61 protein-coding genes and 1 pseudogene (1 of these 62 cut by a window edge) are annotated in these 54,787 nt (G+C 60.8%); 38 read left to right on the top strand and 24 right to left on the bottom strand.

Going from position 1 to position 54,787, the window contains the following annotated elements:
- The 8 genes from KGA98_RS18725 to KGA98_RS18690 form a co-directional block, all read left to right on the top strand.
- Positions 1-122: the final stretch of a sensor histidine kinase gene (locus KGA98_RS18725; protein WP_223503119.1), read on the top strand. The gene continues 1,360 nt to the left of window position 1, outside the view; the window shows 122 of its 1,482 coding nt (coding positions 1,361-1,482); the start codon falls outside the window, past its left edge; its stop codon occupies positions 120-122.
- A 363-nt stretch (positions 123-485) separates the two neighbouring features.
- Entirely contained in the window at positions 486-1,634 is a 1,149-nt protein-coding gene (locus KGA98_RS18720) for an amine dehydrogenase large subunit (protein WP_223503117.1), read from the top strand.
- A gap of 11 nt (positions 1,635-1,645) precedes the next feature.
- Positions 1,646-2,185: a MauE/DoxX family redox-associated membrane protein gene (locus KGA98_RS18715; RefSeq protein WP_223503115.1), complete on the top strand. Its 540-nt coding sequence runs from the start codon at positions 1,646-1,648 to the stop codon at positions 2,183-2,185.
- 5 nt (positions 2,186-2,190) lie between these two features.
- Positions 2,191-2,817, top strand: coding sequence for a methylamine dehydrogenase accessory protein MauD (mauD, locus tag KGA98_RS18710; RefSeq protein WP_090454794.1), 627 nt, complete (start codon positions 2,191-2,193; stop codon positions 2,815-2,817).
- Positions 2,818-2,835: 18 nt separating this feature from the next.
- The gene (locus KGA98_RS18705; RefSeq protein WP_008050506.1) at positions 2,836-3,357 is read left to right on the top strand and encodes a methylamine dehydrogenase light chain; all 522 of its coding nucleotides are present in this window, start codon (positions 2,836-2,838) and stop codon (positions 3,355-3,357) included.
- Positions 3,358-3,580: 223 nt separating this feature from the next.
- A complete protein-coding gene (locus tag KGA98_RS18700; protein WP_223503113.1) occupies positions 3,581-4,102 on the top strand; it encodes a cytochrome C in 522 nt (173 codons plus the stop codon).
- Between the two features lie 121 nt (positions 4,103-4,223).
- On the top strand, positions 4,224-4,442 hold the full coding sequence (locus KGA98_RS18695; protein ID WP_057715420.1) for a DUF4287 domain-containing protein: 219 nt from the start codon (positions 4,224-4,226) through the stop codon (positions 4,440-4,442).
- 111 nt (positions 4,443-4,553) lie between these two features.
- Positions 4,554-5,225 carry a class I SAM-dependent methyltransferase gene (locus KGA98_RS18690; RefSeq protein WP_223503111.1) on the top strand — a complete coding sequence of 224 codons (672 nt, stop codon included), beginning with the start codon at positions 4,554-4,556 and terminating at the stop codon, positions 5,223-5,225.
- Between the two features lie 238 nt (positions 5,226-5,463).
- On the opposite strand, the gene metE is transcribed toward KGA98_RS18690, so the two are convergent.
- Complete coding sequence (gene metE / locus KGA98_RS18685; protein ID WP_223503108.1) at positions 5,464-7,752, bottom strand: 5-methyltetrahydropteroyltriglutamate--homocysteine S-methyltransferase; 2,289 nt, start codon at positions 7,750-7,752, stop codon at positions 5,464-5,466.
- Between the two features lie 127 nt (positions 7,753-7,879).
- Between metE and KGA98_RS18680 the strand changes: the two genes are divergently transcribed.
- From KGA98_RS18680 to KGA98_RS18655, 6 genes are all read left to right on the top strand, one after another.
- Entirely contained in the window at positions 7,880-8,032 is a 153-nt protein-coding gene (locus KGA98_RS18680) for a hypothetical protein (RefSeq protein ID WP_223503106.1), read from the top strand.
- 143 nt (positions 8,033-8,175) lie between these two features.
- Positions 8,176-9,159: a FecCD family ABC transporter permease gene (locus KGA98_RS18675; RefSeq protein ID WP_223503166.1), complete on the top strand. Its 984-nt coding sequence runs from the start codon at positions 8,176-8,178 to the stop codon at positions 9,157-9,159.
- Positions 9,159-9,926: a heme ABC transporter ATP-binding protein gene (locus KGA98_RS18670; RefSeq protein ID WP_223503104.1), complete on the top strand. Its 768-nt coding sequence runs from the start codon at positions 9,159-9,161 to the stop codon at positions 9,924-9,926. The genes KGA98_RS18675 and KGA98_RS18670 overlap by 1 nt, the downstream gene beginning before the upstream one ends.
- A 52-nt stretch (positions 9,927-9,978) precedes the next feature.
- Positions 9,979-10,863, top strand: a complete 885-nt coding sequence (locus KGA98_RS18665) for a ChaN family lipoprotein (protein ID WP_223503102.1) — start codon at positions 9,979-9,981, stop codon at positions 10,861-10,863.
- Positions 10,864-11,191: 328 nt separating this feature from the next.
- Complete coding sequence (locus KGA98_RS18660) at positions 11,192-11,797, top strand: SCO family protein (protein WP_057715426.1); 606 nt, start codon at positions 11,192-11,194, stop codon at positions 11,795-11,797.
- A gap of 1 nt (position 11,798) precedes the next feature.
- Positions 11,799-12,308: a copper chaperone PCu(A)C gene (locus tag KGA98_RS18655; protein WP_223503100.1), complete on the top strand. Its 510-nt coding sequence runs from the start codon at positions 11,799-11,801 to the stop codon at positions 12,306-12,308.
- A gap of 156 nt (positions 12,309-12,464) precedes the next feature.
- On the opposite strand, the gene KGA98_RS18650 is transcribed toward KGA98_RS18655, so the two are convergent.
- On the bottom strand, positions 12,465-12,881 hold the full coding sequence (locus KGA98_RS18650) for an organic hydroperoxide resistance protein (protein ID WP_223503098.1): 417 nt from the start codon (positions 12,879-12,881) through the stop codon (positions 12,465-12,467).
- 123 nt (positions 12,882-13,004) lie between these two features.
- Positions 13,005-13,334, bottom strand: a complete 330-nt coding sequence (locus KGA98_RS18645) for a hypothetical protein (protein ID WP_223503096.1) — start codon at positions 13,332-13,334, stop codon at positions 13,005-13,007.
- Positions 13,335-13,516: 182 nt separating this feature from the next.
- Between KGA98_RS18645 and potE the strand changes: the two genes are divergently transcribed.
- From potE to KGA98_RS18605, 8 genes are all read left to right on the top strand, one after another.
- Complete coding sequence (gene potE, locus KGA98_RS18640) at positions 13,517-14,902, top strand: putrescine-ornithine antiporter (protein WP_223503093.1); 1,386 nt, start codon at positions 13,517-13,519, stop codon at positions 14,900-14,902.
- A 16-nt stretch (positions 14,903-14,918) separates the two neighbouring features.
- Positions 14,919-17,204 (top strand): Orn/Lys/Arg decarboxylase N-terminal domain-containing protein, encoded by a 2,286-nt coding sequence (locus KGA98_RS18635; RefSeq protein WP_057715430.1) that lies wholly within the window; start codon positions 14,919-14,921, stop codon positions 17,202-17,204.
- A gap of 181 nt (positions 17,205-17,385) precedes the next feature.
- The gene (locus KGA98_RS18630) at positions 17,386-17,787 is read left to right on the top strand and encodes a hypothetical protein (protein ID WP_008050481.1); all 402 of its coding nucleotides are present in this window, start codon (positions 17,386-17,388) and stop codon (positions 17,785-17,787) included.
- Positions 17,787-18,326 carry a hypothetical protein gene (locus KGA98_RS18625; protein WP_057715431.1) on the top strand — a complete coding sequence of 180 codons (540 nt, stop codon included), beginning with the start codon at positions 17,787-17,789 and terminating at the stop codon, positions 18,324-18,326. The genes KGA98_RS18630 and KGA98_RS18625 overlap by 1 nt, the downstream gene beginning before the upstream one ends.
- A 204-nt stretch (positions 18,327-18,530) precedes the next feature.
- Complete coding sequence (locus KGA98_RS18620; RefSeq protein WP_057715432.1) at positions 18,531-18,809, top strand: DUF3303 domain-containing protein; 279 nt, start codon at positions 18,531-18,533, stop codon at positions 18,807-18,809.
- A gap of 216 nt (positions 18,810-19,025) precedes the next feature.
- Entirely contained in the window at positions 19,026-20,639 is a 1,614-nt protein-coding gene (locus KGA98_RS18615) for an arylsulfatase (protein ID WP_154908697.1), read from the top strand.
- Between the two features lie 68 nt (positions 20,640-20,707).
- The gene (locus KGA98_RS18610; protein ID WP_223503091.1) at positions 20,708-21,976 is read left to right on the top strand and encodes an OmpP1/FadL family transporter; all 1,269 of its coding nucleotides are present in this window, start codon (positions 20,708-20,710) and stop codon (positions 21,974-21,976) included.
- A gap of 50 nt (positions 21,977-22,026) precedes the next feature.
- Positions 22,027-22,701, top strand: coding sequence for a DUF3313 domain-containing protein (locus tag KGA98_RS18605; protein WP_057715435.1), 675 nt, complete (start codon positions 22,027-22,029; stop codon positions 22,699-22,701).
- A gap of 175 nt (positions 22,702-22,876) precedes the next feature.
- On the opposite strand, the pseudogene KGA98_RS28555 reads toward KGA98_RS18605, so the two are convergent.
- Positions 22,877-23,019: pseudogene (locus KGA98_RS28555) on the bottom strand (DNA polymerase ligase N-terminal domain-containing protein); the annotation flags it as partial.
- A 163-nt stretch (positions 23,020-23,182) separates the two neighbouring features.
- Between KGA98_RS28555 and KGA98_RS18600 the strand changes: the two are divergent.
- Positions 23,183-23,626, top strand: a complete 444-nt coding sequence (locus KGA98_RS18600) for a cupin domain-containing protein (protein WP_223503089.1) — start codon at positions 23,183-23,185, stop codon at positions 23,624-23,626.
- On the opposite strand, the gene KGA98_RS18595 is transcribed toward KGA98_RS18600, so the two are convergent.
- Positions 23,623-24,354, bottom strand: coding sequence for a tellurite resistance TerB family protein (locus KGA98_RS18595; RefSeq protein ID WP_223503087.1), 732 nt, complete (start codon positions 24,352-24,354; stop codon positions 23,623-23,625). The two genes, KGA98_RS18600 and KGA98_RS18595, sit on opposite strands and share 4 nt — an antisense overlap.
- 258 nt (positions 24,355-24,612) lie before the next feature.
- Between KGA98_RS18595 and pcsA the strand changes: the two genes are divergently transcribed.
- Together pcsA and KGA98_RS18585 are read left to right on the top strand one after the other, a co-directional pair.
- Positions 24,613-25,335, top strand: a complete 723-nt coding sequence (gene pcsA, locus KGA98_RS18590) for a phosphatidylcholine synthase (RefSeq protein WP_223503086.1) — start codon at positions 24,613-24,615, stop codon at positions 25,333-25,335.
- Positions 25,336-25,337: 2 nt separating this feature from the next.
- Positions 25,338-25,724 (top strand): DUF488 domain-containing protein, encoded by a 387-nt coding sequence (locus KGA98_RS18585; protein WP_223503084.1) that lies wholly within the window; start codon positions 25,338-25,340, stop codon positions 25,722-25,724.
- Positions 25,725-25,853: 129 nt separating this feature from the next.
- Here the strand turns inward: KGA98_RS18585 and KGA98_RS18580 are convergent, their stop codons facing one another.
- On the bottom strand, positions 25,854-26,666 hold the full coding sequence (locus KGA98_RS18580) for a class I SAM-dependent methyltransferase (protein WP_223503082.1): 813 nt from the start codon (positions 26,664-26,666) through the stop codon (positions 25,854-25,856).
- Positions 26,667-26,711: 45 nt separating this feature from the next.
- The gene (locus KGA98_RS18575) at positions 26,712-26,981 is read right to left on the bottom strand and encodes a DUF4242 domain-containing protein (protein ID WP_057715442.1); all 270 of its coding nucleotides are present in this window, start codon (positions 26,979-26,981) and stop codon (positions 26,712-26,714) included.
- Positions 26,982-27,158: 177 nt separating this feature from the next.
- Between KGA98_RS18575 and KGA98_RS18570 the strand changes: the two genes are divergently transcribed.
- Positions 27,159-28,151, top strand: a complete 993-nt coding sequence (locus tag KGA98_RS18570) for an AraC family transcriptional regulator (protein ID WP_223503080.1) — start codon at positions 27,159-27,161, stop codon at positions 28,149-28,151.
- 9 nt (positions 28,152-28,160) lie between these two features.
- Here the strand turns inward: KGA98_RS18570 and KGA98_RS18565 are convergent, their stop codons facing one another.
- The 3 genes from KGA98_RS18565 to KGA98_RS18555 all read right to left on the bottom strand — a co-directional run bounded on the left by KGA98_RS18565 (position 28,161) and on the right by KGA98_RS18555 (position 30,048).
- Positions 28,161-29,378 (bottom strand): cytochrome c biogenesis protein DipZ, encoded by a 1,218-nt coding sequence (locus KGA98_RS18565; protein ID WP_159389681.1) that lies wholly within the window; start codon positions 29,376-29,378, stop codon positions 28,161-28,163.
- A 145-nt stretch (positions 29,379-29,523) separates the two neighbouring features.
- Positions 29,524-29,736: a hypothetical protein gene (locus tag KGA98_RS18560; protein ID WP_159389680.1), complete on the bottom strand. Its 213-nt coding sequence runs from the start codon at positions 29,734-29,736 to the stop codon at positions 29,524-29,526.
- Between the two features lie 48 nt (positions 29,737-29,784).
- A complete protein-coding gene (locus tag KGA98_RS18555; protein WP_057715446.1) occupies positions 29,785-30,048 on the bottom strand; it encodes a DUF2790 domain-containing protein in 264 nt (87 codons plus the stop codon).
- A gap of 306 nt (positions 30,049-30,354) precedes the next feature.
- Between KGA98_RS18555 and KGA98_RS18550 the strand changes: the two genes are divergently transcribed.
- Together KGA98_RS18550 and KGA98_RS18545 are read left to right on the top strand one after the other, a co-directional pair.
- On the top strand, positions 30,355-31,095 hold the full coding sequence (locus tag KGA98_RS18550) for a response regulator (protein WP_008050458.1): 741 nt from the start codon (positions 30,355-30,357) through the stop codon (positions 31,093-31,095).
- Positions 31,092-32,423, top strand: coding sequence for an ATP-binding protein (locus KGA98_RS18545; protein WP_150814953.1), 1,332 nt, complete (start codon positions 31,092-31,094; stop codon positions 32,421-32,423). The genes KGA98_RS18550 and KGA98_RS18545 overlap by 4 nt, the downstream gene beginning before the upstream one ends.
- Before the next feature lie 81 nt (positions 32,424-32,504).
- Here the strand turns inward: KGA98_RS18545 and KGA98_RS18540 are convergent, their stop codons facing one another.
- Positions 32,505-33,830: an OprD family porin gene (locus tag KGA98_RS18540; protein ID WP_223503078.1), complete on the bottom strand. Its 1,326-nt coding sequence runs from the start codon at positions 33,828-33,830 to the stop codon at positions 32,505-32,507.
- 329 nt (positions 33,831-34,159) lie between these two features.
- Here KGA98_RS18540 and KGA98_RS18535 point away from each other — a divergent pair, with 329 nt between their 5' ends.
- On the top strand, positions 34,160-34,780 hold the full coding sequence (locus KGA98_RS18535) for a glutathione S-transferase family protein (RefSeq protein WP_223503076.1): 621 nt from the start codon (positions 34,160-34,162) through the stop codon (positions 34,778-34,780).
- Positions 34,781-34,849: 69 nt separating this feature from the next.
- On the opposite strand, the gene KGA98_RS18530 is transcribed toward KGA98_RS18535, so the two are convergent.
- A complete protein-coding gene (locus KGA98_RS18530) occupies positions 34,850-36,256 on the bottom strand; it encodes a purine-cytosine permease family protein (RefSeq protein ID WP_223503074.1) in 1,407 nt (468 codons plus the stop codon).
- Positions 36,257-36,579: 323 nt separating this feature from the next.
- Here KGA98_RS18530 and KGA98_RS18525 point away from each other — a divergent pair, with 323 nt between their 5' ends.
- The 5 genes from KGA98_RS18525 (at position 36,580) to KGA98_RS18505 (ending at position 40,797) form a co-directional block, all read left to right on the top strand.
- Positions 36,580-37,065 carry a flavin reductase family protein gene (locus KGA98_RS18525; RefSeq protein WP_057715451.1) on the top strand — a complete coding sequence of 162 codons (486 nt, stop codon included), beginning with the start codon at positions 36,580-36,582 and terminating at the stop codon, positions 37,063-37,065.
- Positions 37,066-37,297: 232 nt separating this feature from the next.
- A complete protein-coding gene (locus KGA98_RS18520; RefSeq protein ID WP_046043514.1) occupies positions 37,298-38,341 on the top strand; it encodes an LLM class flavin-dependent oxidoreductase in 1,044 nt (347 codons plus the stop codon).
- Positions 38,342-38,506: 165 nt separating this feature from the next.
- Complete coding sequence (locus KGA98_RS18515) at positions 38,507-38,659, top strand: hypothetical protein (RefSeq protein WP_223503072.1); 153 nt, start codon at positions 38,507-38,509, stop codon at positions 38,657-38,659.
- A gap of 90 nt (positions 38,660-38,749) precedes the next feature.
- Positions 38,750-39,427, top strand: a complete 678-nt coding sequence (locus KGA98_RS18510) for an isochorismatase family cysteine hydrolase (protein WP_223503070.1) — start codon at positions 38,750-38,752, stop codon at positions 39,425-39,427.
- Between the two features lie 5 nt (positions 39,428-39,432).
- Positions 39,433-40,797 carry a purine-cytosine permease family protein gene (locus KGA98_RS18505; protein WP_150814959.1) on the top strand — a complete coding sequence of 455 codons (1,365 nt, stop codon included), beginning with the start codon at positions 39,433-39,435 and terminating at the stop codon, positions 40,795-40,797.
- A 183-nt stretch (positions 40,798-40,980) separates the two neighbouring features.
- Here the strand turns inward: KGA98_RS18505 and KGA98_RS18500 are convergent, their stop codons facing one another.
- From KGA98_RS18500 to KGA98_RS18485, 4 genes are all read right to left on the bottom strand, one after another.
- Entirely contained in the window at positions 40,981-42,327 is a 1,347-nt protein-coding gene (locus KGA98_RS18500) for a glutamine synthetase family protein (RefSeq protein WP_218543900.1), read from the bottom strand.
- A 20-nt stretch (positions 42,328-42,347) separates the two neighbouring features.
- The gene (locus KGA98_RS18495) at positions 42,348-42,902 is read right to left on the bottom strand and encodes a helix-turn-helix domain-containing protein (RefSeq protein ID WP_008000492.1); all 555 of its coding nucleotides are present in this window, start codon (positions 42,900-42,902) and stop codon (positions 42,348-42,350) included.
- Between the two features lie 25 nt (positions 42,903-42,927).
- Complete coding sequence (locus KGA98_RS18490) at positions 42,928-44,217, bottom strand: NAD(P)/FAD-dependent oxidoreductase (protein ID WP_150814961.1); 1,290 nt, start codon at positions 44,215-44,217, stop codon at positions 42,928-42,930.
- A gap of 138 nt (positions 44,218-44,355) precedes the next feature.
- A complete protein-coding gene (locus KGA98_RS18485; protein WP_150814962.1) occupies positions 44,356-45,558 on the bottom strand; it encodes an NAD(P)/FAD-dependent oxidoreductase in 1,203 nt (400 codons plus the stop codon).
- 313 nt (positions 45,559-45,871) lie between these two features.
- Between KGA98_RS18485 and KGA98_RS18480 the strand changes: the two genes are divergently transcribed.
- Positions 45,872-46,432 carry an RrF2 family transcriptional regulator gene (locus KGA98_RS18480; RefSeq protein WP_150814963.1) on the top strand — a complete coding sequence of 187 codons (561 nt, stop codon included), beginning with the start codon at positions 45,872-45,874 and terminating at the stop codon, positions 46,430-46,432.
- A 93-nt stretch (positions 46,433-46,525) separates the two neighbouring features.
- Here KGA98_RS18480 and KGA98_RS18475 read toward each other — a convergent pair whose 3' ends face one another.
- Positions 46,526-46,861 carry a hypothetical protein gene (locus tag KGA98_RS18475; protein ID WP_057715459.1) on the bottom strand — a complete coding sequence of 112 codons (336 nt, stop codon included), beginning with the start codon at positions 46,859-46,861 and terminating at the stop codon, positions 46,526-46,528.
- 381 nt (positions 46,862-47,242) lie between these two features.
- Here KGA98_RS18475 and KGA98_RS18470 point away from each other — a divergent pair, with 381 nt between their 5' ends.
- Together KGA98_RS18470 and osmE are read left to right on the top strand one after the other, a co-directional pair.
- Entirely contained in the window at positions 47,243-47,482 is a 240-nt protein-coding gene (locus KGA98_RS18470; protein WP_057715461.1) for a hypothetical protein, read from the top strand.
- Between the two features lie 13 nt (positions 47,483-47,495).
- Positions 47,496-47,846 carry an osmotically-inducible lipoprotein OsmE gene (gene osmE, locus KGA98_RS18465; RefSeq protein ID WP_150814964.1) on the top strand — a complete coding sequence of 117 codons (351 nt, stop codon included), beginning with the start codon at positions 47,496-47,498 and terminating at the stop codon, positions 47,844-47,846.
- A 129-nt stretch (positions 47,847-47,975) separates the two neighbouring features.
- Here the strand turns inward: osmE and KGA98_RS18460 are convergent, their stop codons facing one another.
- Positions 47,976-48,164, bottom strand: coding sequence for an SPOR domain-containing protein (locus KGA98_RS18460; RefSeq protein WP_150814965.1), 189 nt, complete (start codon positions 48,162-48,164; stop codon positions 47,976-47,978).
- A 217-nt stretch (positions 48,165-48,381) separates the two neighbouring features.
- Here KGA98_RS18460 and KGA98_RS18455 point away from each other — a divergent pair, with 217 nt between their 5' ends.
- The gene (locus KGA98_RS18455; RefSeq protein ID WP_150814966.1) at positions 48,382-48,744 is read left to right on the top strand and encodes an NUDIX hydrolase; all 363 of its coding nucleotides are present in this window, start codon (positions 48,382-48,384) and stop codon (positions 48,742-48,744) included.
- A gap of 3 nt (positions 48,745-48,747) precedes the next feature.
- Here KGA98_RS18455 and KGA98_RS18450 read toward each other — a convergent pair whose 3' ends face one another.
- From KGA98_RS18450 to KGA98_RS18425, 6 genes are all read right to left on the bottom strand, one after another.
- Complete coding sequence (locus KGA98_RS18450) at positions 48,748-49,446, bottom strand: alpha/beta hydrolase (RefSeq protein ID WP_057715465.1); 699 nt, start codon at positions 49,444-49,446, stop codon at positions 48,748-48,750.
- A 42-nt stretch (positions 49,447-49,488) separates the two neighbouring features.
- A complete protein-coding gene (locus KGA98_RS18445) occupies positions 49,489-50,262 on the bottom strand; it encodes a 1,6-dihydroxycyclohexa-2,4-diene-1-carboxylate dehydrogenase (RefSeq protein ID WP_090454739.1) in 774 nt (257 codons plus the stop codon).
- Between the two features lie 275 nt (positions 50,263-50,537).
- Complete coding sequence (gene benC / locus KGA98_RS18440; protein WP_150814967.1) at positions 50,538-51,551, bottom strand: benzoate 1,2-dioxygenase electron transfer component BenC; 1,014 nt, start codon at positions 51,549-51,551, stop codon at positions 50,538-50,540.
- A 10-nt stretch (positions 51,552-51,561) separates the two neighbouring features.
- Complete coding sequence (gene benB, locus KGA98_RS18435) at positions 51,562-52,050, bottom strand: benzoate 1,2-dioxygenase small subunit (protein WP_102672557.1); 489 nt, start codon at positions 52,048-52,050, stop codon at positions 51,562-51,564.
- Positions 52,047-53,411: a benzoate 1,2-dioxygenase large subunit gene (gene benA, locus KGA98_RS18430; protein WP_057715469.1), complete on the bottom strand. Its 1,365-nt coding sequence runs from the start codon at positions 53,409-53,411 to the stop codon at positions 52,047-52,049. Before benA ends, benB begins: the two co-directional genes overlap by 4 nt.
- Positions 53,412-53,658: 247 nt before the next feature.
- Positions 53,659-54,618, bottom strand: coding sequence for an AraC family transcriptional regulator (locus tag KGA98_RS18425; protein ID WP_150814968.1), 960 nt, complete (start codon positions 54,616-54,618; stop codon positions 53,659-53,661).
- Positions 54,619-54,787: the final 169 nt, after the last annotated feature.

The raw sequence follows: 54,787 nt of genomic DNA, 5'->3' as shown, positions 1-54,787 counted from the left end.
GCATCGGCCTGGCGCTGTGCAAGAACATCATCGGCCGCCACCGTGGCGATATCTGGGCGCAAAACCTGGAGCCGTGCGGCGCGGTGTTTACCTTCTCCCTTCCCCTCGCCAATCCCGCCTGACCTGCACCACTACTGTGGTCTGACATACACAAATCCTGTGGCGAGGGGGCTTGCCCCCGTTCGGTTGCACAGCAGCCGCAAAACCTGCTGGCACGGTGTGACTGGCAAATGCTGGGGCCGCTTCGCGACCCAAAGGGGGCAAGCCCCCTCGCCACAAATGCAGCTTCGCCCTTCCCACCTCTGACACCAGTCAACCCCCCGCCTTATCAGATTGTGCAGCCAGTTTCATGACACTGGCACAGACACACAAACACTTGGCAGGCAGGGCAATTCTCCCGATCTCGGGGCACGGCAGAATCAAAGGGTAAAAATCTGCCAAAGCACCCGCGATCCGCGTTACCAACAATTCAGGAAGTTCCCCTTATGCGAACAAACAGGATCTCCGTACAGTCAGCGCTAGGCCTGAGCCTGCTTGTACTCGGTTTGAACAGTGCCCACGCGGATCTGCCCGCCGGTACGATTGGCCAGACCGTTCTGGCGTTCCCACCCGAAGCTCACCGCGCGTTTGTCATCGACGTCGAGTTCGACAGCTTTGTCGCTGGCCGCGTGACTGTGGTCGACCCGGACCAGAAGCGCATCCTCGGCATGGTGCCGACCGGTTTCGCAGCGCCGTCGACCCTCAGTCACGACAAAAAAACCATCTACAGTGCGGATATCTGGTATTCCCGGGGCACTCGCGGCACCCGCACCGACGTGCTCACCGCGTGGGACAGCTCGACCCTGTCGCCGGCCTGGGAAGTGCTGATTCCGAACAAGCGCGCCGAATCGCTGACCCAGCGTTATGCGCTCAAGCCAAGCGGCGACGACAAGTTCGTCTACGTCTACAACTTCACCCCGTCGACGTCGGTGACCGTGGTCGATACCCAGACCAAGACGGTTGCCACGGAAATCGCCATCCCCGGTTGCGTGCTCAACTACCCGGTCGGTAACCGCCGCTTCGCCTCGCTGTGCGGCGACGGCAGCCTGCAAGTGGTGACCCTCAACGATCAGGGCCAGGAAACCGCGCGCAGCCGCACGCCGTTCTTTGATCCGAACGCGGAAAAACTGGTAGAGCGCGCCGTCAACGTCGGCGACACCTACTACTTCACCACCACGACCGACACCGTACGCCCGGTGGATTTCGCCGGTGATGCGCCGAAGGTCCTGCCGTCCTGGTCGCTGGTTTCCGACGAAGACAAGAAGGCCGGCTGGGCGCCGGGTGGCTGGCAGATGATGGCCGTGGCGCCGAAGCTGGACCGCCTGTACGTGCTGATGCACGACGCCCACGAACCGATGAAGTGGGAAGACCCGAGCCCGCTGATCTGGGCGTTTGACCTCAAGACCCACAAGAAGGTGGCGACTCTGGAAGCCCCGGTTCCGGTGTGGAGCATGCAGGCAACCGGCGACGACAAGCCGTTGTTGCTCGGCACCGACGTGGAAGGCGGTTTGCAGATTTTCGATCTGAAGACCAACAAGCTCACCGGCAGCATGCCGAAAGTCGCCAAAACCGCGACTCAGGTCCTGAGCTACTAAGAGGTTCGGCCATGCACACAGATCCGATCTTCATCATTGCCAGCGCCATCGCCATCGCGGTGTTGCTGGCCAGCGCCGCGACCCACAAGTTGCGCGCGCCGGCCCGCTTCGCCCGGCAACTGGCGGACTATCAGCTGCTGCCCGAGACGCTGGTGCGCCCGACGGCACGGTTGGTGCCACTGTTGGAACTGGCCATTGCCTTTGCCCTGCTGGTGCCGGTCAGCCGTGGTTACGCCGCGTTGAGCGCCGCCAGCCTGTTGGCCCTGTACGCCGCCGCCATCGGCATCAACCTGTGGCGCGGTCGCGCGGACATCGACTGCGGTTGCGCCGGTCCCGACCAGGCACAGCCGCTGCGTCCGGTGCTGCTGGCACGTAACAGCGCACTGATGGCGCTGGCGCTGGTGGCCAGCGTGGCGCCGGTTGCCCGCGACCTCAACCTGTTCGATGGGTTCGTGACCCTGGCTGCCGCCGCGGTTGCGCTGCTCATCTACGCCGCCGCCGATGGGCTGCTGGCGAACTCCCCTCTTCTGCTCAAATTGATTGGTAGGTAATCGAAATGGAAGGCTTGATTGTTTCCAACGTTCTGCTCTGGGTGCTGCTGGTGGCCGTGGCGTTTGTCGTCATGGGCCTGGTGCGGCAGATCGGCGTGCTGCACGGTCGTCTCGCCCCGGCTGGCGCGCTGATGGTCGACAAAGGGGTGGCGGTCAATGAACCCGCGCCGCAAGTCACCGCCAGCGACCGTCACGGTCGTCCGGTGAACTTCGGTTACGCCGGCGAGAAATCGCAACTGCTGTTCTTCCTCTCGCCGACCTGCCCGATCTGCAAGTCGCTGCTGCCAGCGATCAAATCCATCGCCAAGGAGCAATCGGACCGCCTCGATGTGGTGTTCGTCAGCGATGGCGACATGGACGCCCAGCAAGCGCTGATCCGCGAACACAAACTTGAAGACGCCACCTATGTGGTCGGTCCGGAAGTGGGCATGACCTACCAGATCGGCAAGCTGCCGTACGCCGCGCTGATCGACAAGGCCGGCACCCTGCGCGCCAAAGGCCTGGTCAACTCCCGCGAGCACCTGGACAGCCTGTTCGAAGTCGAGCATTTGAAGCACGCCACGTTGCAGCAATACCTCAATGCCCAACCGCACACCCACGATCACGACCACAGCCACGGCCATAGCCACTGATAAGGCAGGGAGACCTTTATGAAACTGCTGGATCTGTTGTTTGAGCGTTCGTCCCGCCGTGTCGCCGACACCACTTCACGCCGCAAACTGCTGGCACGCATGGGTTCGCTGATGGTGGCCGGTGCCGCCCTGCCCCTGCTGTTGCCGCTGGATCGCACCAGCAAGGCCCTGGCCGCGGAGCCTGCGCAGGCCGGCGACCCGGGTGATCCGAACAGCTGCGACTACTGGCGCTACTGCTCCATCGACGGCTTTCTGTGCAGCTGCTGCGGTGGGTCGGTGACGTCCTGCCCACCGGGCACCGAAGCCTCGCAAGTGACCTGGATCGGCACCTGCCGCAACCCGGCCGACGGCAAGGACTACATCATTTCGTACAACGACTGCTGCGGTAAGCAAAGCTGCGCCCAGTGCGCCTGTACCCGTAACGACAGTGAAGAACCGGCCTACCGCCCGTTCAACAACAACGATGTGAACTGGTGCCTGGCCGCCAAATCGCACATCTACCACTGCACCGTTTCGGTCATCCGCGGCGTCGCCGTTTAAAGAACGCGCTTTGCGCCGGTTGCTCGCGCAATCGGCGCTTTTTTTCTGTGGCTGCTTTTCTTTTTTTACTGCTTTGTGTGTGTACCTGTAGGAGCGAGCTTGCTCGCGAAGAACTCAAGGGCGACGCGTTAAACCAGATAGCCCGCGTTATCGTTGACGTCCTTCGCGAGCAAGCTCGCTCCTACAACAGGTGCCAAACCGGTCATCAGCGGAGTTGGATTACATGCGTAGTTTGATATTGCTCGGTCTCGTCTGCGCCCTGAGCGCCCCGCTCGCTTTCGCCCGGGCCATTCCCGACCCGGCGCAGAGCCATGCGCCGGGCAACGAAGACGTTCAAACCCCGATTGCCCAGGCCGGTTACAGTGTCGGCGTGAACTACCAGCTGCAATGCGCCGGTTGCCACCTGGGCGACGGCACGGGTTCGGCCGCCAACGACACGCCACGGATGAAAGGTTTCGTCGGTAACTTCCTGAAAGTGCCCGGTGGCCGCGAATTCCTCGTGCGGGTGCCGGGCATGTCACAGTCAGCGCTGAACAACGCACAACTGGCGGACCTGCTCAACTGGCTGTTGCGCGAAGACGGCATGGCGGGTAGCAGCATGCCGGCCGATTATCAGCCTTACACCGCTGAAGAAGTCATGGCGTTGCGCGCCAGGACCATGCTCAACCTGCCCGGCACCCGTGGCGAGTTGATCAAGGCCATGCGTGCCCAAGGCATCGCGATCGATGACGGGATGAATGACTGAGAACAATTTGCCCCGCCCCGCTTCAACATCAACCGCCCGGACGATGGACGCGTTGACGGCAAATAAGTAACGTAACCGGTGCTGTTTTCGAACCTGGAAAATCGAAAAGGGAGTTTGCATCGTGACCGAAGAGACAAAAACCAAAGGACCGGCTTCGTACTTCCCGTCCATTGAAAAGAAGTACGGGCAGCCGATCAGCCATTGGCTGGACCTGCTCAAGTCTGTCAGCGACAAGAAACACATGGAGATGGTGGCCTGGCTCAAAACCGAACACGGAATGGGTCATGGTCACGCCAATGCGCTGGTTGCCTATCATCTGGCAGCCACCAAAAGCGCCTAGCCACCGGTCCATCCTTTGCTGTGCTATCGGTGGTGCCGGGTAAAACCGGCTCCACCGTAAGTCTTCTGTTGCCCTATCCTTTCATCCAACCCATCACGCCGGACATCGACCATGTCAGCCCCCGAATCCGCCCTCCTCGACAGCTGGCACCACAACGCCCGGGCCTGGATCGACGCCATACGCAGCGGCACCATCGAAAGCCGCCTCAAGGTCACCGACCAGGCCATCCTGCTGGCGGTGCTGGGTCGCCAGCCCGAACGTGTGCTCGACCTGGGTTGCGGTGAAGGCTGGTTGTTGCGTGCGCTGGCAGACCGGGCCATCGATGCGGCCGGTGTGGATGGCGATGCGACGCTGGTGGAGGCGGCGCGGACGGCCGGCACTGCGCGGGTGCATTTGGCGAGCTATGAACAACTGGCTGAAGCGAAAGTCGACATCGGCCGCGACTACAACCTGATCTGCGCCAACTTCGCCCTGCTGCATCAGGACATCATCCCCCTGCTCGCCGCCATGAACACCCTGCTCGCCCCGGGTGGCGCGCTGCTGATCCAGACGCTGCACCCGTGGGCGGCTGCGGCGGGCGACTACCAGGATGGCTGGCGGGAAGAGAACTTCTCTGGCTTCAAGGGGCAGTGGCAGCCCATGCCATGGTATTTCCGCACCCTGTCCAGTTGGCTGAATGCACTGGACATGGCCGGCTTTGCATTGGCCGGCCTGCAGGAGCCACAGCACCCGCAAAGCCCCGTACCGCAGTCATTGCTGTTGGTGGCCGAGCCACGGCGCTGAGTGGCTTTAATATCGCACACAGCTCTTGCAACCGCCGAACATCCCTGTGGGAGCGGGCTTGCTCGCGAAGAGGCCGGCACATTCAATATCAATGTCGCCTGACACTCCGCCATCGCGAGCAAGCTCGCTCCCACAGGTTCAGCGGCTGTACGCAACATCTGCGAACCACCCCAATCACTGTGGGAGCGAGCTTGCTCGCGATGAGGCCACAGGTTTCAGTGGTGCACTCAATACAGCGTCAGGCCCACTCTTTACGCAGCTGACGCGCAGCGTTGACCATGTGCACCAGCGCCGCTTCGGTTTCCGGCCAACCGCGGGTCTTCAGGCCGCAGTCCGGGTTGACCCACAGGCGGTCGGCGGGAATACGCTTGGCGGCCTTGCGCAGCAGGTTGGCCATTTCCGAAGAGTCCGGCACCCTTGGCGAGTGGATGTCATACACGCCCGGGCCGATTTCGTTCGGGTAGGCGAAGGCTTCGAACGCGTCCAGCAGTTCCATGTCCGAGCGCGAGGTTTCGATGGTGATCACGTCGGCATCCATGGCGGCGATGGACTCGATCACATCGTTGAACTCGCTGTAGCACATGTGGGTGTGGATCTGGGTTTCGTCGCGCACACCGGAGGCGCACAGGCGGAACACTTCGGTCGCCCAGTCCAGGTAGGGCTGCCACTGCGCCTGGCGCAACGGCAGGCCTTCGCGGAACGCGGCTTCGTCGATCTGCACGATCTTGATCCCGGCGGCTTCCAGGTCCACCACTTCATCACGGATCGCCAGGGCCAGTTGACGAGCCTGCACTTCGCGGGTCACGTCTTCACGAGGGAACGACCACATCAGCATGGTTACGGGACCGGTCAGCATGCCCTTCATCACCTTGTCGGTGAGGCCCTGGGCGTAGCGAATCCACTCCACGGTCATGGCTTTCGGACGGCTCAGGTCACCGAAGATCACCGCCGGTTTCACGCAACGCGAGCCGTAGCTCTGGACCCAGCCGAAACGGGTGAACACATAGCCGTCAAGTTGCTCGGCGAAGTATTCGACCATGTCGTTACGCTCGGCTTCACCATGCACCAGCACGTCCAGGCCCAGGTTTTCCTGCACTTGCACGGCGTGACGGATCTCACTGTGCATCGCTTCGGTGTATTCGGCTTCGGTCAGCTTGCCTTGCTTGAACGACTGGCGAGCCAGACGGATCGACGCGGTTTGCGGGAACGAACCGATGGTGGTGGTCGGGAACAGCGGCAGGTTCAGGTCGGCGCGCTGTTTCTCGATACGCTGGGCAAACAGCGAATGACGCTGGCTGTCCTTGGCGGTGATGGCGGCCACTCGCGCCTGCACGGCCGGTTTGTGGATGCGTGGCGAGGCAGCACGGCTGGCCTGCACGGCGCGGCTTTGGGTCAGCGCTTCAAGCACCTTCGGCGCTTCCGGCTCGTTGACGGCCTGAGCCAGCACCGCGACTTCTTCACACTTCTGCACGGCAAACGCCAGCCAGCTTTTCAGTTCGGCATCGAGCTTGTCTTCACGCTCCAGATCAACCGGGCTGTGCAGCAGAGAGCAGGATGGCGCGATCCACAGCCGATCACCCAGACGCTCATGAGCATGCTGCAGGGTGGCCAACGCGTTTTCCAGGTCGCAGCGCCAGACGTTACGGCCGTTGACCAGGCCCAGCGACAGCACTTTGTAGGCCGGCAGGCGATCGAGGATGGTCGGGTACTGCTCAGGCGCACGCACCAGATCTATGTGCAGGCCGTCCACCGGCAGGTTGGCGGCCAGGCCCAGGTTTTCTTCCAGCCCACCGAAGTACGTGGCGACCAGTTTCTTCAACGGGTCACGCTGAATCAGGTTGTAGGCCCGCTCAAATGCGTTTTTCCAGTCCTGCGGCAGGTCGAGCACCAGGATCGGCTCGTCGATTTGCACCCACTCGACGCCCTGTGCCGCCAGGCGCTGGAAGATCTGGCCGTACAACGGCAACAGACGATCCAGCAGCTCCAGCTTGTCGAATTCGACACCCTTGGCCTTGCCCAGCCACAGGTAAGTCAGTGGGCCGATGATCACCGGCTTGACGTTGTGCCCCAGTGCGCGGGCTTCCTCGACTTCTTCGAACAACTGGTCCCAGCCGAGCTGGAACTGCTGATCGGCGCTGAACTCAGGGACAAGGTAGTGATAGTTGGTGTCGAACCACTTGGTCATTTCCTGGGCATGCGCGCCGCCGCAGCAGCTGTCGCTCACACCGCGCGCCATGCCGAACAGGGTTTGCAGGCTGGCCTTGCCATCGTTCGGGCGGAATCGCTCAGGGATCACTCCGAACATCAACGAGTGGGTCAGGACCTGGTCGTACCAGGCGAAGTCGCCGACCGGCAGCAACTCGATGCCGGCCTTTTTCTGCAAGTCCCAGTGGGTCTTGCGCAGGTCGCGGCCCACGGTGCGCAGACCGGCTTCGTCGAGTTCGCCCTTCCAGAACGCCTCTTGAGCCTTTTTCAGTTCGCGGTCGCGACCAATGCGCGGAAAACCAAGGGAATGGGCCACAGCCATGTCAAATAACTCCAATGCGTTCGATGGGAGCCATTGTCGACAGTGTCAGCGAGTGAGACAAACTCATTTTAATCGTGATGATCACAAGTTCTTCTCATGATCCGAAGCACTGCGCATCTGGTGCTGGATGGACATCTGGTTCAAGGCGCTCGCCCCGATGTCCAACCTGCGCCTGAAAACCTCTGGCATGACCGAACCGTGGCGTGTGCGTAAGCCGCGCGTCAATGGCATCATCACCCGCTACGAAAGTTTCGATACCCGCCCCCCTCTGATCGGCTAAGGAATAGTCCCGATGCGTATCAAAACACTGCCGGCCTGTGCCACGACGCCCTGCCCGGACGCCAATGCACAGACCGCCGGGATCAGCCCATGACGGCCATTTTTCGGCCGCGTCCGACGTTGATCTTTTTGCTGCTGTTGCTGGTGCTGGTGTTCTGGCTGTCCCTGGCCCTCGGACCGGTCAGCCTGCCCCTGGGCGATACCTTGCTGGGCGGGATGCGTCTGCTCGGGTTGCCACTTGACGGTGGTGACACGCAGCAGGCGGAGTTGATCCTCGGGCAGATTCGCCTGCCGCGCAGCTTGCTCGGCATCGCCGTGGGGTCGGTACTGGCGTTGTCCGGCGTGGCGATGCAGGGGTTGTTCCGCAATCCCTTGGCCGATCCGGGTCTGGTCGGTGTGTCCGGCGGTGCTGCGCTCGGTGCCGCCCTTGCCATCGTCGGCGGCAGCCTGCTCGGGGGCTTGCCGCCTGTGATCGAACCCTACTTGCTGTCGGTGAGCGCCTTCGTCGGGGGCTTGATCGTCACGGCGGTGGTGTATCGCTTCGGTCGCCGCAACGGGCAAACCGACGTTGCCACCATGCTCTTGGCGGGCGTGGCGATGACGGCCATGACCGGTGCCGGGGTCGGGCTGTTCACCTACCTGGCCGACGATGCCACCTTGCGCACCCTGACGTTCTGGAACCTGGGCAGCCTCAACGGTGCCAGTTACCCGCGTTTGTGGCCGTTGCTGATCGTCACCCTGGGCGTGGCGTTGTGGTTGCCCCGCAGGGCGGCGGCGCTCAATGCATTGCTGCTGGGTGAATCGGAGGCCCGTCACCTGGGTTTTGACATCGAGCGGATCAAGCTTGAGCTGGTGTTGTGCACGGCGCTCGGCGTCGGCGCGGCAGTCGCGGCGGCCGGACTGATCGGTTTCATCGGCCTGGTGGTGCCGCATCTGATGCGCCTGCTGGTCGGCCCGGATCACCGGGTGTTGCTGCCCGCGTCGTTGCTGGCCGGTGCCAGCCTGCTGTTGCTGGCCGATCTGGCGGCGCGTTTGTTGTTGGCGCCAGCCGAATTGCCAATCGGTATCGTGACTGCACTGATCGGCGCTCCGTTCTTTCTTTATCTGCTGGTGCGAGGACGCTCCTGATGCTGCGGGCAAACAACCTGCTGGTACGCCGTGGCAAGCGCACGGTGCTGACCAACATCGATATCGAGTTGCGCCCCGGTGAAGTGCTGGGTGTGCTGGGGCCGAACGGCGCCGGCAAAAGCACCCTGCTCGCCGCTTTGTGTGGTGAGCTGGCGACCAGTGAAGGCAGGGTCAGCCTCGACGAGCGTCCACTCGCCGACTGGCCGGGACAGGAACGGGCCAAGCGCCTGGCCGTGCTGCCGCAGAGTTCGAGCCTGAGCTTTGCGTTTTCGGTCAATGAAATCGTCGGCATGGGTCGCTTGCCTCACGCCAGCGGCCGCGTGCGCGATGCCGAAATCGTCGACGAGGCGCTCAAAGCCGCCGATGCGCTTCATCTTGCCGGACGCAGCTACCTGGCCCTGTCCGGCGGTGAACGCCAGCGCGTGCATCTGGCGCGGGTGCTCGCTCAGCTCTGGCCGGGTGCCGAAGGGCAAACCCTGCTGCTCGATGAACCGACGTCGATGCTCGATCCGCTGCATCAGCACACCATTTTGCAAGCCGTGCGTGACTTCGCCGAGCGCGGGGTCGCCGTGCTGGTGATTCTGCACGACCTCAATCTGGCCGCCCGTTACTGCGATCAACTACTGTTGTTGCATCAGGGCCTGCCCCACGCCTACGGTCCACCGGCAGACGTGCTGACCACCGAAGCGATGGCGGCGGTGTATGGACTACAAGTGCTGATTCACCAGCACCCGGAACGCGGCCACCCGCTGATCATCGCGCGCTGATGCCGCTCCCTCTTCTGTCATCGAGGGGGCACCTGTCCAATAAGGAAAACCGATGCGCTTTCTGTTGCTCTGTGCATTCAGCCTGTTGGCTGCCTGCCAAATCCATCAGGTCACACCACTGCCGGCGCCGATCGCCCCGCACGGCCGTGATCACGCCGACCTCGGAGTCATCCGTGAACTCGCCACGGGCCGTACGCTGACGCCGCAAGAACTTGTCCAACGCCTGGCCGTTGTGCCTCGGGTATTGGTCGGTGAACAGCACGACAACCCGGACCACCACGCCCTGCAATTGTGGCTGCTGCGCGAACTGGCGACACAACGCCCCCAGGGCAGCCTGCTGATGGAGATGCTCAACCCCGATCAACAGGCCAGGGTCGATGCCGCGCAAGCCGTGACCCGCGCGGGCCAGCCACCGGCCGATGCGTTCACGGCGCTGGCCTGGCAGGCCAATTGGGACTGGAGTGTTTATGGCGCACTCGTCACCTACGCGCTGCGGCAACCGTATCCGCTGCTGGCGGCGAACCTGGACCGCGCGCAGATCATGCAGATCTACAAACAGCGCCCGGTACTTACGGGGCAAGCGTCCACCACCCAACAGGTGCGGGCGACCTTGCTGGATGACATCCGCCAATCCCATTGCGGCCTGCTGCCCGAAGCGCAGATGCCGGCAATGCTCGCCGTGCAACAACAGCGTGACCGGCGCATGGCCGAGCGCCTGATGGCCGCGCCGACGCCGGCGTTGCTGCTGGCCGGTGCCTTCCACGTGCGCAAGGATCTGGGGGTGCCACTGCACCTGAAGGACCTCGGTGCCGGTGAAGGGAATGCGGTGCTGATCCTGGCCGAAGCGGGCAAGACCGTGACCGCCGAGAATGCGGATTACGTGTGGTACACCGCCGCACAACCGGAACAGGATCATTGCGCGCAATTGCGTCGCTGAACCCGACCGAAACATTGTGGCGAGGGGGCTTGCCTGTGGCGAGGGGGCTTGCCCCCGTTGGGTCGCGCAGCGACCCTGAACCCTGCAATCGCGGTTACTCAGACAAACCGCATTGCCTGGATTGGGACTACTTCGTAGTCCAACGGGGGCAAGCCCCCTCGCCACAGGTGTCGGCTTGCCGGCGCGACACTATGTCACGCCTCCCCGTCGGTCCAATGGTCGTATCCGCCCCTCCGACACCGGCACAGTTTGTTAACATCCCCGCGATTTTTTCGTCTGTACAGTCATCACGCTGTCATTTCAGCCTGTTCAACAGGATGCTTTTTTCATGAGTACTTTGTATACCCGCCGGACTGTCCTGCAAGGCATGGGCCTGTTGAGCCTGGGCCTGCTCGCCGGTTGCGACGACAGCAGCAAGCTGTCGTTCAACTACGGCAAGGACCTCAGCGACAAGATCATGGGGCGTAACTTCAAGCTCAAGAACCCTGAAGGCGAAACCAGGATGCTGGGCAGCTATCGCGGCCTGATGCCGATGGTGTTCTTCGGTTTCACCCAATGCCCGGCCGTGTGCCCGACCACCCTGGCCCGCGCCGCGCAGGCCAAGAAGCTGATGGGACGCGATGGCGAAAGGCTGCAGGTTATCTTCATCACCCTGGACCCTGAACGCGACACGCCAGAGTTGCTGGACCAGTACGTCAAGGCGTTCGACCCGAGTTTCGAAGCCCTGTACGGCACGCTTGAAGAAACCGCCGCCACCGCCAAGGAATTCGGCGTGTTCTTTGAGAAGGTCCCGAGCGGCGATACCTATACCCTCTCCCATACCGCGACCAGTTTTGTCTTCGACTCCCGGGGCAATCTGCGCCTGGGGCTGTCCGCGTCCCTGACGGCCAAAGAGTGCGCAGAAGACCTGCTCACCGTGATGGAGGTTTGCTGAAATGAATGCCCCGCAAGCTAAAAACCGCTTCGTGCAAGGTTGCAAGCAACTGGCACTGGGCTTGTCCCTGGTCGGCTTGGCCTTTCAGGTATCGGCACAAACCCGGGTCGACGACGCCTGGGTCCGCGCCACCGTGGCCGGCCAGCCGTCGAGCGGCGCCTTCATGACCGTCACCGCCAGCAGCGACAGCAAGTTGCTGAGCGTGCAAACGCCGGTTGCCAAGCTAGTGCAGATTCATGAAATGAGCATGAAAGACGACGTGATGAAAATGCAGCAGGTGCCGTCCGTTGCGCTGCCAGCCGGCAAGCCGGTGAGCTTCAATCCCAACGGCTATCACATCATGCTGATGAATCTCACAGGTCAGATCAAGGAAGGCGACAAGGTGCCACTGACCCTAACCGTGGAAGACGCCAAGGGCGAGAAAGAGTCGATTCAGGTTGAAGCCGTTGCCAAGGCGATTAACACCATGGATCACAGCAAGATGATGCATGATCACAGCAAGATGAATTGATTGCTCCGTCAGTTAAAACACAGAGCCTGTGGGAGCGAGTTTGCTCGCGATGAGGCAGGAACATTCGACATCGATGTCGCCTGACACTCCGCCATCGCGAGCAAGCTCGCTCCCACAGTTTGATCTTCAGTGAATACGAGTCCTTTTCACGTCAACTCAAACGAGCCTGAGCACAACGTTGATATTGTTGCGCGTGGCTTTCGAGTACGGGCAGTACTGGTGCCCGGTGTCGACGATTTTTTGTGCGGTTTCACGGTCCAGCCCCGGCAGGCTGACATTGAGCCGCGCCTGCAGCAGATAGCCGCCTTCATTGGTGCCCAAATCAACCTCGGCATCGACGGCCACATCCTTGGGCAACGCCACTTTCATTTCCCTGGCTGCAACTTGCATGGCGCCGATGAAACAGGCGGACCACCCGGCAGCGAACAGTTGCTCCGGATTGGTTCCACCGCCACCCGCGCCCGGGGACGACAGCTTCACATCGAGGATACCGTCGGAGCTGCGGGACGCGCCGTCACGCCCGCCGGTGGTGTGGGTTTGGGCGGTGTACAACACTTTATCGATCTGGCTCATGGTGACCTCCTGATTGAGTTGTAAGAAACCGGTTTTACACCCCATCGGGTCGCTGGGATGGTCAATCAATATAGTCGTCGCAGCCCCGCACCGCGGTCGATCCGACCAGCGCCCCCTTCTACTTTATTTACGCGCCAACTTGTACCTGACGCAGTCCTCATAAAAGCTCTGGCGTACAGCAGTCGGTTTGAATCGCGACGGACTGTCATAAGTTTGCTCTGTAATGCCAAGTGCCATCATGCGCATCCAGGATTTTGTAAACTTGTAGACCTGGATTTTTTGGCGTGCGGCGTACAGAGAAACGCCTGAAAGCTTGAGCTCCTGTGCCCTTGCGGCGGTTCCCGCCCCCCAACTGCACATGTATTGATCATGGGTGGCCAGTTCTTTGGCTTGAGCCGAATGGGCTACACCCGCAATAACTAACGGAATTAACGCGATCCATGTCTTGCGCATCTTGACCTATTTAACTGGCTGAAAATGAACTAATTTTGCTGAGGATTTTTAAACTTGGGGGCCAGCATCGTGCCTTTTTTGCAAATTAATGCGAAAACGAGATGTGTGACGTTATTTCTTGCGAGTTTTCAATCCTTTGCTATAGCTAAGACTCTCAATCGCCAACTAAGTGAGGCAACGGAATGTCAGTCGCAAAGAAAATGAGTGTAGGGCAACTGACAATGTTGACCGCGGTCAACATGTTGGGCTCAGGCATTGTGCTGCTACCGACGAAACTCGCGGAAGTCGGTGCAATTTCGATCCTCTCCTGGCTGATAACGGCCACCGGCTCCCTCGCTCTGGCGTACGCCTTTGCGCGATGCGGGATGCTCAGCCGCAAGACCGGCGGCATGGGCGGTTATGCCGAATACACCTTCGGTAAAGCAGGTAACTACATCACCAACTACACCTACGGCCTCTCGCTGTTGATAGCCAACGTGGCGATCAGTATTACAGCGGTCGGTTATATCCAGGTGTTGTTCGGGATAGAACTCGACTCACTGCAAGTAGGCCTGGCCACTATTGCCCTGTTGTGGATCACCACCTTCGCCAACTTTGGCGGCGCCAGCATTACCGGCCGTATCGGCGCGGTGACGGTCTGGGGTGTGATTGCACCGGTGGTGCTGGTCTCAACGGTGGGCTGGTTCTGGTTCGACAGCAGCGTATACGCCGCTGGCTGGAACCCCCACGACAAAGGCTGGTTCGAAGCGGCAGGCGCCTCGGTGGCAATTACCCTGTGGGCCTTCCTCGGCCTGGAATCGGCTTGCGCCAACACCGACGCGGTGGAAAACCCTGAGCGCAACGTACCGATTGCCGTGCTGGGCGGCACCCTGGGTGCAGCGGTGATCTACATCGTCTCCACCAACGTCATCTTCGGTATCGTCGGCAACGAAGAACTGGCCGCGTCCACTGCGCCGTTCGGCCTGGTGTTCGCCAAGATGTTCACCCCAATGGTCGGCGACATCGTGATGGCGGCCATGGTGCTCGCCTGCATCGGTTCGTTGCTGGGTTGGCAGTTCACCATCGCCCAGGTGTACAAAAGCTCGGCGGACACCGGCTACTTCCTGTCGATCTTTGCCAAGGGCAACAAGGCCGGTACTCCGATTGTCGGCATGTTGGTGCTGTTGGCGGCACAGACCGCGCTGGCCCTGCTCACCATCAGCCCCGACTTGAGCAAGCAGTTCGACACCCTGGTCAACCTCGCGGTGGTCACTAACCTTGTGCCGTACATCCTGTCCATGGCCGCGCTGATGACCATGCAGAAAGTCTCCAACGTGCCGGAAGGCAAGGCACTGGCCACCAACGTCATCGCCCTGATCGCGGCGGCCTACAGCTACCTGGCGCTGTACAGCTCCGGTGAACAGGCGCTGATGCTGGGCGGCGTGGCCACGATCGTTGGTTACACCCTGTTCGGCTTCGTCAACAACCGCCTGATCCGCCTCGAAGCGCTCAACAACAGCGTACCGACACAAACCGTCAGCGCGCAGCACCTCACTGCCGAGCCAGTGCCGGTCAACAACCTGAATTAACTCTGGAGGATCAATCATGACGGAATATAAACACTCGCTGGGCATGCTGGCGCTACTGGTCAGCAGTCCGCCGGACAAGCGAACGGTGTTTGGCCGCGCCCTGGATCAACTGGTCCACGACGTAGAGGGACGTGGTGTCAGCGTACTGGCCTCGGAAAGCCTCACCGATGCCGCCTCGATCCTGCGCTCGGACCCTGCCATTCAATGCGTGCTCATCCGGTGGGAAATGGACACCAGCGAAGGCCACGCCGACTGCACCAAATTGCTGGTCAAGCTGCGCGAGCGCAACACGCGAGTGCCGGTGTTCCTGATCAGCGACCGCACCACCGCGTCGAGCATTCCGTTGCTGGTCATGCAACATGCCGACGACTTCATCTGGCTGCCCGAGGACACCTCCCGGTTCCTCAGCGGGCGCATCCTGGCGGCCATCGAACGCTATCGCCAGGCCGCCCTGCCGCCGATGTTCGGCGCGCTGGTGAAGTTTGCCCGCAACTATGAATACTCGTGGCACACCCCAGGCCATGCCGGCGGCACGGCTTTCCTGAAGAGCACCGCAGGCCGGGCCTTCTACGAGTTCTTCGGGGAGAACCTGCTGCGTTCCGACCTGTCGATCTCGGTTGGCGAACTCGGTTCGCTGCTCGATCACAGTGGCCCTATCGGCCAGGGTGAACGCTATGCCGCCAAGGTCTTCGGCGCCCACCGCACGTATTACGTGACCAACGGCTCGTCGATGTCCAACCGCGTCATCCTCATGGCCAGCGTCACGCGCAACCAGATCGCCCTGTGCGACCGCAATTGCCACAAGTCCGCCGAGCACGCGATGACCCTGTCCGGGGCGATTCCGACCTACCTGGTGCCGACCCGCAACCGCTACGGCATCATCGGCCCGATCCTGCCGCAGACCCTGAGCGCCGAAGGCGTGAAAGCCGCCATCGCCAACAACCCGCTGGTCAAGCAAGGCATCGACCCGACGCCAGTGCACGCCATTGTCACCAACTCCACCTACGACGGCCTGACCTACAACGTCACCCGGGTCGAAGAACTGCTGGGCGAAAGCGTGGACCGTCTGCACTTCGACGAAGCCTGGTACGGTTATGCGCGCTTCAACCCGCTGTACAGCGGACGCCATGCCATGCACGGCAACCCGGCCGATCACGACAAGTCCAAGCCGACCGTGTTCGCCACCCAGTCGACCCACAAATTGCTGGCTGCCCTGTCCCAGGCCTCGATGATCCACGTGCGTGACGGGCGTAACCCGATCGAACATGCGCGTTTCAACGAGTCGTACATGATGCACGCCTCGACCTCGCCAAATTACGCGATCATGGCGTCCTGCGACGTCAGCTCGGCGATGATGGAAGCACCGAGCGGGCAGATCCTCACCAACGAGTCGATTGAAGAAGCCATCAGCTTCCGCCAGGTTCTCTCGCGCATGCACAACGAGATGGTGGGCAAGAACGACTGGTTCTTCACCTGCTGGCAGCCGCCGACCGTACAGGTTGGCGCAGCGGCCGTGCCGTTCCATGAGGTCGACCCGGCTACGCTGAAAACCGATCCGAACTGCTGGGTCCTGCACCCGAACGCGGTATGGCACGGTTTCGGCGACATCGAAGACGGCTACTGCATGCTCGACCCGATCAAGGTCTCTGTGCTCAGCCCGGGCATGGGCGACGACGGCAGCCTGCTCGCCTCCGGTATCCCCGCTTGCGTGGTCACGGCGTACCTGGGCCGTCAGGGTATCGTGGTCGAGAAAACCACCGATTTCACCATCCTGTTCCTGTTCTCCATCGGCATCACCAAAGGCAAGTGGGGCACGCTGCTCAACGCCCTGCTCGACTTCAAGCGTGACTACGACGACAACGCCGAGCTCGAGCTGTGCCTGCCCGACCTGTACAACGCCAACCAGCATCGCTATGCCGGCATGGGCCTGAAGGATCTGGCCGACGAAATCTTCGCCGCCATGAAGAAACACAAGACCACCGCCAACATGTCCCAGGCCTTCGGCACCCTGCCAAAAGCCGAGTTCAGCCCGGTGGAGGCCTACGAAAAACTGGTGCGTAACGACATCGAGCTGGTGACGCTCAACGAGGCCGCCGGACGCCTTGCCGCGACCGGTATCGTGCCGTATCCACCAGGCATCCCGCTGCTCATGCCGGGTGAGAACGCAGGGCCTGCGGACGGTCCGTTGCTGGCGTATCTCAAGGCACTGGAAGCCTTCGACAAATCCTTCCCCGGCTTCACCCATGACACCCACGGGATCGAAGTCGAAGATGGCGTTTACCGGATGCTGGTACTGAAGTAAGACAAGCTGACTCACCGCCCCCCTGTGGGAGCGGGCTTGCTCGCGAAGGCGTAGTGTCAGTCGACGCAATTGTCGATTGACAGGACGCTTTCGCGAGCAAGCCCGCTCCCACATTTTTAGATCGCCTTCACACCAAATCCCTATGGGCAAACTCGATCACAGCGCTCTATGATTGATCCCCATGACCACCACCGCTGCGATCCGCTCACCCTGCCCGCCCGGCGCCTGCGACTGCGGGCGTGACCCATTGCTGGAAACACCAGGGGCGGACCTGCGCATTCTGTTTCTGACCCGCAACGAAGAAAAACGCCTGATCGAACGCCTGGAGAACCTGCAGAGCCTGAGCGATCTGGAGCACCTGCAACGGCGCATGCTCGAACAGTTGGGCATCCGCGTGGACATCGCTCCCGGTTTCAACGAAGTGCGCACCATGCGCGGCATCGGTATCCAGATTGGCGAACTGCCGGGGCTGTGCCGCAAGACCCGCGCCAACATCCCCGCCGCCATTCGCCGGGCCATGGAAAAGCGCCCGGAGATCGCCTACGAACTGCTCAATGCCAACGACCTGTTGCGTGACGCCTGATGAAGCTTCTTCTCGAACTCCCCCTCACCGACGAGATTCTCACCTCGTTCGCCCTGGCCATCGGGGCCGACCTGCAGGGCTACCGCAACCACATTTACCGGGTGCTGAATTTCCATGGAGCCCTCAGCGGTGCCGATGGCCTGCCCCCGGCCGCCGTACAAATCGCGGCGGCGTTTCATGACCTGGGCATCTGGACCGATGACACCCTCGACTACCTGCCGCCGTCCATTGCCCTGGCCACCGAGTACCTCGACAACCAGCAACGAGCGGAACTGAAGGATGAAGTCAGCGCATTGATACTTGAGCATCACAAACTGCGCCGGTATCGCGGCGCCTACGCTGCCAGCGTCGAACCCTTCCGCCAGGCCGATCTGGTGGATGTGTCCCTGGGCCTGGTGCGTTTCGGCCTGCCCCGCAGCTTCATCAAAACCGTGCAGGCGACCTTTCCCGATCACGGCTTTCACTCGATGCTGATGAAGCTTTCAGCCCGTCAATTCATTCGCTCGCCGCTGCGCCCGCTGCCCATGTTTCGCTGGTGAAACACGCATCCGTTACCCCCTCGAACAGGCACCTGAACAAGATCAGCGGTCGTACATGAATCGCGAGGCGCTGCTATGCCTTCCATGGGAGATTTTGCCGCAAGCCAGCCAGGATGGAACTGCAAACCCAAGCGCGGCCACGGCCCCGGCGCCAGCCAGGTGCGCGCATAAAAACCGGTGCCAATCCGTAACAGGAGGTAGCCGATGTTATTCATCGTCAGTTGGACAATCAGCCCGGACAACCGTGATGCCGCAATCGCACGTTTCCTCAAGACCGGTGGCGCACCGCCCGAAGGCGTCACCATGCACGGACGCTGGCACGCCGTAGGGAGCTCGGCCGGCTTCGGCATTGCCGAGGCGAGTGATCTGGTGCCGATTCAAAAATGGGTGCTGGAGTGGAACGACCTGATGAGCATGGACGTGCATGCCGCATTGACCGATGAGCAAATTGCACCATTGCTGGCTGCCACTGCCGACCGGTAATGGCGATTGAGGCGGCGAGTAGCGCTCGCCGCCTCAATTTAGCGGGTGTTTTTGAGCGAACACTCTTTCGGCGCAATGCTCCTGAATCAGTGCTTTCTGACTATCCATTACTGGATATTTCGCAATTCAAACCTACGCTCTTCGCGGGGGTTACGAAATTCAACGACGGTTGGGGGCTCGTCTCGATGTACTCACGCGAGTGCGCAGGAGCTCAAAATGAATCGGACAACCTTATCCACGCTGTTTGCGGTCCCCCTATTGCTGTCTGTGATGGCGTTTCCCGGCCTGACCCTGGCCGCCGACAAAGCTCCCAACATCCTGGTTATCATGGGCGACGATGTGGGCTGGTCGAATATCGGCGTCTACAACCAAGGCATGATGGCCGGCAGAACCCCCAACCTTGATCAGCTAGCGAACGAAGGCATGCGTTTCACTGACTATTACGCCGAGGCCAGTTGCACCGCCGGGCGCGCCAACTTCATTACCGGCGAACTGCCGATTCGGACAGGCATGACCACCGTCGGCCAGGCCGGCTCGCCCGTGGGTATTCCCGCCGAAGCCGTCACCATCGCGACCGCACTCAAGGCCATGGGTTATGCCACCGGCCAGTTCGGCAAGAACCACTTGGGCGACCTGAACCAGTTCCTGCCCACCGTCCATGGTTTCGATGAATTCTTCGGCTACCTCTATCACCTCGACGCCATGGAAGATCCCGCACACCCCAATTATCCGAAGGAGCTGCTAGACAGCGTCGGCCCACGCAACATGGTCCACAGCTGGGCCTCCACCACTGATGACACGACCGTGATGCCGCGCTGGGGCAAGGTCGGCAAGCAGAAAATCGAAGACGCCGGAACGCTCTATCCGGAGCGGATGAAAACCGTCGACGAGGAGATTCGCGACAAGGCCTTCTCGTTCATCGACAAGGCCAAGCAGGACAACAAACCGTTCTTCGTCTGGCTCAACCCGACCCGCATGCACATCGTCACGCACCTGTCCGACAAGTACGAGGCCATGCGCAACTCGCAGAATGGCTGGTCGGAACAGGAAGCCGGTATGGCGCAGCTCGATGACATTGTGGGCGACGTCCTGGCGAAGCTGAAAAAAGACGGCATGGACGACAACACCATCGTGATTTTCACCACCGACAATGGTGCGGAAAACTTCACCTGGCCCGATGGCGGCACGACTCCGTTCGCCATGGGCAAAGGCACGGTCATGGAGGGTGGCTTCCGGGTACCGGCAATCATTCGCTGGCCAGGCAAGGTGCCGGCCAACCAGATTGCCAACGGCATCATGTCCGGCATGGACTGGTTCCCGACCCTGGTCGCGGCGGCAGGTAACCCGAACATCACGGCGGAACTGCTCAAAGGCAAACAATTGGGCGACACCACCTACAAAGTTCACCTGGACGGCTATGATCAAACGCCAATGATCACCGGAAAAGGTCCGTCGAACCGGCATGAAGTTTTCTACTTCGGAGAGAGCTCCTTGGGTGCGGTGCGCATAGACGACTACAAATATCGCTTCATTGACCAACCGGGTGGCTGGATGGGGGCTAAAGTTGCTGTGGATGTGCCGATCCTGACCAATCTTCGACTCGACCCGTTCGAGCGCATGGGCTGGCCGGAAAATCAGGCCGCGCAGGGTTCGCAACAATACTTCGACTGGTTCAAATTCCAGTTCTGGCGCTTCGTGTTCGTCCAGCAGCAGGTGGCCAAACTGGCAGAAACAGCGATCGAGTTCCCACCAATGCAAAAAGGCGCGAGTTTCAACCTCGACTCGGTTAAAGCCAAGATCGCCGCGGCTCGGGCAGAGATGGCCAAGTAACAGCCGAATCCACGGGTGGCGGGTTCAGTCCACCCGTATTCGAAATGGACAATTGCTGAGGGATTTCCATGCCGACGAAAACAGCTACCCTGCCCGCCTCTGCGCTACTTGCCCTGTGCTGCCAGCAAGCCTGGGCCGGCGGCATCATGCTCTATGAAATCGGCACCGATAACGCCGGCCTGGCCAACGCCGGTGCCGCCGCCCGTGCCCAAGGCCCCTCGACCATCGCCAGCAACCCCGCGGGCATGAGCTATCTGCCAGGCACGCAAATCACCGCCGGCTTGCAGGTTCTGTACGGCGACCTGAGCTTCGACCGCGATTCCGGCACCAACACCCCGGGCAGCGGCAGTGGCAACGCCCTCGATCCGATTCCCGGTGGCAGCTTCTTCATCAGCCATGAACTCGACGAGCACTGGAGCGTCGGGTTCGGCCAGTACGGCGACTTCGGCCTGGCGGTCAATTACGACAACGACTGGTCCGGCCGCTACTTTGCGCAGAACTCCAGCCTGCTCGGCCTGTCGCTGGTACCGAGCGTGGCTTATCGCTTCAATGAGCAGTGGTCGGTCGGCCTGGGCATCAAGGCCATGTACGGCATGTTAAAGGCAGACACCGCCATCGACCGCTCCCCTTTCGGCTTCACTGACCGCTCTGACGGCCAATACAAGTACCGGGACAACACCTGGGGCTATGGCGCCAACGTGGGCGTGATCTACGCCCCACAACCCGGCACGCGCATCGGCCTGACCTACACCAGCCAGGTCGACCTGGACTTCAAGGACCGGCTGGACGTCAAGGGCGACGGCCGCCTGCTCGAACGCGTCAACAACACCGATACCGAACTGGACATGAAGGTGCCGCAAACCGTCACCCTGAGCCTTTTCCAGCAACTGGACCGGCAATGGGCGTTGCTCGCCTCGGCCAACTGGCAGGACTGGTCCGAGTTCGGCGACATCGCCGTAGAGGTCGACACCACGGCGTTTGGAGCGCAATCGACAACAGTCGACGCCGGCTTCAAGGACACCTGGCACCTCTCCCTTGGCGCGCAATACCAGGCCACCGAACAGTGGTTGTGGAACGTCGGTGTGGCCTACGACAGCAGCGCCGTCTCGGACAGCAACCGCAGCGTGGTCGTGCCGATGAGTGAATCCTGGCGCATTGCGACAGGAGCCACCTATGCTCTGAACGAGAACACCGATGTCAACGTCAGTTGGGCCATGGTCTGGCTCGGCGACATGCCGGTGGACCAGGCCAAGTCCGTATCGGGCAATCGAATCTCCGGTCAATTCGACAATGCCTGGATTCAGGCTATAAACGGAAACATGACCTGGCGATTCTGATGTCTTGTAAACGAAAGAATGACGATTTAAACCAAGGAGTAAACACCACTATGAATCTGTCCCGAAAACTGCTCGTCGGTGCTACGCTGGCCAGTCTGTTGCTAGGCGGCTGCACCTCGAAAGTGACTGAGAAGGAGCAATATTCAGGCTTCCTGTCCAACTACAACAACCTGCAGGAAGTCGAAACGCCGAGCGGCGGCACCGCGATGCGTTGGGTCAGCCCTGCGTGGAACCCGAATGCCTATGACACCGTGGTGTTCAACAAACTGGAGCTCTACCCGGCCCCCAAACCCGATGAGCGTGTCAACCAGCAGACACTGACCGACATTCAGAACTACATGACCAGCAAGGCCAAGGCTACGCTGGGTCAGAAATACCGCGTAGTGACCAACACCTCTTCCGCACCGGCGGGCTCGCGCCCCCTGATCATGCGCGCGGCGATTACCGGGGTGAACGCCGAGAACGAAGGCATGAAGTGGTATGAAGTGGTGCCCATCGCGGCCGTAGTCGGGGCAACCCAGGCAGCCACCGGTCACCGTGACCAGGAAACCACCCTGTTCATCGAAGCCGAGTTCGTCGACGCCAAGAGCAACCAGACCGTAGCCAAAGTGGTGCGCAAGGTGTTCGGCACCGAACTGAAAAACGAAAGCCAGAAGATTACCGCCAAGGACTTCAAGGCAGCGATCGACAAACTGGGTACCGACTTCCAGGCATTCCTCAAGTAAGAACAGGTTGCTCGCGTAGGAGCTGCCGCGGGCTGCGATCCTTTGATCTTCAGGTTATTGAAACCATGCAAAGGTCGCAGCCTTCAGCAGCTCCCATCGGCACAGTTCACTTCTTCATCCCCACCCGCCGGCTCATCTCGGCAGTGATCGCTTGCCGGGTTTTGGGCATGTCCACGCCGAGCTTCTCCCCCTGCAACTCGAACTTGAGTCGACCCTTGGCCCAGGCTTTGGCGAGACCGTCCGGGGAGTCCAGATGCCCCGGTCCCAGACGATCACCTCACCCACGCGGTAATGCCCCTCGGGTATGCTTCGCGCCAGGACGTTGAATGCAAACGTCTTCTAACCAGGCAGAGCACACGAGTGGCGCAGTAATTCAATCGGCGTTGAAAATGCCCGGACAGACGGGCCATGGGCGCGCCACCCGGCTGGCGCTTCGGGGCCTATACTTCGCCGGTGCAGTCTCATCCCCCGGAGAGCAGCCATGCGCAGGGTTCACATCATCGAAGCCGGAAATCCCCCGGGGCCGGTCAACGTCGTGGGTGAAACGATCACCGTCCTGGCCGGCGGGGATCTGAGCAAACCGTTCGAGATGCACATCCAGAAAGGCATACAAGGAGGCGGGCCACCGCCACACTTTCATCCCTGGGACGAAGCGTTTTACGTCGTTGAAGGTCAGGTGGAAGTGACCGTCGAAGGCAAAGCCACCACCGTCCTGGCCGGTGGCTACGTGCATATCCCCTGCGGTTCGATTCATGCCTACAAGAACGTCAGCCCCACTGCGACAATGATCGGTGTGGTGTCCGATCCACGCGGTGGGCAGTTCTTTACGGCGCTGGATCAACTCAAGGTACCCGAGGACCTGCCGCGGATCTTGCAGATAGCCGAAAGCTTCGGGGTGACGTTTCTGCTGCCCAAGGCGATTTAGGCCGCACCGCCCTTGGCCTGCTGCTCCAGGTGGACTTGCAACTGCGGGTCGATCTGCAACGCCGCGGCCAGTTCATCCAGATAGTTGCGCTCGGCGTCCTGCTGGTCGTCCACCAGCATGACGCTGGCCAGGTACATCTCCGAGGCCATGCCCGGGTCCGTGGCCGACTGCGCGACGTCATAGGCATCCAGTGGCTTGGCGACCTCGTCGTCCAGCCATTGCTGCAATTGCGGATCGTCGGTGTGACGGCCGATTTCAGTGCTGATCATCTGTTTCTCGGTGTCATCGATGCGGCCATCGGCCTTGGCCGCGGCAATCAATGCCCGCAGGATCGCATGGCTGTGCTCCTCGGCCTCCGGGCCGGCCAGCAAGTCCACGGTCCGTGGCGCTTCCTGCGGCGCCGAGGCCTGACTGCGCTGCCAGGCCTGGTACGCCTGGAACGCCATCATGCCCAGGGACGCCAGCGCCGCATAATTGGTGCCGCCAGCGGAGCGACTTTGCGGTGCACCGCCCATCGGCGAACCGCCGCCAAGCAAACCACCGAGCAAACCGCCCAACCCTGCGCCACCGCCACCAGCACTGGTACCGGCACCCCCGCCCAACAAACCGCCGAGCAATCCACCCAGGTCGCCGAGCCCGCCCTGGGCCGATGCGCCACCGCCACCCTGTCGCGCCATCGAGCCCTGGCCGGCACGCAGTAATTGTTCGAGCAGATCGCTGGTGTTCATGACGTTTGTCCTCTTGAAGGGCGTTTATCCAGTCAGGCAACGATAGCCCCCGCAGGCGAATGTGCCAGCACCGTTGGGCTGACCCGCCCGCGCTATCCCGGATTCGTCCGGGGTATTTTCTTGCGGCGCAGCTAAGATTCATGAGTGGTGAACCTTATTCCCGGATACCCGGTCGATACCTGCAACCCGACCCGGTTTGCCACCACCCCCGTACGCGGGGTGACAACTGGCTTGCTTCATTCACTGGAGAACGCCCCTGTGATTTCAACCCTGTACATCGCCAGGCTCAAAGCATGGGGCGCCCATGGTTTTACCGCCACTGGCGTGGTCACCGCTTTCCTCGCCACCCTGTCCCTGCTGGAAAACCAGCCGACCCATTGCCTGCTGTGGCTGGGTGTCGCCCTGATCGTTGACGGTCTGGACGGTGCGCTGGCACGCAAGGTCAACGTGCAGTCGGTGTTGCCGAGCTTCGATGGCTCGATCCTCGACCTGGTGATCGACTACCTGACGTACGTGTTTATCCCGGCACTGTTCATCTATCGCTATATCCCGTTGCCGGACTACACCTTGCTGCTGAGCGTGTCGCTGATTCTGGTGTCGTCGCTGTTCTGCTTCTGCAACGTCAACATGAAGAGCAAGGACAACTACTTCCAGGGCTTCCCCGCCGCCTGGAACATGGTTGCCCTGTGCCTTTACATCATCGCCCCGTCGCCGTGGATCACCTTCATTACAGTCATTGGCCTGGCCCTGCTGACCGTGACCCGGATGAAATTCCTGCACCCGTTTCGCGTGCGCCGGTTCATGCCGATCAACATTGCGGTGACGGCCATCTGGTTGCTGTGCAGCCTGTCACTGGTGCTCAACCATCCGCTGATCAACCCGTGGGTGATGGGGTTGTGGCTGCTGATGTCGGCGTACTTCCTGGGCATCTGCTTGTGGCGCACGGCGCTGGAGTGGTTCGACGAATCGAGGCTCAAGTAGCCATGGCGGTCCATATCGTTCAACTCGGCTCACCCCGTCGACCCGATGAAGGATTGCGCCTGGGCACGGTACGCCGCCCTCCCCGTGGCGTACCGAAAGCCGAATTCGCCCGTCGGGACTTTTATGATGTCTGGCAGCCGCTGCTGTCGCCCAGTACGCAGTTGGTGGCCGAGGCCAAGGCTGCGCAAGATGCCAAGGCCTGGGAGGTGTTCCGGCGCAAGTTCAAGGCCGAGATGAGCCAGCCCGCTGCCAGTCAGTTGCTGGATCTGCTGGCCGCGTTGTCCCATCAGACGTCCCTGGCCGTGGGCTGTTATTGCGAGGATGAAGCGCATTGCCATCGGTCGGTGTTGCGCGAGTTGCTGCAGGCGCGTGGGGCCGTAGTGATTTAGATGCCATGACCACCACACAACCCCTGTGGGAGCGGGCTTGCTCGCGAAAGCGGTCTTTCAGTCGAAGATGCTGTGGCTGATACACCGCTTTCGCGAGCAAGCACGCTCCCACACTGGACTTGTGTCAACTCAACGCCGCGTGATCACCACCTCCAGGTATTCACTCGGCACCACCAGCGACTTGTTGCCCGCCCGGTTCAACCGGTTGATCAGCTCGGTCAAGTCGGTCTCCAGGGCCTTGGCGCCATCCTCGGGCAGCGCGGCGAAGGCCTTGTGCACCGGCCCGTACCACTGGCGGAAGGTGTCGATGAAATGCGCCGCCGAGCGATAGCGGAAATTGAACGTGCGACGCGTCACCTGGAGCAGGAATTCACGTTCGTCGAAATGCTCGTGCAGCCAGGCTTCGGTGCCCCAGCGTGAGGGCGGATTGGCACCCGGAGGGGGTGGCAGGTGCTGGCCAAGGGTCTTGAACATCTGGCCGACGAAACCTTCCGGCGTCCAGTTGGCCAAGCCTATCCGCCCGCCCGGGCGACAAACCCGTGCCAGCTCCGCGGCGGCTTTGGGCTGGTCCGGCGTGAACATCACACCGAAGGTCGACAGCACGGCATCAAAGCTGGCGTCGGCAAAGGGCAAGGCTTCGGCATCGGCGACCTGGAAGGAGACATTCAGCCGTTCTGCCCGAGCCCGCTCTTCGCCGCGTTCGAGCAAGGCGGCGACATAGTCGGTGGACGTCACCTGGCAGCCACGGCGCGCAGCCGCGAGGGTTGCGTTGCCATTGCCGGCGGCAACGTCGAGCACGCGCTCATCGCACAACAGGTCACAGGCTTCGGCCAGTTGCTCGCCGACGATCTGCAGGGTGGTGCCGATCACGGCGTAGTCGCCGCTGGCCCAGGAGGCCATCTGGCGGTTTTTCAAGGCAGTCAGATCAATAGGTGTACTCATGGAGAAGGTCTCTGGGTTGAAACATGAGTCGGGCCTGGCGGGCATTCACTCCGCCGTTGTCGGATCGATGATGTTCATGACCTGGGAAATGCGATTGGCGGGAAACCCGCTCACCCGAGCGTGCTCCCTGATCTGCTCTTCGTTCGGCGAGATGTACACGCAGTAGAGCTTGTCACCGGTGACATAGCTCTGCAGCCACTGCACCTCAGGCAACTCACGCAACGCCCGGCAGGACTTTTGCGAAGCGGCTTTCAAATCCCTATCCGATAATGCTCCGGCGCCCTGGATCTCACGTTCAATGACGAACTTAGGCATGGCAACCTCTCTTTATTGTTCTTGATGGCAGGGCGGCACTCACCCTGTGATCAAACTATCGCCCTGACGGGCGCTGGCGTCCTGTCCGATCGTCGCCCAACCCTGCCCGATCGTCCGGAGATTCCACGTTGCGCGCCGAGGCGCTCACAATCAGGAATCCTTCCACGGGAAACCCCAATGGACGCTCTGTCGCAGACCCTGCGCGTCGTGCATCTGGTCGGCGCGATCTTTATCAACGCCCGGTTCACCGCGCCCTGGTGCTACCAGTCGCCCAGCGCCGACACCGCCGCGCCGTTTCTGGAGCCCGATGCGGAACGGGTAGTGATCTTTCACCTGATAACCGAAGGTGAGTGCTACGTTGAACTGGGCGATGACCCGCCGCTGCATCTGAGTGCGGGCGACGTGGTGATCTTCCCCCAGGGCGACGCCCATCGCATGTGCTCACGTCCCGGATTGCCCCCGGCCACGGGTGCGCGACTGGATGCCGTGCTGGCGCGCCGGCCCCGGCAGTTGAGTTATGGCGGAGGTGGCGCGGTCACCCGGTTGGTGTGCGGTTACCTGGCGTGCGACACGCGCCTGGCGGGCATATTGCTCAAGGGCTTGCCGGCGGTGGTGCGGGTCAATGTGCGCGGTTCGGATGCCGGTATCTGGTTGGAATCCTCCGTGCGCTATGCCCTCGCCGAAGCCCGCTCGCCCCGCCCTGGCGGCGAAGGGGTATTGGCCAAACTGGCAGAGGTGCTGTTCATCGAAGTGTTGCGCCTGTACATGAACGAACAAGGCGAAGGCCGCACCGGCTGGCTGGCCGGTGTGCGCGACCGCATCGTCGGCGCAGCCCTCAACGCCTTGCACAAAAAACCCTGCCACGCCTGGACACTGGAAGAACTGGCGCGCACCGCCAACACCTCAAGATCGGTGTTGGCCGAACGCTTCCAGCAACTGATGGGGGTGTCGCCGATGCAGTACCTGACGCAATGGCGCATGTTGCTCGCCGCTAACCTGTTACGCAGCAGCAACAGCTCATTGACGCGCATCGCCGAAGAAGTGGGATACCAGACCGATACCGCCTTCAGCCGGGCTTTCCGTCGCGAGTTCGGTGCGCCACCGGCGGCGTGGCGGCGCGGACAGGAGAAAAAAACCATGGCCCACGGGGCAAGACCCGTGAGCCATTGATCCAGCAAGTTACGCCGCTGGCGTGCCGGCCTTGGCCTCCTCCAGCAACTGCTGAATCATTTTTTCCTGAGTGTCGTAACTACCTTCACCGAAGTGGGTGTAACGCACCTGCCCCTTGGCATCGATCAGGTAGTGCGCCGGCCAGTACTGGTTGTCGAAGTTGCGCCAGATCGCGTAGTTGTTGTCGATCGCCACCGGGTAGGTGATGCCGTATTCCTTCACCTTGGCCCTGACGTTGTCGATGATGCGCTCAAAGCCGTATTCAGGCGTGTGCACGCCGATCACCACCAGCCCGTCCTTTTCGTATTTCTTCGCCCATTCCTTTACGTACGGCAGGGTGTGCTTGCAGTTGATGCAGTCGAAGGTCCAGAAGTCCACCAGCACAACCTTGCCTTTCAGGGCCTCGTTGCTCAGTGCCGGCGAGTTGAGCCATTCCACCGCGCCGGACAGCGAGGGCATGGCGCCTTGGGCATCGCCCATGGTGCTGTCTGCCTTGACCTTGCTGACCAGGTAATCGACGACTTTCGGCACGGCTTCCAGCACGCCTTTCTCCACACTGTTGACACCTTCCGATGAGGTGTTGGCCAGCAACAGGTCATTGGCCCCCGTTGCAATCACTGCCGCACCGGCGAGCACCGCAACCCCGGCGCCACGGCGCAACCAGCCGGTGACCGGAATCGACGGTTTCAAGCGATTGACCAGGCCGCGCCCGGCAAAGATCAAGATGCCCAGGGACAGCGCACTGCCCGCGCCATAGGCCACCAGCAACAGACTGGTGCCGGCGTTCGCACCTTGCAGCATGGCGCTGGTGAGAATCACCCCGAGAATCGGCCCGGCGCAGGGTGCCCAGAGCAGCCCGGTGGCGACACCGATCATGATCGAAGCCAACGGCCCGGACATCTTGCGCGAGTCCGGGTCGATGCGATTGCCCAGCAGCACGAAGGGACGAGCCAGCCAGTCACCGACCCGGGCGGAGATCAGCGACAGGGCGAACAGCACCATCACCGCCAGCGCCACGTGGCGGCCGGTGTTGCTGGCCTGTATCACCCACTCGCTGCTGACCACGGCCAGGCTGGAGACCAAGGCAAAGGTCAGGACCATGCCGCCGAGGGTCAGCAGGATCGAGGAGCGTGTACGGTCGGCCCCGGCAAACAGGAATGGCACGACCGGCAGGATGCACGGGCTGAGGACGGTCAATATGCCGCCCAGGAAAGCGATGAGTAACATGGGATCACCTAATGCAAATTAGAGGGCAACACAGAACCCATGTGGGAGCGGGCTTGCTCGCGAATGCGTCGGGTCAGACGACACATCGTTGATTGAACAATCGCTTTCGCGAGCAAGCCCGCTCCCACAGTGGATCGGGGTGTTTTCAAGCGGTCTGCTCATCCAGCAACTGCCCTTGCGGCGTGCGGCTGGAGCCGTCTTGCGCCAGGAAGCCCTGGGTGCCCTTCTCTGCCACAGGCGTGAGCTGGAAGCAGGTGTTGCTGGCACAGGCGCTTTGCTCGACAGCGGCGTTGGCATGGGCCGCCGCACCGGCGACGGAAAAGACGATGGCGGTCAGGTAGCGGGTAACGTTGTTCATGATGTTCTTCCTGTTGCAAATGGATTTGGCGGGGGTTGATCGCGACACTCAGTTTTCCGAGTTGCAGTTGTCGGCGAATTTGCTGTAATCCAGCACCTGGGTTTTTGACTGGGAGTCGAGGTACGTCAGCCGCGCATTCACCACGCCACAGGAAGGCGTAGTGTCCTCGGTCAGCGACACCACTTTCCTGATATCCAGTTGGGTGCCATAGGTGTAGGTTCTGGGAGCAACATCGGCTTCGGCACGGGCCGACAAGGTGCAGATGTTCAGTGCGGCAAACAGGCAGGCTGCGTAGATGGCTTTGGTGTTCATGGCGGACTCCTCAAGGTTTCAACAGGTCAACTGTTCGTTGGGCCGAGGCGCTCTGGTTTGCCTCGATGGAACCTATTAAAAGCCTGCGAGGTATCTCGTCTGTGTCGGAAATCGGCGTGAATCAATCGCTGCGTATCAGAACGGCGCCTGGATACACAGTCATACAAAACCGCTGGAAATCGGCTTTTTTGCCTTCGTGTGTATCCGCAGGCAAGCCAGATACACTGCAATACAAAGGGCGGCAGGCGAGCCCGCCCAGGGTCGATAGACTGTGTGGCATTCCCCATTCACCAGAGGTTTGGCCCAATGGATCACGTTGATCACATCCTCATCGTTGACGATGACCGCGAAATCCGCGAACTGGTTGGCAACTACCTGAAGAAGAACGGCCTGCGCACCACGGTCGTGGCGGATGGACGGCAAATGCGCGCCTTTCTGGAAACCACCCCGGTGGACCTGATCGTGCTGGACATCATGATGCCGGGTGACGATGGCCTGCTGCTCTGCCGCGAACTGCGCGCCGGCAAGCACAAGGCCACGCCAGTGCTGATGCTCACCGCCCGCAACGATGAAACCGATCGCATCCTCGGCCTGGAAATGGGTGCCGACGACTATCTGGTCAAGCCATTCGCTGCCCGTGAACTGCTGGCGCGGATCAACGCGGTGCTGCGGCGCACGCGCATGCTGCCACCGAACCTGGTGGTGACCGAAGCCAGCCGCCTGTTGGCCTTTGGGCGCTGGCGCCTGGACACCTCGGCCCGTCACCTGCTCGATGAAGACGGCACCATGGTGGCCCTGAGCGGTGCTGAATATCGTTTGCTGCGGGTGTTTCTCGACCATCCACAACGGGTGCTCAACCGCGATCAATTGCTCAATCTGACCCAGGGCCGCGACGCCGACCTGTTCGACCGCTCCATCGATCTTTTGGTCAGTCGTCTGCGCCAGCGCTTGCTCGACGACGCTCGCGAACCGGCCTACATCAAGACCGTGCGCAGCGAAGGCTATGTGTTTTCCCTGCCGGTGGAAATCCTGGGCGATCAATCATGACCCTGGCGCTGCATTGGCCGCGAACCCTGGCCTCGCGGCTGTCGCTGATATTCCTGATCGGCCTGATCCTCGCCCAGGCGCTGTCCTTCGGCGCGCAGTACTACGAACGCTACGAGTCCTCGAAAAACACCATGCTCGGCAACCTGGAAACCGACGTTTCCACGTCCGTTGCCATCCTCGACCGCTTGCCCGCCGATGAGCGAGCCGCCTGGCTCAAACAACTGGAGCGGCGCAATTACAGTTACATGCTCAATGAGGGGTCGCCGGGCACGCCCATCCGCACCGACATGCCCGATGCGCCCATTGCCATTGCCTCGATCAAAGACGCCATCGGCCACGATTACCCGATGACCTTTACCGACATCCCCGGGCCGAAAAAACATTTCCAGGTGCACTTGAACCTGGCCGATGGCAGCCCGCTGACCATCGACGTCCGCCCGGCGATGGTGCCGTTGTCGCCCTGGCTGCCCATCGTGTTGCTCGGGCAACTGGCGCTGATGCTGGCCTGCTCCTGGCTGGCGGTCAGAATCGCCATCCGCCCCCTCACCCGCCTCGCCGGTGCGGTCGAAACCCTGGACCCCAACGCCCATCCCGTACTCCTGGACGAAAAAGGCCCGACCGAAGTCGCCCACGCCGCCAAGGCCTTCAACGCGATGCAGGCACGCATCGCGGCGTACCTGAAGGAACGCATGCAATTGCTCGCGGCAATCTCCCACGATCTGCAAACCCCGATCACCCGCATGAAACTGCGCGCCGAGTTCATGGACGACTCCAGCGAAAAAGACAAACTGTGGAACGACCTGGGCGAAATGGAACACCTGGTGCGCGAAGGCGTGGCCTACGCCCGCAGCATCCACGGCGCTACCGAAGAAAGTCGCCGCACTGATCTCGACTCGTTTCTCGACAGCCTGGTGTTCGACTATCAGGACGTGGGCAAGGATGTTCAGCTCAGCGGCAAGAGTGCCGCCGTCATCGACACCCGCCCCCACGCCTTGCGCCGGGTGCTGGTCAACCTGACGGACAACGCATTGAAGTTTGCCGGTGCCGCCGAGTTGCGGGTGCAAAAGCAGGCCGATGGCAATCTCTCGATCAAGATCCTCGACCGTGGTCCGGGGATCGCCGAGGAAGAACTCAAGCAAGTGATGGAACCGTTCTACCGCGTTGAGAATTCCCGCAACCGCAGCACCGGCGGCACCGGGCTGGGGCTGGCGATCGCCCAGCAACTGGCGGTCGCGATTGGAGGCTCCTTGACCTTGAGCAATCGTGAAGGGGGCGGGTTGTGTGCGGAGTTGCGATTGCCGGGGCAGAAGGGTTTGGCTCAGGGGTGAGAATGCCGGACCAACCGTAGAAAGTGGTCGGCTGTCAGGCCGCCTTCGCGGGCAAGCCCGCACACAGGGGGTGCGCCGTGATTACAACAACGACAAGGTGTAATTGATGATGAACCGGTTCTGATCCACGTTGCGCCCGGCATCGGTATTGGACCTGGCGTTACGCAGTGTGAACCCCACCCCCTTGAACGTACCCGATTGCAACACGTAGTCCAGGGTCATGTCGCGCTCCCACTCGGACTGGTCACTGGCGTTTTGCGCCTTGATGTCCGTGCCCTTCAGATACACGATCGAGGCTTTCAGGCCCGGCACGCCCAAGGGCGCGAAGTCGTAGGTGTATTGGCCGAAATTCGTCTGCTCGCCGGCCCGGGCAAAGTTCTGGATCATCTTGTCGGTGGGCAGGTAGACACTGCCGCCGCCCGCCCCCTTGTCCACCAGGCTGCCCTGGTTGGGCTGGACGAAGTTGCTGCCATCGCCCACACGTTGATGCCCCACCGACACTGCGTGACCACCGTGGCTGTAGGTGACCATCGCGGCCCAGGTGCTGTTGTCGATTTCACCATCGTTGTCGTCGGTGTAGCCCGATACCCGATAGCCTTGCGCGCGGCCGGAGGCAGAGCTGTTGGCACCGCTCGATGTGGTACGGAAGTAACGCAGGTCGGTGGTGAGCGAGCTGGCGCTGTCGATGAACAGGATGTGCGTCAGGCCGAGGAAGTTCTGGTTGTAGAAGTCTTCCAGCTGCGCGAAGTAATACTGGGTCTTCAGGTTCCTGGCGAGGTTGTAGTCACCGCCGGCGTAGTAGAACTTGTTACTGTCCTGCGTGCTGCCGGCGACCGACAAGCCTGTGCGGTCCGTCGAGGCGCGCCCTACCGCGTGCTCCAGCACACCGCCGGTCAACGTCAGGCCATCGATATCGCTCGAGGTGACCTGCGCGCCGGTAAACGATTGCGGCAACACACGGGCATCGTTCGCCAGAAGGATCGGCAATTTCGGCAGCAAGGTGCCGTAGCGAAATTCAGTCTTGGCCAGGCGCATTTTCGCCGTAGGGCCGAAGCTGCTCCAGGCATCGGCCGCGCCATCGCCGTCAGAGGGAATCATGCCGCTACCGACGTGGCGCCCCGCTCCGCTGTCCAGCGTGATGCCGAGCAACGCCTGGGCATCGAGCCCGAACCCCACCGCGCCCTGCGTAAACCCGGACTCATAGCGCAACACGAAACCCTGGGCCGCCTCTTCGGTTTTCGAGGGGGCAGCGCTGCCATCGCGATTGTCGCTGTTGAAGTACAGGGTGCGCATCGACAGGTTGGCCTTGCTGTCTTCCAGAAAACCATGGCCTGCGGTATCGGCAGCCTGTGCGCACACCGAACTGGTGACCAGCAGGACTGCGGTGGGAATCGCTCGTTTGAACATAGGGGGCTCCTGGGTGTTTCTTATCGTTATTTGAAGGTTTCACCGCCAGACAGGACCCGATTACCGCCCACGCAACAGCGCTCGATGAGTGACATGAGTCATCGGACGTTCGAGGTGAGGGTTGACTGACTGGCTTGTGAAACTCTTAAAACACTTCGAGAGGCTATTATCAAACGCGGTGAAAGTAGTTTTCGTACAGGGATAAGCCTTGTCGCACAGGGGTATGGACGATCAGTGTTTTTGAATATCGGTGCGGCGGATTTTCATCATACTGACTTCATCGGCAGCGATCGGTGGCTGCTGGTATGTCACTACAAGAGCAATGACCCATGAACGATCAAATCGAACTTTACGGCGCGAACACCGGCAACAGCCTGAGGGCCGCGATTGCCCTGGAAGAGTCGGGCATCGCCTATACGGCACGCAGGCTCGACCTGTATGCACAGGAACACCGTGGCCCGGCCTTCCTGGCGCTTAACCCGGCCGGGAAAGTGCCGACCCTGATCGATCACGGGACAACTCCGGTGCTGGTCATCAACCAGTCCAACGCCATCATCCAGTACGCCGATTCCATTGCGCCCGGAAGGCTGGCACCGGCGCAGCCAGGACCTGATCGCACCCGGGTGATCGACCGCTATTTCTTTTTCGTGACCGATGTCATCGCCCCCAGCCATGCCGCATTTTTTCTGCACCAGGCGGGGCAGGCCAAGGCGGCGGCGATCATCGATCTGCGCGTGATTGAACAGCTCACCTACTCGGAAAGTTTTCTGACGGACGACTTCATGGCCGGAGCGCAGTTCTCCATGGCCGACATTTCGGCCTTCACCATTGCCACGGCGTTCCGTGATCGGCTGGACTGGAAGCAACTGCCTCAGCTATCACGCTGGTTCGACACAGTCGAAACCAGGCCGGCGGTTCAACGCGGTATGAATGTGTTCAAGCATTCCTGAGCGTTCGCCGAAAACAAAAATGCCCCCATGTCGCCGGGCATTTTCTGACGAACACGAAACGACTTTGCCTCAGTCGGTGTAGCCGAACTTCGCCGAACGGCTTTCCTGCGCCTGGCTTCGCGTAGCGAGGCAGTAATACAACGGGCACGTCACCACCAGCCCCACCAGCCACGACAGGTCCGCGCCCTCCACCAGATTGGCATACGGTCCGACGTACAGTGAAGTATTGGCGAATGGCAGTTGCACGATGATGCCGATGAAGTAGGCAATGATCGCATGCAGGTTGAAGCGACCGTAGATGCCGCCGTAAGCCCGGAAGATCGAGGCGATGTCATAGCGACGACGCTTGATCAGGTAAAAGTCGATCAGGTTGATCGAGGCCCACGGCACCAGCACCAGCAACAGCGCCAGAATCAGGCCGATGAACTGCGAAATGAAATTCGCCGAGGCTCCCAGCGCCACCACGCAGCAACCCGCCAGCACGATGCCCGACAACACCACGCGCACCTTGATGCTGGGCGTCCATTGGCTGGCGAAGGTCTGGATCGAGGTGATGATCGACAGCACTGCGCCATACAGATTCAAGGCGTTGTGGCTGATGATGTTGAGCAGGAACAACACCATCAGGATCGGCCCCAGCCAACCGGTGGACCGCTTGACCGCCGCCATCGCCTCGGTGCCTTCCGGGGTTGCCAGTACCGCCACGGCGCCGAAGGTGAACGACAGGATCGTGCCCAGGGTCGCCCCCAGATACGTGGCCCAGAATGGCTTGGCGATCCCAATATCCGCAGGCAGGTAACGCGAGTAGTCCGACACATACGGCGAGAAGCTGATCTGCCAGATGATGCCCAGCGACACCGTGGCCAGCCAGCCGGACAGGTTGAACCCGCCGCGAGTGAAGAAGTCCGCCGGCAGATCATGGGCGAAGATATAGAGGAAACCGGCGAGCAAGGCACTGCCCATCACCCAGGTGCCGATGCGGTTCAGGGTATGGATGAAGCGATAACCGATCACCCCGATGGCCGTGGCGCTGAGGGCGCCGATGAGAATGCTGGCCGGCACCGGAACCGACGGTGCAATGCCGACAATCGATTTGCCGGCCAGCACGATGTTGGAAATGAAGAAACCGATGTAGATCAATGCCGCGAAGAACACGATCAACAGCGCGCCATAGCGGCCGAACTGACCACGGCTCTGCACCATCTGCGGGATGCCCATACACGGTCCCTGGGCCGACGCCAGCGCAATCACTACACCGCCGACCATGTGCCCGAGGGCAATCGCCAGCAACCCCCAGAACAGGTTGAGGTGGAACACCTGGACCACCATGGCGCCGGTGACGATGGGCAGTGGCGCGATGTTGGTGCTGAACCACAGGGTGAAGAGATCGCGGGCCTTCCCGTGGCGCTCTGCGAGTGGAACGTAGTCGACCGTGTGGTTCTCGATCAACGGGTCTTGCCGGGACATCTGGGACATGTGCATGAACTCGAGTTTGTCTGTTCTTATCTTTGTATGAAGCCAAACCGGGGGGACTCTCTGGCCGCCCCTCAGATGCGGACCATATTATGGTATTCCAAACTTTAAACAAGACTGATCCGGTCTTTGAACAAGCATCTGAGCCGGCATCCTGCCCGATCCACGCCAGCGTTTGCTAGCTTAAAGCCCAGCAATCATTGGGTTTCAGACGAAAGCCTTACGTTTATCGGTTCACCTAAAAAGACCTTGCAATCGATGTATTACGGTATACCATCAGACCTATAAACACATAAAAACGCGTCACACCACCCGAGGACCGTCCAATGATCGATGCCGCCATCTACAAACAAGTCATGGGTTCGTTCCCGTCCGGAGTGACCGTGATCACCACCCTGGATGACGACGGGCAAATCGTCGGCCTGACCGCCAGCGCCTTCAGTTCGTTGTCGATGGACCCGGCTCTGGTGCTGTTCTGCCCCAACTACAGCTCCGACTCCTACCCGGTGCTGATCAAGAACAAACGTTTTGCCATCCACGTGCTTTCCGGCGGCCAGCAAAGCGAAGCCTATGCCTTCGCGCGCAAAGGCAAGGACAAGGCCCAGGGGATCGAGTGGACGCTCAGCGAGCTGGGCAACCCGATTCTGGCCAATGCCACGGCGGTCATCGAATGTGAGCTGTGGCGCGAATATGAAGGCGGTGACCACGCCATCATGGTCGGCGCGGTGAAAAACCTGATCGTGCCCCGCCAGAGCAGCGGGCCACTGGTGTATTGCCACGGCAAGATGGGCGCCCTGCCCGTTCTGGCCTGATTCCTCTGATATCACCGCATCCCCCTGTGGGAGCGGGCTTGCTCGCGAAAGCGAATTGCCAGGCGGCATATGCGTTGACTGACACTCCGTCTTCGCGAGCAAGCCCGCTCCCACACGGGGTTAGCGTTAGCCGCGAAGAGAAGTCATTTGCGAAAAACATGTATTATGGTATACCAATAATCAACAGGCCCGCGATCGACAGGCCGACAACAATAGATCCGAGGTAAGCGTCATGAAGTTTTCCCTGTTCGTACACATGGAACGTTGGGACGAAAGCGTCAGCCACCGCCAGTTGTTCGAAGACCTGACCGAACTGACGCTGATGGCCGAGGCCGGTGGTTTCAGCACCGTGTGGATCGGTGAACACCACTCCATGGAATACACCATCTCGCCAAGCCCGATGCCGCTGCTGGCTTACCTGGCGGGCAAGACCACCACCATTCACCTGGGCGCCGGTACCATCATCGCGCCGTTCTGGCATCCGCTGCGGGTGGCCGGTGAATGCGCGTTGCTCGATGTGATCAGCAACGGACGCATGGAAGTCGGCCTGGCCCGTGGCGCCTACCAGATCGAGTTCGACCGCATGGCCGGCGGCATGCCGGCCTCCTCCGGCGGCCAGGCGTTGCGGGAAATGGTTCCGGTGGTGCGGGCATTGTGGAACGGTGACTACGCCCATGACGGCGACATCTGGAAATTCCCGACCTCCACCAGCGTACCCAAGCCGATCCAGCAGCCGAACCCGCCGATGTGGATCGCCGCCCGCGACCCGGACTCGCACAACTTCGCCGTGGCCAACGGTTGCAACGTCATGGTCACGCCGTTGATGAAAGGCGACGAGGAAGTCCTCGACCTGAAGAACAAATTCCAGGCCGCGCTCGACAACAACCCCGGCGTGCCGCGACCGCAACTGATGGTACTGCGTCACACCCACGTGCACACCGCCGACGATCCTCAAGGCTGGGAAGTCGGGGCCAAGGCAATCTCCAGGTTCTATCGCACCTTCGATGCCTGGTTCGGCAACAAGACCACCCCGGTCAACGGCTTCCTCGCACCGAGCCCGGAAGAGAAATTCGCCGGTCGCCCTGAGTTCGAACTGGAAAGCCTGCACAAGACCGCCATGATCGGTACCCCGGAAGAAATCATTCCGCGCATCAAGTACTACCAGGAACTGGGGGTCGACGAATTCAGCTTCTGGTGCGATAACAGCCTGCCCCACGCGGAAAAGAAAAAATCCCTGGAGCTGTTCATCAAGCACGTGGTGCCAGCGTTCCGCTGATTGCGCCGCCCTGCATCCCGGATGCGAAGCCGGGGGGGGCAACACACCTCAACTGTGGGAGCGAGCTTGCTCGCGATGGACGCCAACGATAACGCGGGCCATCTGAATGACCGCGTTGTCCAGAGTTTTTCGCGAGCGAGCTCGCTCCTACGAGGGTCGATTTCCATGGTCACTGGTCGCCTCCGATCTCTCGCCCTTCCCTCCGGCGCCGCGCGGGCTTACCTGCGCGGTGAATGGACCGCTTCGCACCTGCATTTCAAGCGCCTGCGCGCCAGCGTTTCGGCCAAGCAGAACGGTTTCTGGCAAATAGTTCACTGAGCCCACCCGAACAGCCAATCACGCACCCCGCGTCTCGCCATTGCATGGCGCGTACGGTGCATCGTGTTTCGTCTTGATCAGGTTTGCCCAATGAACAATAACAACGCGCTGTTGATCATCGACATGCAGCAGGAGGACGGCTTCGTCCTGGAAAACTTCGACACGGTGGCTACCAATACCGCCACCCTGCTCGATACCGCCCGCCATCAGCGGATGCCTGTCATCTATACCCGCCACATCAATCAGGCCGACGGCAGTGACCTGCCCCACGGCGAACCTTTGGCCGCCGACGGTGGCCCCGGCAGTTACCGCGCCGGCACCCGCCAAGTGGAAATCATCGAGTCGCTGACGCCGCAGCCCGGTGAATTGATCATCGACAAGGGCCGTTACAGTGCCTTCCACCGCACCGACCTCGATGCCCGACTCAAGGCAATGGAGGTCGACACGCTGATCGTCTGCGGCGTGTTGACCGACGTCTGCGTGCTGACCAGCGTGTTCGATGCCTTCGCCCTGGGTTATCGCGTGCGCCTGGTCAGCGATGCTTGCACCACGACCACCGAGGCCGGGCATTACTCGGCCCTGCTGATCATGGCCAACTGGGTCTACGCGCTGGAAATCCTCACCACGACCGAGTGCCAGCGCGCCCTGCAACAGCTCGATCACATCAGCCTGATCCCCGAGCAGCCGGACCTGTTTGCCCACCAACCCCATGAGCTGCAAAGCACCATCGCCCGTCTGCAATCCCACCTCGTCCGGACTCAGGAGTGATCGCCATGCAAGTCGAAAAAAGAAGCATCGATTTCATCCCCGAAACCGAACGTCACGGCAAGCCGGGCTCGCTGTTCTACATCTGGTTCGGCGCCAACATGAACATCACCACCATTGCATCCGGCGTGTTGCCGGTGGTGATGGGACTCAACCTGTTCTGGAGTGCGCTGGCGATCATCATCGGCTCGTTGCTGGGGGCGATTTTCATGGCCTCCCACTCGGCCCAGGGACCGAAGCTGGGCATTCCGCAAATGATCCAGAGCCGGGCGCAATTCGGCGTGTTGGGGGCGGTGTTGCCGCTGCTGTTCGTGATGCTGATCTACCTGGGTTTCTTTGTCAGCAACACCTTGCTCGCGGCCCAGGCGCTGGAGTCCGTCAGCCCACTGCCGATGTCCGGCAATATCTACCTGATCGGCGCGTTGTGCTTCGTCGTCGCGCTCTATGGCTATCGATTGATTCACCGCTTGCAGAAGCTGCTGTCGATTCTGTCGCTGGTGGTGTTCGTGGCCGCCACGGTGCTCGCCTTGCAGTTGCCGATCCCGGCCGAACAATGGCTGCCAACAGGCTTCTCGCTGTCGAAGTTCCTGGTGGCGGTGAGCATTGCCGTGACCTGGCAACTGTCCTATGCACCTTATGTCGCCGACTATTCGCGCTACCTGCCGAGCAGCACGCCCGCCGCCCAGGTGTTCTGGTACAGCTACGCCGGCACGGTCAGCGGCGGCGCGTGGATGATGATTCTCGGGGCAATCCTGAGCGTCGGCATCGGCGACTTTTCCAGCAACGTCGGCGGGCATGTCGCCGGCCTGTTCGGCGCTGGCGCGGTGCTGCTGTTTGCCTTCATCGTCTACGGCCAGGTGTCGATCAACGTGTTCAACCTGTACGGCGCGTTCATGTCGACCATCACCGTGATCGAACCTTTCGCCCGGCTCAAGGTGACCCCGCGGGTACGCTGTGTGTTCATGCTGCTGATCAGCCTGGTGGCCACGGCCCTGTGCACCATCAGTCAGGACGACTTCATCAGCTTCTTCCTCAACTTCATCTTCTTCATGAGCTACTTCCTGATCCCATGGACGGCGATCAATCTGGTGGACTACTACTGCCTGCGCAAAGGCCAGTACCGGATTGACGACATCTTCGACCTGAACGGGATCTACGGGCGGGTCAACCGGATTGCCTGCGGCAGTTTCCTGCTGGCGATTGCCCTGGAAATTCCGTTCATGAACACCACGCTGTATGTCGGCCCTGTGGCCACTGCGCTGGACGGGGTGGACCTGGCGTGGATCGTCGGGTTGCTGGTGCCGGCGCTGAGTTATTACTGGCTGATGAAGCTCGGCAAGCGAGCGCCGATGATGGAGTCAGCGGCCGACTAAATTTCAGGCAAAAAAAATCCCAGGCAGCTGATGGACGCCTGGGATTTAAAAATGCATAAACCGTGGTGGTGAACGCGGCGCGGATATTACGGAATATTTCGGCCTGTAACAAGATATTTTTATTCACCATCCAGTTACTAAACGCTCTAACCCATTAAATATCCACATATTTTTTAAGGGTGACTACAGGAACCAGCGATACTCCCGCGCGCTGATGTCATGCAGAAATGCCAGATGATCCTGACGCTTGTTTTCGCAGTAGACGTCCACGAACTCCGCCCCCAAGCCTTCGCGCAGCACTGCATGATTTTGCATGGACTGCACCGCTTCGAGCATTTCCAATGGAAAATCGATGCCACTGCCGCGGTCTTCGTTGAGCGGTGCAATCGGCTCGCGCTCCCCTTCCAGGCCTTGCTCCAACCCCACCAGAATCGCCGCCAACGCCAGATAAGGGTTGGCATCGGCGCCGGCCAGACGATGTTCAATGCGCAGGTTCTTGATGTCCGACTCCGGAATACGCAAGCAGGCATCGCGATCCTCGAAGCCCCAACTGGCGCGGGACGCGACGTTCACCGTGGCGCTCAGGCGGCGCATGGCATTGTGGTTCGGGGCAAAAATCGGCATGCAGTGCGGCAACACATCCAGACAACCGGCCACCGCATGGCGCAGCGCCCGCTGGCCGTTCGCCGCCAGCAGGTTGTTGCCGGCCTGGTCATACAGGCTGACATGCACGTGCATGCCGCTGCCGGGGTGTTGCAAGTAAGGTTTGGCCATGAAGCTGGCGCGCAGGTTGTGCTTGAGCGCCACGCCCCGGGTGCTGCGGCAGAACAGGGCCGCCCAGTCGGCGGCGCGCAGGCCGTCATCGCAATGGCCGAAGTTGATTTCGAACTGGCCCGGGCCGAGTTCGGCGGTGATCACCGTGGCATCGACGCCTTGGGCTCGTGCCGTCTCGACCATTTCATCGAGCACCGGGGCGAAGCGCGACAAGCGCTCGATGTGCATGTTCGGCTGATCGTCGGCATCGCCGGTCAACTCATCACGGGGAAATTGCGGCAAGCCGTCCTTCAAGCGGCTGTCGAACAGGTAAAACTCCAGCTCGAAGGCCACCACCGGGAAAATGCCTTTGCGGTGCAGACGGTCCAGCACCCGCGCCAGCACTTCACGGGGTTCGAACTCGATGGGTTTTTCGGTGCCGTCGGAGGTGATCAGCATCTGGCCCAAGGGCTGCTTTTCCCAGCTCACCAGTTTCAGCGTGCCGGGCACCAAACGGCGCAGCGCGTCCGGATCACCATCGTTGAAGCAGTAATCGCCGATCTTGAACAGCCCACCCTGGGTGCCGAGCAGCACGCAGTTCTGCGGCAGCTTCAATGCACTGCCGGCAGCGACTTTTTCCAGCATCTCGATCGGGTAGCGCTTGCCGTAGAAATGCCCCGGAATGTCCAGGGAGATCAGGTCGACGTAGCGCACTTCGGGGTTGCAGTGGCGGAAGTTGCGAACCTCGGCCAGCAGTTCAGAGCACACAGCATCCATCGTTTTGTTCCTTGTTGTTATCAGGTGTAAACCCAAAGCACGCGGGTCAGTTGGTCGGACAGGTTGCCGTAGCGGCAGTGCGCATGGCTGGCCAGTTGAAAGCTGTCGCCGGGATGCAGGGTCACCGGTTCGTTGTCGTCGAGCCACAGGGTCAGTTCCCCTTCCAGGACATAACCGCCCTGCTCGGAGCTGTCCTTCATGTGCCGGTCACCGCTGCTGGCACCGGGTTCGAGCTGGCTTTCGAGCATCGAGAACGACGCGCGCATTTTCGGCGAAACGAGGATGTCGGTGATGCCGTCGGCGTAGTACAGCGTGCGGCGCTCGTCCGGGCGGGTAACCCAGGACAAGGCCATGGGTTTGGGCAGGCTGTAGAAATAGGTGGTCGGCACCCCAAGGGTTTCGCTGATGGCGGTCAGGTCCGCCACCGTCGGGCGCGACAGACCGCGCTCGACCTGGGACAGAAAACCCACGGAGCGGCCGATTTTGTCCGCCAGTTCCTTCAGGGTGTACTTCTTGTGTTTGCGCAGGTCCTGGATCAGGATCGCCAGCGCCGAGATTTCTTCTTGCATGTCCATCTAGAGGCTTCCAGAAATTGTCGCTTCAAATGCTGTCGCGCAGTCGATACCAGGCCTTGCCGATGGCTTCCAGCGGCGCGGCCAGGTATTTGCCGCCGGGAAAACTGCCGTTGTTCAGGCCCTGGTACAGGGACAGCTCGTCGGGCTGACCGAGTACCGCGTCGGACACCGCCCTCGCCGCAGCCAGTGTCGGCAGCACGCCATGCCCGGAATACCCCTGCATCCAGTACAGATCGCCACGGCGGCCGATATCCGGTGTGCGCTTGAGGGTCAGGTCGATGTGGCCACCCCAGGCAAACTCCAGATCGACGCCGGTGAGTTGCGGGAACACGCGCTCCAGGAACGGCCGGGTCGCGGCGGCGATGTCCTTGGGCATGCCGCCCAGGTAAGTGCAACCGCCGCCGAACAGCAGGCGGTTATCCGGGGTGCGGCGAAAATAATCGAGCACGAACTGGTTGTCGGTCACGCACACGTTGCTCGGCAGTAGCGCGGTGGCTTGCTCCTTGGTGAGTGGCGCGGTCGCGACCTGATAGGTCCCGACCGGCAACACGCAACTCGCCAGTTGCGGGTCGAGTCGATCGAGGTAAGCGTTGCATGCCAGCACCAGTACATCGGCGCGAATACGACCACGTTCGGTGGTCACCACAAACCCGTCGCCCTCCTCGCCATAGCTCAGCGCCTTGCTTTGCTCGTGGATGCGGCCACCGGCCCGCTCGATTGCATCCGCAAGACCCAAGGCCAGTTTCAGCGGATTCAGATGCCCGCCCTCGGGATCGAACAGGCCGGCCTGATAACGCTCACTGGCAACCCACTGCGGCAAATCGCTGCGCTCGATAAATTGCAGTTTGTCGTGGCCCCACTTGTGGCTGGCCTCGTGTTGCCACTCGGTCAGCAGGCCTACCCGACGGGGCATCACCGAGGTCCAGAGATGACCGGCGCGATAGTCGCAATCGAACTCATGGCGGCCGGGCAAGTCACGCAGCTCGCGCGCGGCCCAGCGCATGCCGTCCCACAAGCGCCGCGCCCGTTCGTAACCCAGCGCCGCTTCCAGCGGTGGCATGTCGCACGACCAGCCGAGAATCGCCTGACCGCCATTACGCCCGGACGCGGCCCAGGCCACCCGGCTGGCTTCGAGCAAGGTCACGCGCTTGCCGGCCAGCGCCAGACGCAAAGCCGTGTGCAATCCACTGAATCCGGCCCCGATGATCAGCACTTCGGTGTCTTGTTCACCTTCCAGTGCAGCTCGATTGACCAGACGATCGGCGCAGGTATGGGCGTAGTAACTGGCGACATGTTGCGTGGATTGCTGAAACATACGGCCTCGTGAAATTTTATATTTTTAATTTCATGAAAAAATACACGGTAAATTTCACACAAGCAATCAACGCGTAAAAAATCCCGCTCAGGCGAACCCGAGCGGGATGTTTTTATTCAGACGTGACGTTCGAATCAATCAGGCCACGGGAATCATCGGATCCGCCGAAGCCAGCGCCGAGGCGCGATCAGCCGCCGGTGGGTAGATCCACTGGGTGTTGATCTGAGTCTTCAATGCCTTGGCTTCGTGCTTGACCAACTTGACCTGACGATCCCAACCCTCGGTGTACACCGCGCCCCAAGCGCCCAGATCGAGGCAGGTCACGTATTTCGGTTGGCTGTACGGCGTCGGGTCGACACCGAGAAGCTGCGCGGCGACATTGTTGCCGGCATGGCGGCCCAGCGAAATAGCATGCTGACAGGTCATCAAGGCGTAGTTGCCGATCTCGTCACTGGCCGCATAGGCGACGTCGCCGGTAGCGAAGATGTCGTTCTGGCCAATGACTTTCAGGTGCGCGTCGACATGCAGACGGCCCAGGTGATCACGTTCGGCGGGAATCTGCTCGGTCAGGGAGCTGGCGCGAACGCCGGTGGTCCAGACCACGGTTTTTGCATCGATGCGCGCCCCGTCGGACAGGGTGACACCGTCGGCATCGACCGACACAACCGAAGCTTTCAAGTGCCATTGCACGCCGGTCGCCACGCTGGCTTCGACGATCGATTCGGCGATTTCCTCACCCATCGAGCCGCCCACTTTATCGCCGCGGTCCACGATGATCACATTGATGTCGGCACGGTCGCCGAAGATGGCCCGCAGGCGAGTCGGCATTTCAGTCGCCGTTTCGATCCCGGTGAAACCGCCACCGGCCACCACCACCGTGTTGCGCGCCTTGCTTTCGGGCTGGCTGGCCAGCGCCTTGAGATGGTTTTCCAGGCGAACGGCCTGCTCGATCTGATCGACGTCGAAGGCATGTTCGGCCACGCCCGGAGTGCTCGACGAAGCCAGACGACTGCCGGTAGCCAGAACAAGTTTGTCGTAGCTGCAGACTTGTCGGGTCCCTGCGGCATCGACATAGCCGACCTGCTTTTGCTCGACGTTGATGGTCTGCGCCGCGCCCTTGATGAACTTGACCCCTACAGCATCAAACAGATCGCCAATCGGCGCGGCCAGTTGATGGGCATTCGGTTCGTAGAAGCGCGGACGCACGCGGAGTTCGGCCTGAGGCGCCAGCACGGTCACTTCAACATCGTTGTGGCCGTGAATGTCGAACAGGCGCGTGGCACTCAATGCGGTCCACATGCCACCGAAACCTGCGCCGATCACCAGAATGTGCTGTTTCATTTTTTGACTCCTGGGGGGAATGACCAAGTGTTGAAAATCGTTGAGCGGTTTAAGGACCGACGCGGGCTTGTACCCAGATAAGCGCCTGCCACTGCGACCGAGCAACTACGACTGTATTAATCCTAGTTAGATCCTGCAACAGGTTTTTATCGAGGGCTGCCACCGAAAAACGCGACCCATGACCTGAGCCCCGTGTAATCAGCGCATCACAGGAGTGTTTTGCTGTCATGAAAAAAGATTCAACGAGAAGGGATTCGTTGCCTTGCTTGCTTTCGGCTGTTAGAATTTGCGACTAATTCAGTCGGAGATTTGCATGTCTCTTTACAGCGCGGGTGTCGAATACGGCATCCACTGCCTGCTTTTTCTGGTGGGTAATGGCGGCGACTCGCGCGAAGCGAGCGTGCGCGACCTTGCCGATCTGCAAGGCGTCCCTCAGGACTATCTGGCGAAAATCTTCACCAAGCTGGCCAAGGCCAAACTGGTGGTCGCCACCGAAGGCGTGCGCGGTGGCTTCAAGCTGGCCCGGCCCGCTGACGAAATCACCTTGCTGGATATCGTCAATGCCATCGACGGCCGCAAGTCGATTTTCGATTGTCGGGAGATCCGTGGTCGTTGCGCCGTGTTTGACGGCGCCCCGCCTGAGTGGGCACTGGAGGGTCTGTGCGCGATCAATGGCGCGATGATGGTTGCGCAAAAACGCATGGAAGAGGCCCTCGCGCAACAAACCATCCTCGACATCGCCAGGAAATTCGGGCGCAAGGCCCCGCCAGAGTTCGGCGTCAAAGTGGAAAGCTGGATGAACGAGCGCCGGGAACGCAAAAGTGCCACCCAGGCCAGTGAGCAAATCATCCCGACGACCAACCTTTCAGACTGATCCACACAAAAAAAACCGGATGCGCACCAGACATCCGGTTTTTTCTGGATTCAGGCGAACATCGGTCGCTGACCGATTTTCGGTCTCCCGCGCTTACAAACAGTCGCGCACGATTTTGCGCAGGTCGCCGGACTTGGCCCAAGGTGGCCCCTGATACAGCGAAACCCGGCTGCCTTCCTTGTACTTCACGATATCCAGCACTTCGTCGGCCGTGATCACGCTGGGCGCGGTGATGCGGAATCCGTTGGATATCGAAACCTGGGTCGTATTCGATACTTCCTTTTGCCAGGCAGGCAACACGCACGCCGCATACTCTTTTGGCGTCTTCTCGCTGTGCTTGCTGACATTCGGCTCACCCGGTACCAACGAAGCCGGCAACGAGCACCCGCCCAGCAATGCCAACACGACTCCCCCCATCAACATCCGCATGCTGTTTCCTTTAATTTGAAATAAGAAAATGTAGCTCGCCGTCGTCCCTACAGCCATCCCCAACGATTCAGCGACTGTCATTGATATCGCTTGGCCCGGTTAGTTCCTTGAATTCAGATAATCCATCCATCTTTCGCAGGCGTCATGGTTGGTCGCCGCCTCCAGGTCAGCGATCAATTCCTGGGCCATGGCCCTGAAATCATCGGTTGTGGTCATTTCACGTCGCCCCCGCAGGAACAATCGGCATTTGAGTAGGACAGCTTATTTTTTCGTTCGCTGTAGTTTTCCCGACCAAAGGAAACCCCGCTAACTCAGACGAACACAACATACGGCGCGGTAAACAGGTCTAAAATTTTGGTGTGCAAAGTTCAGGAGGTCATCATGTGGCTTAACAAATCGGAACAGGAACTTCGGCGCGATCTGCAAGGGCTTGCGTCAGATTTGCGCTGGTCGGCCGTCGAGCTGTTGCGCATCGAGCAGCAATTGCGCCTGCTCGGGAGCGAAGTCGACGCGCAAGCCGTTCAAAGACTGTGTTCTTTATTTCAGGGCGATGAAGAAAAGCTGTCCGGCTACGCCGAGGAAGTGAAGGCCAAGGTCATTAGCCGCAACAAGGCTCAATAGCGGGAGCGCTGCCATGAACAGACCTCTATTCACGCTGGTCGTCGTACTGACCGCGTTGGCAGGCTGCAGCACCAACTCGATCTACAAGGATCAACCGCTGGTCGCGAAAGTCGACACCGGCATGACCCAGGAGCAAGTCCGGCAAATCGGCGGCCAGCCGCTGGCGGTCAGCAATCGTAGCGTCGAACCCGGTACGTGCTTTGACTACAAACTGACTCATGCCGACCATCAGCAGCCGTACAACGTCAGTTTCGACGGCCGCGGCATGGTCGACCACAAGAGCTTCATGACCTGCGCGGAGTGGAGCCACACGCAGCAAAAGGCCAGGGAACCCTCCCGCCCCAGCGGAGGCGGCGGCTACTAGCGCCCTTGAGGATTTTGCAGGCTGTAGGAGCGAGCTTGCTCGCGATGGACTCAAGCGCGGCGGGTTTAGCCAGGAAACACGCGTTATCGTTAGCGACCATCGCGAGCAAGCTCGCTCCTACAGGGGGGGTCATTTTCCCGCAGGCCTGCCAGCACGTGCCCTGTAGCCGGGCAGCGATGCGGCAAATGCCAGCGCTTCTTCCCGACTGGCAAACGAGCCAAGCCGGTCACCCTGGGTACATACCCGCCAGGGGCCGTTGTTCACGCTGAGTACGTCATAACCATTCATGTGCATCTTGTTCAACATAGGAACGCTCATAGTCACCTCCTCTCGGGCAGTGATCTCAGGTTGACTTGCCTACCTTACACCCACCCTTGTCCAAAATACCGACCAGACGTCGCCATGGAAATTCCCGAAATCGATTGCACTTTTCCTCGCATTGCCCCCTCGAATTACTCGTAAAGTGCTCAATCGACCCTGGCCCGAATGCTGCATTTCAATGCCTGTTCCATCTCAACAGGCCATTAGGTAATCAATGAAAGTACGCGCAACGATCATCTGCGAGCAGGACAGGCATGTACTGCTGGTACGCAAACGAGGAGGACGCTGGACGCTGCCCGGCGGCAAGCTCGAACGGGGTGAAAGCGCAGCCGATGCCGCCGTTCGCGAGCTGCTGGAGGAAACCGGCCTGCGGGTCGACGAGTTGATATACGTGCTGGAACTGGAGTCGGGCGGCACCCGACACCACGTATTCGAGGTGTCGGTGCTGAATCTGGAGCAATTGCGACCGCTCAACGAAATCACCGATTGCATCTGGCACCCGCTTGATGCGCTACACAACCTGAACATCAGCGACGCCATGCGCAGTATTGTCAGCACCTTTGTGCGCCGCTTGTAGGCCCTAGCCTTTGGCCAACGCCGTCGCAGCCCTGTCGATCAAGGCCGCCACTTCGGCGGGCATCGACGCCAATGACGCGTGGCTGGCATTCAAGGTCAGGATCTCCCGGGCGTTGAGTCGCGCGGCCATCCATTGCTGGTTCTGTGGCGCGATCATCCGGTCTGCGGTCGAAATCTGATACCACGATGGCTTTTTCTTCCAGGCCACCGTGCCAATGGTGTCACCGAAGGTACTCGCCAGCGGCGCTTTCTGGGTGATACCCATGACCAACCCTTCGGTCGCCGGCAGGTCCTGACAGAAGCTTTCGTGGTAGAGCTCAGGCTTGACCCACAGGTATCCGTCGCTGTCGGGAGCCAGGTTGGCCGCCGCCGCTGGCAGATGCCTTTGCGTGATGCCACCGGGGCTTTCACCGGCGTCCGGTGCGAATGCGGCGATGTACACCAGGCCCACCACATTCGGCAAATCACCCGCTTCGGTGATCACCGCGCCGCCATAGGAATGCCCCACCAGCAGCACCGGACCGGGCACCTGGGCGACCATCTTGCGCGTACGCTCGGCATCATCGGCCAGCGAAGTCAGCGGCAACTCGACGGCACGAATGCGTGTGTCACCCCGGCTGACCAATTTAACGATGACCTTGTTCCAGTGGGCAGCACCGCCCCAAAAACCATGGACCAGCACGATCGTGGGTTTATCACTCATCACCATGACTCCGTTTGCCGATGGGGTTGTCTGTCGTTCGCCTCAGCCCTGATCGCCTCCGCCCACGGGCATGACCATGCCGGTGATATAGGACGCGTCGTCGCTGGCCAGAAACAGAATAGCCCCCGCCTGCTCATCCAGGGTGCCGTAGCGTTTCATCAAACTGCTGTCGAGGGTCTGGTCGACGATCTGCTGGTACCAGAGTTTTTCCTGCTCACTCTGCTCGGCACCATTGCGGGGTATGCGTCGCGGCGGTGCTTCGGTGCCACCAGGCGCCGTGGCATTGACTCGCACGCCGCGACCGGCGGTTTCGAACGCCAGACAAGCGGTCAAGGCATTGACCCCACCCTTTGCCGCACCGTAGGGCACGCGGTTGAGGCTGCGGGTAGCGATGGAGGAAACGTTGACGATCGCACCGCTGCCCTGCTGCAACATGAACGGCAGCGCGGCATGGCAACACCACAAGGTCGGGAACAGCGAACGGCGAACCTCGGCCTCGATCTGTGACGCTTCATAGTGCTCGAACGGCTTGGCCCAGATCGTCCCGCCGACGTTATTGACCAGCACATCGAGGCGACTGAAGCGCTCGACGGCGGTTTGCATCACCCGACTGCATTCCTCATATTGCTCAAGGTCGGCGGTCAGGGCCAGTACCTGGGTGGTTGGCGCCAACTGTTGCTGGACTTCGAACACCAGGTCGGAGCGATCCACCAGGATCAGCTTCGCCCCTTCGGCGGCCATACGCTCGGCCACCCGCCGCCCGATACCTTGGGCTGCGCCGGTGATCAGCGCGACTTTTTCGTGAAATCTGTTCATGTGTACCTCATGAAGAAGGTTGCCGTTCGACTGTGGGAGCGAGCTTGCTCGCGAAAGCGGTGTCACGGGCAACATCGATGTTGAATGTTCCTGCCTCTTCGCGAGCAAGCCCGCTCCCACATGAGTCCTGTGTCGCGCACGGCATTTGTGTACGACTGCTACCAACTGTGGGAGCGGGCTTGCTCGCGAAAGCGGTCTCACGGGCAATATCAATGCTGGATGTTCCGGCCTCTTCGCGAGCAGGCTCGCTCCCACATTGGGTATTTGTGCGTGACTCAAGCCGCGCTGGCAGCAAATTTTTCGTAGTAGAAATTCGCGGGCTTGATGCCTTGCTCGCCAATGTACCGGCTGACGGCCTCGACCATCGGCGGCGGGCCGCACAGGTAGACGTCGACGTCGCCATCGTTCAAATGCCTGGGCTCGATGTGCTGGGTCACATAGCCCTTGAGCGGGTGTTGGCTCTCGGGGCTGGCGACGCAGGCGCTGAAGGTGAAGTTGGGGATGCGCGCGGCAAAGGCTTCGAGGCGGTCGAGTTCCACCAGGTCGAAATCGTGGGTCACGCCGTAGATCAGATGCAGCGGGTGATCGCTGCCCTGCTCGGCGATCTTCTCCAGCATCGCGGTGAACGGCGCCAGCCCGGTGCCACCGGCCAGCAGCAACAACGGCCGACGGATGTCGCGCAGGTAGAAGCTGCCCAAAGGACCGGCCAGGCTCATGCAGTCGCCGGCCTTGGCCATGCCGGTGAGGAAGCTGCTCATCAGGCCACCCGGCACGTTGCGGATCAGGAAACTGACCTCACCGTCGCGCTGTAACGAGCTGAACGAATAGGCACGGGTCTGCTCGCTGCCGGGAATCCCCAGGTTCACGTATTGCCCCGGCAGGAACGCCAGTTTGCTCAGGGATTCGCCCTTGATCGACAGCGCGATGGTGCTGTCGGACAGTTGACGCACGGCACTGATGGTCGCGTCGTAGCTGGCCTGACGGGTGCGGCAAACCTGCGAGGACGTCGGTACGCGCACCACGCAATCGCTCTGGGCACGCATCTGGCAGGTCAGGACAAAGCCTTGCTCGGCCTCGTCAGGGCTGAGGGCGTCTTCGATGTACTCCTCGCCCAGATCGTAGGTGCCGGCTTCGGCAAAACACTTGCAGGTACCGCAAGCACCGTCGCGGCAGTCCAGCGGGATGTTGATGCCCTGGCGGTACGCGGCATCGGCCACGGTTTCGCCAACGTTGGCGTCGATGAACCGGGTGACGCCGTCTTCAAAATTGAACGCAATGGAATGGGTCATGACGGCAGTCTCACAAGTGGTAGACATCGATGACCTGGCGAACGTAATCGTTCTTCAGAATCACTTTCTTGGCCAGGATCAGCGGGTTTTCACCGCGCACGTCGAGGGTGTAGAAACTGCTGCCGAAATAGCTGTCGACCGTCTTGTAGCGAAAACTCAGGGTGTGCCAGTTGAAGCGCACCTTGCACAGTCCGTCGGCCTGTTCGAGCAGCTCGATGTTGCTGATGTTGTGGGAGGTGCGGGTGTCCGGCACGCTGGCGCTGGAGCGCTCGGTCTTGATGCGGAAGACGCGGTCTTCAAGGCCCGTGCGGTTGCCGTACCAGATCAGCGAGATTTCCCGCTGCGGGTCTTCGGTCAATTCGTCGTTATCGTCCCAGGACGGCATCCAGAATGTCGCGTCGGGGGCGTACAGCTCCAGCCACTCGTCCCACTGACGATCATCGAGGTAGCGCGCCTCGCGGTAGAGGAAATCGCGCACGGCATCGTAAGAAATGGTCATTGCACGTCCTCCACGGCGATCAGCTTCGACTGTTCGGCAGCCAATGCCTTGAGCATGGTCTGCTGCCAGTACTTGTGTTGCAGCACGAACAGGCCTTCGTCCTCGGTGCGCACGCCGCTGAGCAGCGGATGCAGGTCGATTTCTTTTGCAGCCTCGTCAGCACCTTCGATCCAGTGTTCGGCGCCACGGGACATGTCGTTCCAGGTGGTGACGCTGCCCTGGTAGCTGGTCTGACAGGAGCGGAACTCTTCCAGATCGTCGGGCGTGGCCATGCCGCTGACGTTGAAGAAATCCTCGTACTGGCGAATCCGGCTGGAACGGGCGTGGTCGCTCTCGCCTTTGGGGGCGATGCAGTAGATGGTGATTTCCGTGCGGTTGACCGAGATCGGCCGGGCAATGCGGATCTGCGAGCTGAACTGGTCCATCAGGTACACGTTCGGGTACAGGCACAGGTTGCGCGAGTTCTCGATCATCCAGTCGGCGCGGGCCTTGCCGAAGTCTTGCGCCAGCTCATCGCGGCGCTCGTACAGTGGACGGTCCTCGGGATTGGCCCAACGGGTCCAGAGCAGCATGTGGCCCTTGTCGAAGGAATAGAAACCACCGCCCTGCTTGGCCCAGCTGCCGGCGCTCATGGTCGGGTTGGTGTCGCCGGCTTCGCGCTGCTTGCGCTGGTTCTGGGTGGCCGCGTAGTTCCAGTGCACGGAGCTGACGTGGTAGCCATCGGCGCCGTTCTCGGCGGTGAGTTTCCAGTTGCCTTCGTAGATGTAGCTGGAGGAGCCACGCAGCACCTCCAGGCCATCGGCGGACTGGTCGACGATCATGTCGATGATCTTCGCCGACTCGCCCAGGTGTTCGACCAGTGGCAGCACATCGGCTTTCAGGCTGCCGAACAGGAAGCCGCGATAGGACTCGAACCGCGCAACCTTGGTCAGGTCGTGGGAACCTTCGCAGTTGAAGCTCGACGGGTAGCCGGCGTTGGCCGGGTCCTTGACCTTGAGCAGCTTGCCGGAGTTGTTGAAGGTCCAGCCGTGGAACGGGCAGGTGTAGGAGCTCTTGTTGCCGGACTTGTGCCGGCACAGGGTCGCGCCGCGATGGCTGCAGGCGTTGATAAAGGCATTGAGCACACCGTCCTTGTTGCGCGCGATGAAGATCGACTGGCGCCCCATGGTGGTGGTGTAGAAATCGTTGATGTTGGGGATCTGGCTTTCGTGGGCCAGATACAGCCAGTTGCCTTCGAAGATGTGTTCCATCTCCAGATCGAACAACCGGGGGTCGGTGAACATCTCGCGCTTGCAGCGATAGAGGCCTTGCTCGGGATCGTCTTCAAGCAGGGAATGCAAATATTCGGGTCGCAGGGTCATGGCCGCCGCCTCCATTGTTATTGTTCAGGCAGGGGTCATGCTAGGACGGGGGGTCAGGCTGGAATATCCGCGCAGTGCAGACCTTTATCCGTTTTGTGCAGTGAGTCAGCGTTGTGTCAGGCAACATAAATGCTGGATGTACCGCCCCCATCGCGAGCAAGCTCGCTCCCACAGGGGTAACGCGATCCAATGTGGGAGCGAGCTTGCTCGCGATGGGGCCAGACCAGACAACATCAAACTTGAAGGTTCAATGCCGACGCTTGAGGGTATCGGACGGCAATTCACCGAACTGCTTGCGGTAGCTGTCGGAGAACCGGCCCAGGTGCAGGAAGCCGTAATCCATTGCCACTTCGGTGACGTTGCGCACGTTGCAGGTTGGATCGCTGAGGCAGGCGTTGATGCGTTCCAGGCGTTTCTGGCGTAGATAGTTTTTCGGCGTAAGGCCGGCATTTCGCTCGAACAATCCGTACAACGAGCGCAGGCTCATGTGGGCCTGGCGCGCCAGCTCTTCGCTGTCGATGTCCCGCTTGAGGTTATTGGCGATGTAGTCGGCAATCGCCTCGAACGTGGCCGTCTGCGAGCCCAGTTCGAGGCGGCTGACGTTGGTTTTCATCAAGCTGAGCATCTTGCTGACGATGATCTGCGTGTAATGCTCCTGGACCCTGGGAATTTGCTCGGTGGATTCGGCCTCCTGGCAGATCATCGCCAACAGGTTGACGAAGCCTTCCAGTTCATCGAGCTGATAACGGTTTTCCAGAAACCGCACGCCCTGCCCCGGATAGCGCCAGCGCTGCTCATCGCAGACCGATTCAAACAAGCGGGTCGGGACTTTGAGGATGAATTTTTCGCAATCGGCGGAGTACGTCAGGTCCACCGGATCGTCAGGATTGATCAGCAGCAATTCGCCGGGAGCGAAGTAATGCTCCTGGCCGTGGCCACGCCACAGGCAATTGCCGCGCAGCAGCACTTGCAGGTGATAGATGCTGTCCAGCGCACCGGACGTCACCCGCACACTGGCACCGTAGCTGATGCGGCACAGGTCGAGGCTGGCGAACTTGCGATGGTCGAGACTGGCCAGCGGGCTGCCGGCACGGGGCATGAGAATGCAGTGATTACCGACGTGCTGATTGACGTAGCCCGACACCGCATAGGGGTCGGCATGGTCGAACACTCTGCTGCGCTGACTCAACAGTTGAGCTTGCATCATCGGGTCACTCTCGTTGTTGTTATAGGTTGCGTTGGGGCATTCTAAGGCAGTATTTGCAGTAGCGTATCAGTGGACTGACCTGTGGGCATTCTCAATGAAACCTGTAGGAGCGAGCCTGCTCGCGATGGACTTGAGGACGCCGCGGGGAATCAGGCACCCGGCGTTATCG

Source organism: Pseudomonas sp. BF-R-24, from assembly GCF_019947335.1.
Lineage (GTDB): Bacteria > Pseudomonadota > Gammaproteobacteria > Pseudomonadales > Pseudomonadaceae > Aquipseudomonas > Aquipseudomonas jessenii.
The sequence above is the reverse complement of the archived record's forward strand: the minus strand, read 5'-3'. Positions and strand labels throughout refer to the sequence as shown.

Excerpts from the sequence above, each read along its gene's own strand:
- benB (WP_102672557.1), bottom strand. The coding sequence starts at position 52,050 with ATGACCATTTCTTACGATGCCGTGCGCGATTTCCTCTACCGCGAGGCG.
- KGA98_RS18485 (WP_150814962.1), bottom strand. The coding sequence starts at position 45,558 with ATGAAACAGCACATTCTGGTGATCGGCGCAGGTTTCGGTGGCATGTGG.
- KGA98_RS18665 (WP_223503102.1), top strand. The coding sequence starts at position 9,979 with ATGCGCTTTCTGTTGCTCTGTGCATTCAGCCTGTTGGCTGCCTGCCAA.
- KGA98_RS18450 (WP_057715465.1), bottom strand. The coding sequence starts at position 49,446 with ATGAGTGATAAACCCACGATCGTGCTGGTCCATGGTTTTTGGGGCGGT.
- KGA98_RS18520 (WP_046043514.1), top strand. The coding sequence starts at position 37,298 with ATGAAGTTTTCCCTGTTCGTACACATGGAACGTTGGGACGAAAGCGTC.
- KGA98_RS18505 (WP_150814959.1), top strand. The coding sequence starts at position 39,433 with ATGCAAGTCGAAAAAAGAAGCATCGATTTCATCCCCGAAACCGAACGT.
- KGA98_RS18645 (WP_223503096.1), bottom strand. The coding sequence starts at position 13,334 with ATGCGCAAGACATGGATCGCGTTAATTCCGTTAGTTATTGCGGGTGTA.
- KGA98_RS18720 (WP_223503117.1), top strand. The coding sequence starts at position 486 with ATGCGAACAAACAGGATCTCCGTACAGTCAGCGCTAGGCCTGAGCCTG.
- KGA98_RS18425 (WP_150814968.1), bottom strand. The coding sequence starts at position 54,618 with ATGATGCAAGCTCAACTGTTGAGTCAGCGCAGCAGAGTGTTCGACCAT.
- KGA98_RS18705 (WP_008050506.1), top strand. The coding sequence starts at position 2,836 with ATGAAACTGCTGGATCTGTTGTTTGAGCGTTCGTCCCGCCGTGTCGCC.
- KGA98_RS18680 (WP_223503106.1), top strand. The coding sequence starts at position 7,880 with ATGGACATCTGGTTCAAGGCGCTCGCCCCGATGTCCAACCTGCGCCTG.
- KGA98_RS18475 (WP_057715459.1), bottom strand. The coding sequence starts at position 46,861 with ATGCGGATGTTGATGGGGGGAGTCGTGTTGGCATTGCTGGGCGGGTGC.
- KGA98_RS18510 (WP_223503070.1), top strand. The coding sequence starts at position 38,750 with ATGAACAATAACAACGCGCTGTTGATCATCGACATGCAGCAGGAGGAC.
- KGA98_RS18620 (WP_057715432.1), top strand. The coding sequence starts at position 18,531 with ATGTTATTCATCGTCAGTTGGACAATCAGCCCGGACAACCGTGATGCC.
- KGA98_RS18545 (WP_150814953.1), top strand. The coding sequence starts at position 31,092 with ATGACCCTGGCGCTGCATTGGCCGCGAACCCTGGCCTCGCGGCTGTCG.
- KGA98_RS18610 (WP_223503091.1), top strand. The coding sequence starts at position 20,708 with ATGCCGACGAAAACAGCTACCCTGCCCGCCTCTGCGCTACTTGCCCTG.
- KGA98_RS18595 (WP_223503087.1), bottom strand. The coding sequence starts at position 24,354 with ATGAACACCAGCGATCTGCTCGAACAATTACTGCGTGCCGGCCAGGGC.
- metE (WP_223503108.1), bottom strand. The coding sequence starts at position 7,752 with ATGGCTGTGGCCCATTCCCTTGGTTTTCCGCGCATTGGTCGCGACCGC.
- KGA98_RS18700 (WP_223503113.1), top strand. The coding sequence starts at position 3,581 with ATGCGTAGTTTGATATTGCTCGGTCTCGTCTGCGCCCTGAGCGCCCCG.
- KGA98_RS18555 (WP_057715446.1), bottom strand. The coding sequence starts at position 30,048 with ATGAACACCAAAGCCATCTACGCAGCCTGCCTGTTTGCCGCACTGAAC.
- KGA98_RS18650 (WP_223503098.1), bottom strand. The coding sequence starts at position 12,881 with ATGAGCCAGATCGATAAAGTGTTGTACACCGCCCAAACCCACACCACC.
- KGA98_RS18495 (WP_008000492.1), bottom strand. The coding sequence starts at position 42,902 with ATGGACATGCAAGAAGAAATCTCGGCGCTGGCGATCCTGATCCAGGAC.
- KGA98_RS18480 (WP_150814963.1), top strand. The coding sequence starts at position 45,872 with ATGTCTCTTTACAGCGCGGGTGTCGAATACGGCATCCACTGCCTGCTT.
- KGA98_RS18570 (WP_223503080.1), top strand. The coding sequence starts at position 27,159 with ATGGACGCTCTGTCGCAGACCCTGCGCGTCGTGCATCTGGTCGGCGCG.
- KGA98_RS18585 (WP_223503084.1), top strand. The coding sequence starts at position 25,338 with ATGGCGGTCCATATCGTTCAACTCGGCTCACCCCGTCGACCCGATGAA.
- KGA98_RS18470 (WP_057715461.1), top strand. The coding sequence starts at position 47,243 with ATGTGGCTTAACAAATCGGAACAGGAACTTCGGCGCGATCTGCAAGGG.
- KGA98_RS18605 (WP_057715435.1), top strand. The coding sequence starts at position 22,027 with ATGAATCTGTCCCGAAAACTGCTCGTCGGTGCTACGCTGGCCAGTCTG.
- KGA98_RS18455 (WP_150814966.1), top strand. The coding sequence starts at position 48,382 with ATGAAAGTACGCGCAACGATCATCTGCGAGCAGGACAGGCATGTACTG.
- benA (WP_057715469.1), bottom strand. The coding sequence starts at position 53,411 with ATGACCCTGCGACCCGAATATTTGCATTCCCTGCTTGAAGACGATCCC.
- KGA98_RS18535 (WP_223503076.1), top strand. The coding sequence starts at position 34,160 with ATGAACGATCAAATCGAACTTTACGGCGCGAACACCGGCAACAGCCTG.
- KGA98_RS18600 (WP_223503089.1), top strand. The coding sequence starts at position 23,183 with ATGCGCAGGGTTCACATCATCGAAGCCGGAAATCCCCCGGGGCCGGTC.
- osmE (WP_150814964.1), top strand. The coding sequence starts at position 47,496 with ATGAACAGACCTCTATTCACGCTGGTCGTCGTACTGACCGCGTTGGCA.
- KGA98_RS18550 (WP_008050458.1), top strand. The coding sequence starts at position 30,355 with ATGGATCACGTTGATCACATCCTCATCGTTGACGATGACCGCGAAATC.
- KGA98_RS18655 (WP_223503100.1), top strand. The coding sequence starts at position 11,799 with ATGAATGCCCCGCAAGCTAAAAACCGCTTCGTGCAAGGTTGCAAGCAA.
- KGA98_RS18690 (WP_223503111.1), top strand. The coding sequence starts at position 4,554 with ATGTCAGCCCCCGAATCCGCCCTCCTCGACAGCTGGCACCACAACGCC.
- KGA98_RS18560 (WP_159389680.1), bottom strand. The coding sequence starts at position 29,736 with ATGAACAACGTTACCCGCTACCTGACCGCCATCGTCTTTTCCGTCGCC.
- KGA98_RS18715 (WP_223503115.1), top strand. The coding sequence starts at position 1,646 with ATGCACACAGATCCGATCTTCATCATTGCCAGCGCCATCGCCATCGCG.
- KGA98_RS18500 (WP_218543900.1), bottom strand. The coding sequence starts at position 42,327 with ATGGATGCTGTGTGCTCTGAACTGCTGGCCGAGGTTCGCAACTTCCGC.
- mauD (WP_090454794.1), top strand. The coding sequence starts at position 2,191 with ATGGAAGGCTTGATTGTTTCCAACGTTCTGCTCTGGGTGCTGCTGGTG.
- KGA98_RS18615 (WP_154908697.1), top strand. The coding sequence starts at position 19,026 with ATGAATCGGACAACCTTATCCACGCTGTTTGCGGTCCCCCTATTGCTG.
- KGA98_RS18670 (WP_223503104.1), top strand. The coding sequence starts at position 9,159 with ATGCTGCGGGCAAACAACCTGCTGGTACGCCGTGGCAAGCGCACGGTG.
- KGA98_RS18625 (WP_057715431.1), top strand. The coding sequence starts at position 17,787 with ATGAAGCTTCTTCTCGAACTCCCCCTCACCGACGAGATTCTCACCTCG.
- KGA98_RS18460 (WP_150814965.1), bottom strand. The coding sequence starts at position 48,164 with ATGAGCGTTCCTATGTTGAACAAGATGCACATGAATGGTTATGACGTA.
- KGA98_RS18525 (WP_057715451.1), top strand. The coding sequence starts at position 36,580 with ATGATCGATGCCGCCATCTACAAACAAGTCATGGGTTCGTTCCCGTCC.
- KGA98_RS18630 (WP_008050481.1), top strand. The coding sequence starts at position 17,386 with ATGACCACCACCGCTGCGATCCGCTCACCCTGCCCGCCCGGCGCCTGC.
- benC (WP_150814967.1), bottom strand. The coding sequence starts at position 51,551 with ATGACCCATTCCATTGCGTTCAATTTTGAAGACGGCGTCACCCGGTTC.
- KGA98_RS18445 (WP_090454739.1), bottom strand. The coding sequence starts at position 50,262 with ATGAACAGATTTCACGAAAAAGTCGCGCTGATCACCGGCGCAGCCCAA.
- KGA98_RS18575 (WP_057715442.1), bottom strand. The coding sequence starts at position 26,981 with ATGCCTAAGTTCGTCATTGAACGTGAGATCCAGGGCGCCGGAGCATTA.
- potE (WP_223503093.1), top strand. The coding sequence starts at position 13,517 with ATGTCAGTCGCAAAGAAAATGAGTGTAGGGCAACTGACAATGTTGACC.
- KGA98_RS18565 (WP_159389681.1), bottom strand. The coding sequence starts at position 29,378 with ATGTTACTCATCGCTTTCCTGGGCGGCATATTGACCGTCCTCAGCCCG.
- KGA98_RS18580 (WP_223503082.1), bottom strand. The coding sequence starts at position 26,666 with ATGAGTACACCTATTGATCTGACTGCCTTGAAAAACCGCCAGATGGCC.
- KGA98_RS18515 (WP_223503072.1), top strand. The coding sequence starts at position 38,507 with ATGGTCACTGGTCGCCTCCGATCTCTCGCCCTTCCCTCCGGCGCCGCG.
- KGA98_RS18490 (WP_150814961.1), bottom strand. The coding sequence starts at position 44,217 with ATGTTTCAGCAATCCACGCAACATGTCGCCAGTTACTACGCCCATACC.
- KGA98_RS18530 (WP_223503074.1), bottom strand. The coding sequence starts at position 36,256 with ATGTCCCAGATGTCCCGGCAAGACCCGTTGATCGAGAACCACACGGTC.
- KGA98_RS18635 (WP_057715430.1), top strand. The coding sequence starts at position 14,919 with ATGACGGAATATAAACACTCGCTGGGCATGCTGGCGCTACTGGTCAGC.
- KGA98_RS18660 (WP_057715426.1), top strand. The coding sequence starts at position 11,192 with ATGAGTACTTTGTATACCCGCCGGACTGTCCTGCAAGGCATGGGCCTG.
- KGA98_RS18540 (WP_223503078.1), bottom strand. The coding sequence starts at position 33,830 with ATGTTCAAACGAGCGATTCCCACCGCAGTCCTGCTGGTCACCAGTTCG.